Source organism: Streptomyces sp. NPDC018833, from assembly GCF_044390825.1.
Lineage (GTDB): Bacteria > Actinomycetota > Actinomycetes > Streptomycetales > Streptomycetaceae > Streptomyces.
Window position 1 is genome coordinate 65,563 of sequence record NZ_JBIRZM010000022.1, and the last position, 56,846, is coordinate 122,408.

Here is a 56,846-nt window from a genome sequence, read left to right on the forward strand (position 1 = left end):
GCGGGCGGGGGCCTCGCTCGGCCGCGCTCCCCCACATTCATTTTTTTGGTGCGCCCTCGTGTCAATAACCCCCGGGGGGCCCCCCCCCGGGGGGGGGGGGGGGGGGGGGGGGCGCCCCGCCCACCGCCGTGTCCGGGTCCGGAAAGCGACTGGAACAACTGATCCAGCGGCACGCGGCGCCGCGAAGCTCCTCGAGCTCCGCGGGGGCCCGGACAAGATGGCCGCGGACCTGGCGGCGGCGTCCAGCCCCGAGTACCGGCGCGAGCCGATCGAGCACCTGAAGCAGACCCTGTAGCTGGCGCCGGGCGCCGGCGTCTCAGCGGCCCCGCTGCTCCACCGAATGGTGGGGGAGCGGGGCCGTCCTTGTACGTGCTGTCGGTGCACGGCCCCGGCTCCCCACTGGCGTACGGATGAACGAACGCCCCCAGTTGGAGGGTTCGCGTTCTTGGTCTGGCCGGGTCGAGATCACGAGAGCGTCTCTGCTGTAGGCGGCCTGCCGGGCCAGGTCGCCGTCGAGGTCGCCGAGCGTGACGTGGGCACCCTGGGGGCGTACGCCGTCGCGGTGGCGAGTCCGATGCCGTGTGCGGCGCCGGTGACGGCGATGTCGGCGCCGCGCATGTCGATGGAGGGGAATCTCATGCGCTGAACTCCTGCCGGTCGGTGGGGTGGATGACGGTGAAGTCGCGGGCGTCGAAGCGTGCCACCTGTTTGCGGAGCCGGTCGGTGGACCAGGGCCAGCTGAAGCTGTTGCGGCCGTTGGCGTCGAGGTAGTAGCTCCGGCATCCGCCGGTGTTGTAGACGGTGCCCGCGAGGGCGGCCTGCAGTTGGGTGTTGTAGGCGGTCTGCACGTCGCGGCGTACCTCGACCGACGCCCACCCCTCGGCGCGTGCTGAGCGGATCGCGCCGAAGGCGAGATCGAGCTGTGCTTCGAGGATGGTGAACGCGGAGCTGTGTCCGGTGCCCAGGCCGGGACCGAGAAGCAGAAACGCGTTGGGGAAACCGGCGGTGACGGTGCCGAGGTACGCCTCGGGGGAGCCCTGCCAGTGGTCGGCGAGGGAACGTCCGGCGCCGTCGTGGATGAGGTATGACAGGGGCATGTCGAGGATGTGAAAGCCCGTGCCGAGGATGATCGCGTCCACTTCGGCGCTGCTGCCGTCGGCGCCGAGCACGGTGGTGCCGTCGACCGTGCGGACGGCGCAGGCGTGCACGTCCACATTCGCGCGGGTCAGGGCCGGGTAGTAGTTGTTGGAGAACAGGATGCGCTTGCAGCCGATGGTGTAGTCGGGGGTCAGCTTGCGGCGCAGTTCACGGCCCCGCACGGTGGTGCGCAGGTGTGCGCGTGCCACGGCCTGTACGCCGCGCAGCAGCGAGGGCCTGCGAAATCCGCGGCCCAGCATCTCCATGGCCCGGTACTCCACCGCGGCCACCGCGGCCCGGGCGCCGGGCACGTGCCGCATCACCCACCGTTCGGCCTTCGGTATGCGATGGTCCGGCTTGGGCAGCACCCACTGGGCAGTGCGCTGGAACAGGTGGAGCCGGTCGACCTGGGGGGCGATGGCCGGGACGAACTGCACGGCCGATGCCCCGGTGCCGAGTACCGCGACCCGCTTGCCGCGCAGGTCGTAGTCGTGGTTCCAGCGCGCGGAGTGGAAAACCTCGCCGGGAAACTCCGCAAGGCCCGGGATATCGGGGAGGAGAGGCTCGTTCCACGGCCCGGCACCGGCGATCAGGAACCGGGCGGTGAACTCGCCGGCATTGGTGCTGATCCGCCACCGTGCCGCCTCGGGGTGCCAGTGCGCCTCCGTCATGCGCACGCCGAACCGGGTGTGCTCGCGCAGCCGGTGCCGGTCGGCGACCCCTTTCACGTAGGCGAGGATCTCCGGCTGATGCGCGTACACCCTCGTCCAGTCCGGGTTCGGCGCGAACGAGTAGCTGTAGAGCCGGGACGGCACATCGCACTGGCAGCCCGGATAGGTGTTGGCCCGCCACGTGCCGCCGAAGTCGTCGGCGGCCTCGACGATCAGGAAGTCCCGGATCCCGGCATCGCGCAAGCGGACCCCCGCGCCGACCCCGGAGACACCGGCGCCGATGACGATGACCTCGAAATGGGCGCTCATGTCGTGGTGCTCCTGTCGATGGCTCGCTTGACACGGTCGGGTGCGGTACGCAGGGAGACGTCGAGGGTGGCCGGGCGGCGGGCGACGTCCATGAAGTTGAAGCCCATGACGGCCAGTTCCTCGGCGCCGGGCTCGATCCGGACGACGCGGGTCCCCGCTGCCCGAAGCAGATGTTCCTCCGCGTCGAGGGTCCGGGTCATCCAGCGCCTGACGACGCGTTCGAGGCGGCTCAGCCCGGTGGCGGGCGCGCCCCCGGACGTCGCCATCGGGGCGACGATCACCACCTCGTCCAGGCCGAGCGGGGCAACGAGGTCGGCCGACGTCGGCGACACCACCCCGCCGTCGAGGTAGGCGCGCCCGTCGATCCGTACGGGAGGGAACCAGCCCGGGATCGCCCACGACGCGGCTATCGCGCTGCCGATGTCGGCGACCGGGGCGTCGGGCGAACCGAACGCTACTCGTCTGCCGGAGCGCGTCTCGGTCGCCACCAGCCATGTACGTGACGAGGCGAGCCACGTGTGGCCGTCCGCCAGCGCGGCGCCGAAGCCCCGCAGCCACCCCGCATCCCCGCGGCCGCGCGGCAGGAGGCCGAGCAGCCCCGACCCGAGCGGGACGCGACCCCGGGTTGCCGCCGCCGTCAGCCCGGCGCCCGGCAGCCCCGGCCACGGAACAGGTGGCAGGGTGCCCGGGTGCGCGCCGACGTGCCGCAGGAGCAGCGGGTCCGCGTCGGACCGGCCCTGCAGTGCCGCGAGCAGGTCGGAGACCGACCGGCCGGACCCGAGCGCGGACACGACCTCCGCCCCCGCCGACGTCCCCACCAGCACCTCTGCCGTGCGGGCATCCCAGTCGAGCTGCTCCTGGACCGCGGCCAGCGCCGCAACCGCCCATGCGAAGCCGAGGGTGCCGCCGCACCCGACGACCAGCCCGCGTCGTTGACAACGCGCCATAGATTCTCCCGGGATTTGAATTCCAAGGGAATCCGAAAGCTAGCGGTATCCTCCGGGGGTGGCAAGACTGACCCGGGCCGAGAGCCAGGCCCGCACCCGCGAACACGTCCTCGACACCGCGTACGCGCTCTTCCTGAGCGAAGGCTTCACGGCGACGTCAATGGAGCGTGTCGCCGAGGCGGCGGGCTACTCGAAGGGGGCGGTGTACTCCAACTTCGCCACCAAGAACGACCTGTGCCTGGCCGTGCTCGACCGCATCGCCGCGGAACAGGTGACACAGCTGGCCGCCGCGATGGGCGACGCGCCCCTCTTCGAGGACCGGATCGCGGGATTCGCCCGCTGGGCCGACGAGACCATCGGCGACAGCTCGTGGACCTCTCTGGAAGTCGAGTTCGCCACCGCCAACCGCCGCGACAAGCAGATGTGCGAGCAGCTCGCCCGGCGTCGGCGCACCGTCACCGACGCGCTCGCGGACCTGATCCGGGCGCAGGCGGACGAACTCGGCATCACACCCGCCCTGCCTGCCGACACCGCCGCCCTGACCCTGCTCAGCCTCGGCATTGGGCTCGGCGTCCAGCGCGCCTTCGACCCGACCGTCCCGGTGCAGCCGATCGTCGACCTGCTGCGCAGCGTCATGAGCGGGCGCCCCTGAGGGTGCCCATGCTGCTGCGCTGACAGTGCGGGCACCCGGCTGGAAGGGGGCGGCTCGGAGGCGAGCGGAGCGATCGGCGCGAACGCCGTGTTGCCGAGGGAGCGCTGGGCCGTTGCGCCGTTCACGGAGCCGTCGCCGCCCCGGAACCCTGCGGACGGCCTTTGGCGCGCCGCACAGTGGGGCTCGCTGTACAGCCACTGGGCCGGGGTGGAGCGCTCGCGCGTGAGTGGGCCGAGCCTTCGCGCCACCGGCACTCTCCGACGGGCTCATCGCCCCGGGCGCCAGCGGCCCGCGAAAGCGCCGCAGCTCCAGTCGGTTATGCGGCCGGAACGGCATCAGCAACGTGGGCAAGGCGGTTAACCGAGCAGGCCTGCAGACTGGCCGCTGAACGCTCGTGCTTTGAGGCGCCGTTATTGGAGCGGCGGCGGGAGGCGGAGAAGCTCGAACAGCGCAGGGAATCCCGGTGGCCGTGCCGCTGGTACAGGTAACCGATCATGTGCTGTGCTGCGTGTGAATCAGGGCTCACTTTGTCGATGGTGTCCGCGACCAGGACGGGCAGGTGGGTGATGGCGCGTTCCAGGAGCCGTTCGATCCGGACCGCGCGGATTGACTCTCGGCGTGACCAACCTGTGTTGCAGGCCCCCCTGTGGCTCACCGAACGCTCCTATGCGCCCCCCAGACGGACCATTAGTCACGTTGCATTGAAGTGGCTGCACAGGCTTGCCTAATGGCTGGCACAGCCAGGCGCACCCGCGGTCCTGGAGATAGTGCTCTCTCTTCTGCCTGGAGGTCTCCCCATGCGTACGATCCATTGCCTCACAGCCAAGATCGCCGCTGCCACACTCGTGGCCGCGGGCAGCCTGATCACACTTCAGCCGAGCGCCTCTGCAGCGGTACCCGCGCACGCCGCTACGGTCGCGCACACCCAGTCCACCGCGGCCGTGACAGGCACAATCAGCATCGGCCTCTCGGCCGGTGGCACCCTCGACATTCCCGGCGCCAGCCTCTCCGCCGGTGCCACTCTCGATACCGGCGTCCAAGTCTCGGCAGTCGCCGCGGTGACCAACAACACCAACGCCACCCTGGTCTTCTCCAGCGGCGGCAGCGCCAGCATCACCATCGTGCCTGGGGCCTCCGCCAGCGTCAGCGCCTTGGCCGCCGTCAGCGCCTCGGCCAACGGGACCTTGATGGTCCGCGTCGCCTAGGCCGTTTCGTTTGGATCATCTGGCGGACCAGAGGAAGATGCCCGGGACGTGCAGCCCTGTCAGGTAGACGGTCGCTGTCTTCTCGTAGCGGGCGGCGATTTCGCGCCACTGCTTCAAGCGGTTGATGCACCGCTCGACCGTATTGCGCTGCTTGTAGGCCTCGCGGTCGAAAGCGGGTGGTCTGCCGCCTCGGCTGCCGCGACGCAGCCGGTGGCCCCGCTGGTCCGCCGGAACGGGGATCAACGCCCGGATACCGCGCTTGCGCAAGTGCTCAGGATGGCGCGCGATGAGTAGGCCTTGTCGGCCAGGACCACGCCTGGCCTGGTGCGGGGCCGTCCGCGTCGGCGGGGAACGCGCAGGCGGGCCGTCACGTGCGCGAAAGCGGGCGCTAGCCTGTCCGGCTGTGAGAACGAAGGCGAGGGGTGATGCCCACGGCCCCCACACCGGACGGCCATCGCGCCGTGCTGGGGCACCCGCAGGGCTGCTGCAGGCCACTACCCGCCCCATGGGCCAGCGCGCGGGGTGTTCGAGTACGTGGGGCCCTGACTCCGCTGCTGTCCCGGGCCGGTGCTTCACCGCGCAGTACGGGGTGACCGGTCATCGAGTCGCCGCCCTGCCCGCCCCTCGGTCACAGCTTGTACACTCCGCGCCAGGTCCACCCCGCTCCGAGGACCGTGTTCCTGAGGGGGTCCTTCAGATCCCGTGAGTCGAAGCTGAACGTCTCGACCTTGCGCCGGCGGCCGTCGGGCCCCGGTTCCAGGGCCCATTCCTTCTGGATGCCGCGGATCGGCCCGCGGCCGTGCGCGCGCGCCACGGTCCGGCCGGGCGGGGAGTCGGCTCGCGTCACCTCCCACTGCTCGTCCATGGCCCGCACTTCACGCTCTCCGGGGCACAGGCGCATCCAGATTTTGAGGGTCCGCTCTACCTGCCTGCGGGTCGCACCGGAGCCCCAGGCCGGCTCCAGGAACCGCCACTCCGCCAGCAGTTCCGCCCCGCCCGTGCCTGCCTCTCGGATGCCGAAGGGCACCCCTGTGCCGTTCAGCGCGAGCAGTGCGGCTCGCAGTTCCTGGGTGGGAATCGCCTCGGTGCCCCCGTCGGCGTGACGGGTTCCCATCCACTTGTCCCACAGACGGCCCACAGCTACGCAGCCTTCCCGGTGTCCGGACGCACGCTTCGCAGGAACTCCTGCAAGTCGCCCACAACGCCGTCGTACTGGACGGCCGTTGCCGTCAGGGCCAGCCGGATCACCGCACGCCTGCGCGGCTCCTCGATATCGACGAGGGACAGGTACACCTGGGACTGGACGAGGTCGCGGTGCACGTCGTCGGCGACGGCCGAGATGGCCAGCCGTTGAGTCAGGCCCGGCGCGTCGGTGCTGCCGAATTCGCGGCGGTCCGTGACCGCCACCCACTCGGCGGCCTCGCCCAGGCACTCCACGGACGCGGCTGCGAGCTCGGCCGGCGTCCGTGCCTCCGGCGGGAAACCGCCCTCGACGGTGATGACGGCAGCGAACCCGGCGTCCGGCTCCGGATGCACGGCAGCGAACGCGACGCCCGGGTCGCCGCCCTCCGGGCGGGCCGGGAGCCAGCCCTCGGGCAGGCGGAACTCGATCGGGACCGGCAGTGACGTAGGCATTCAGGGCCCTCCTTCCACGGAGAAGTACATCAGTCCGTCAGCCAGTCGAAGAAGTCGCCCGCCTTGTCCCGACGGTCCACCGTGTGACCCACGAAGTCGGCGGCGTCTCCGTGGCCTTGGAGAACGAGTCCAAGCAGAGGGGGCACCGCAAGCTCAAACGGCTCGGCGCCCGGCACACTGAGCGCACCGCAGCCAGCCGGAAGACAGAGCGGACCGGTGAGCCCCCCGCGCGGCCAGGACGGCCGGGCGACCAGGGGCAGGACAGGACCGGCTGGGCGCGGCGACGGCACCAGCAGGGACGAGCGGTGGCTCGAGCAGGGGAAGGCGACGGCCCGGCGTGGGTTCGGGAGGCGAGGAGGTGTCTCCGACCCGGGTCCGGGAGATGTACACCGAGGCCGAGCGTGAGTTCGTCGCCGCCGCACGCCGCTACCTGAAGGACGACCCACCCGGCCTGCCCTGATATCGGCGCGGCTACCGCCATGACAGAGAGCCCCGCGATGCCCAGCGTCCTCCGCCGTTCAAGATCAAGTGATTGGCGTCAACGGCTGTACCCGATGGTCAGTCCCGAGGCCGGACATGCGGCCGCATGCCAGCCCAAACTAAGTGGTCGGCTCCGGAAGTCCTTCGGAGGTTGACTCCGGAGTCGGCGTCGTGTATGGGGTTTGGTCAGATGTCCGGGGTGGCGAGGTTAGAGGCCGCATGCGCAGTCCAGGGCCTCCTCGGACTCGCAGCTTGAGTGGCTGGTACTGCATGTGGACACTGGGTTTCCTGTGGCGCATGGCCACGAGCGGAGCCAACCGTGGGGAGCAGCAGGTATGAGGGCTTTGGTTTTCGACGCTTTCGGGCAGAAGCTCTCGGTCCGTGAGGTGCCCGACCCTGCGCCCTCCCTCGCCGGGGCAGTGATCAAGGTTGAGGCGGCAGGACTGTGCCGGAGCGATTGGTACGGCTGGCAAGGCCACGACCAGGACATTCGCCTCCTCCCGCATGTGCCAGGACATGAGCTGGCAGGGGTGGTCGAGTCGGTAGGCCCGCAGGTCTCGAGATGGCGGCCCGGGGACCGGGTCACAGTACCGTTCGTGTGTGCATGCGGGACCTGCGGCGCGTGCGCGGCGGGAGAGCAGCAGGTGTGCGAGCGGCAGACTCAGCCGGGATTTCATCATTGGGGCTCGTTCGCGGAGTATGTGGCAATCGATCACGCCGACGTCAACCTGGTCAGACTGCCGACGGCGATGGAGTTCACGGCTGCGGCGGGGCTGGGATGCCAATTCGCCACCGCTTTTCGCGCCATGGTCCAGGTCGGCGCGGTTCGACCGGGTGAGTGGGTGGTGGTGTACGGATGTGACGGGATTGGACTCTCGGCTGTCATGATCGCCGCGACCGCCGGGGCGCGGGTAGTCGCGGTGGACAGCGGTGGCGAGGCACTGGCCCTCGCCGAGCGACTGGGCGCCGCCGCGGTGCACCGGATGCCTGCGAGCGGTGAGGCACCCGGCAGCACCGGTGGCGTCCCCGAGCCCGTTGATGCGGTCGCCGCCGCGGTCCGGGACATCACAGGAGGGGGTGCCCATCTGTCGATCGACGCCATGGGCCACGCCTTCAGTACCGAGTTGGGGATAGGAAGCCTCCGACGGCGCGGACGGCATGTCCAGGTGCGGGCCGCCGGCGGGCTCACAGGGCTGTCGATGAACCGGGTGCTGGCGTACGAGCTGGTGGTCTCGGGCAGTCACGGCATGGCCGCGCATGCGTATCCCGCAATGATGGACATGGCGGCGGCTGGCATTCTGCGGCCGCATCTGCTGGTCACCAGGACTGTCGGTCTGGACGAGGCCGGGCTCGCCCTGGCCGAGATCGGCTCCGTACCCGGCATCACGGTGATCCTCCCCCACGGCTAATGCCGCATCAGGCACGGTTCGCTAAGTGGTCCGTTCCGTAAGTCCTTCGGGGGTTGATCACGCTGCTCGGGCGGCGGAGGATTCTGCCTGGTGATCGGTGGTGTGCCGGTCGAGCCTGGCCAGCAGATCGTCCAGGTCGGAGGTGGTGAACTTCCACTGGAACGGCTGTGCCGTGGCGTTGTAGCGGTCTTCGAAGGCGCGGAGCCGGTCCCTGACCTCGCTGAGGTCGGTGAAGTCGTTGGGCGAGACGACCTTGCGCTGGGCGACGGAGAAGTAGATCTCCACCTGGTTCAACCAGGAGGCGTGCACCGGGGTGTGGACCATGACGGCGTTCGGGAAGGCGGCGGTCAGCCGGTCGGCGGCCTTCTGGCCGCGGTGGGAGGATCCGTTGTCGACGATCCAGAACACGCGTCTGGCGCTGGCGTACGGCTCCTGGCTCATGACTGGGTGACCAGGTTCATGAACGGGTCGATGCCGGTGCGCGGCTCGGTGCGGCCGAAGACGTGGGTGCGGTGGACGTCGTAGGTGGCACGGCACCGGCTGACGCCGTGCTCGCGGCGGCCGCCACTACTGGGCACCTGCCACCAGGACGGTCGCCGGTACCGCCGCCAACCTCGCCGCTTCGCCCGCGCCTGGGCCGACGGAACCGACCCGGCACCGAGGCCGCGACGTAGGTAGACGAGACTGCACGCCGCCCGGCGGCCGGGATGAAGCGTCCGGCCGATGCTGCCGCCGCCCGGCCCCCGGCACGTCCGACTCGGTTCGACACGAGCCGACAGGATGGGCCGGCTGGGAGACAGGTCCTTGCCGGAGACCTTGACGAGGCGCTTGCCGCCCCCCACGCTGAGAGCGCTCTCATGGATGCCGTGCCCGGGCGCGGGCGTCCTCCCCCCACATCGACTGCCCAGGAGGTGGGACATGCGTGTTCCACGAAAGTTGCTTGCGGCGGCGGCCGCTGCCCTGCTGTGTGCCGCGGGCTTCACGGCCGCCGGGCCCACGGAGCCGGCCGACGCCGCGGTCCCGGCGACCGTACCGCTGACCTTCACGAACAACTCGGGCCGCAGCGAACCGATTTACCTCTACAACATCGGAACCGAACTCAGCAGCGGCCGCCAGGGCTGGGCCGACGCCGCGGGGACGTTCCACCCCTGGCCGGCCGGGGGCAATCCGCCGACGCCCGCCCCCGACGCCTCGATCCCCGGCCCCGCCAACGGCCGTTCCGTCACGCTCCAGGTCCCCAAGTTCTCCGGCCGGATCTACTTCTCCTACGGCCAGAAGCTGGTCTTCAAGCTCACCACCGGCGGACTGGTGCAGCCCGCCGTGCAGAATTCGTCCGACCCGAACCGCGCCATCCTGTTCAACTGGTCCGAGTACACGCTCAACGACGCCGGCATCTGGCTCAACAGCACCCAGGTCGACATGTTCTCCGCTCCGTACGCGGTCGGTGTGAAGGCGGCCGACGGCACGGTGCGGAACACCGGCCGGCTGAAGCCCGGCGGCTACCGGGGTTTCTACAACGCGCTGCGCGGCCAGCCCGGCGGCTGGGCGAACCTCATCCAGACCCGCTCCGACGGCAGCGTCCTGCGCGCCCTCGCCCCCGGCCACGGCATCGCGGCCGGAGCCCTCCCCGCGGGCGTCATGGACGACTACATCAACCGCGTCTGGAGCAAGTACGCCACCTCGACGCTCACCGTCACACCGTTCGCCGACCGACCCGGCACCAAGTACTACGGCCGCGTCTCCGGTGGCGTCATGAACTTCACCAACACCTCCGGCGCCGTCGTCACCTCGTTCCAGAAGCCCGACGCGGACAGCATCTTCGGCTGCTACAAGAAGCTGGACGCGCCCAACGACCAAGTGCGCGGCCCCATTTCGCGCACCCTGTGCGCCGGGTTCAACCGCTCCACGCTGCTGACCAACCCCAACCAGCCCGACACCGGCAGCGCCGGCTTCTATCGGGACACGGTCACCAACCACTACGCCCGCAAGGTCCATGCGCAGATGGCGGACGGAAAGGCGTACGCCTTCGCCTTCGACGACGTCGGTGCCCATGAATCGCTGGTGCACGACGGCAACCCGCAACACGCATACATCACGCTCGACCCGTTCGACTGATCCGGCCCGCCGACAGGCGGCCGCACCGCCCGTCGGTGCGGCCGCTTGTCGAGGACCGCCGGTCCCCGGGGCGGCCGCAGCACGGCCTGCGGAGCGGGGCGGGTACTCGCCCGCAAAGCCAAGGGCGACGGAGCGAACCGGGCCAAGGCCCGGCGTAAGGCCGCCGAGGTCCATGCCCGGATCGCCGACCGCCGCCGTGTCGGCCTGCACGAGCTGACCACTCGACTCGTGCGTGAGAACCAAACGCTCGTGATCGAGGACCTGACCGTGCGCAACATGGTCAAGAACCACAGCCTCGCCCGCGCCGTCTCCGACCGGCCCACGGGCACGGCCCGGGCCTCAGGCCGGTTGCTCGCCCCCCATCGCCACCGCCATCCGCAGGTGCGGCGCCGCCTCGTCCGGCCGTCCCTGCCGTTCCAGCGTGCGGCCGAGCATCAGCCGCGCGTAGTGCTCGACCGGATCACGCTCCAGGACGGCACGCAGCTCGGTCTCGGCCCTGCGCAGCTGCGCCGAGTGGTAATAGGCGCGGGCCAGCAGCAGTCGGGGCGCCACCTGCTCGGGCACCTCCTCGACCAGACCGCGCAGGATACGGACGGCCGTCACGTACTCCTTGGCGTCGAAGAACAGCTGGGCCCGGTTCCACCGCTCGGAGGCCGTCCCGAACTCGTCGTAGGTCTCGCTCACGTGCTTCCCTTTTCCTGGTCACGTGCGTGGCGCCCCCGTCAACAACGGAGCGGTCCACTCCATTCCACTTCGGGAAGTCGCGGCCACGAAAGGGCCGGGGCGGGGCACAGGAACTAAGTTGGGCCCATGAGCAATCTCGACCGTCAGGCCGCCCTGTCCGTGTGCGGCGGCCGGGGCTTTGTCGTTGCCGAGCCCGTCCGCGAACTCCTGAGCCCCCGCCGCGTCCAGCTCGGCGAATCCACCGAGGTCCGCCGGCTCCTGCCCAACCTCGGCCGCCGCATGGTGGGCGCGTGGGCCTTCGTCGACCACTACGGCCCCGATGACATCGCCGACGAACCCGGCATGCAGGTCCCGCCGCACCCGCACATGGGTCTGCAGACCGTCAGCTGGCTCCACGAGGGGGAGGTGCTGCACCGCGACAGCACAGGCTCCCTGGCGACCATCCGCCCGAAGGAACTGGGGCTGATGACCTCGGGCAGGGCGATCAGCCACTCGGAGGAGAGCCCCAGGAAGCACGCCCGGTTCCTGCACGGCGCCCAGCTCTGGGTGGCGCTGCCGGACACCCACCGGACGGTCGAGCCGCACTTCCAGCACCACACCGATCTTCCGCAGGTCACGGCCCCCGGCCTGACCGCGACGGTCGTGCTCGGCACCCTCGACGGAGCGACGTCGCCGGGTGCGACGTACACCCCGATCGTCGGCGCGGACCTCGCCCTGGCCCGCGGCGCGGAGACGATGCTGCCCCTCGACCCGGACTTCGAGTACGCCGTGCTGTCCATGTCGGGCGAGGCCCACGTGGACGGCGTCCCGGTGCTGCCCGGCTCGATGCTCTACCTCGGCTGCGGCCGTTCCGAACTGTCCCTGCGCGCCGAGTCCGACGCCGGACTGATGCTGCTGGGCGGGGAGCCGTTCGAGGAGGAGATCGTGATGTGGTGGAACTTCATCGGGCGTTCGCAGGAGGACATCTCGGCGGCCCGCCGGGACTGGATGGAGGGCGCCCGCTTCGGCGAGGTCAAGGGCTACGACGGTGCTCCACTGTCGGCTCCCGAACTGCCGGCGGTACCCCTGAAACCGCGGGGACGAGTCCGCTGACCTGGCTTTCCATCGCCTGGGCGAGGTTTCGCCGGAGGGCTGTTCCTTTCGGCCCAAGCAGGTGGGGCCGGGCGGGTGCAGCCCCTCCCGTCCCCCTGCGGGGAGGGTGACGTCACCACGCTCGGCCATCTGTGGTCGAGCGCTGCTCACACCATGCTGACCCACTGCCGACTCATGACGATGTCTCAGCTGGATGGCCTCGTGCACGCCTTCGCCCGCATGACGACCTGCAAGATCCTCCGCGACTGCCGCCTGAAAGGCGACGGCGTCCACTACGCCATGCTCGGCATCGCCCGCCTGCACAACCTCACCCTCGCCGGGTGACGAAGAAACAAAGCCGGTCAACGAACACGTCGTAGATCATTTAGGGGACACCGCTTAGCTACGGCTCACTGGCCCAGAACAGCGTCGCCCTCAGATGGAAAGTCCCGCGTGTCGAAGGTGCTTCGACACATCTTTCCACTCAGGGTTCACTACGTCTGATGGCGTCCCGCTGCATGTACCGCGATCTTTGAATCCGCTCGAGGTGGATATGCAGACCGCTGGGCCGTCAACGCCGCTCGCTTCGCGTAGCCCGGCGAGGCCTGCGGCACCAGAAAGCTCCGCCCACAGGCCATGGCCACTCAGTTCGCGCTGGGCGGATCGCAGTTGGTCATCGCTGATGACCAGGGCGGCCCCGCCGCTCTCGGTGACAGCCCTCTTGCCCCGATAGCCACTGACCGGCGCGACGATCGAGTATGCGTCGGTCTTCTGTACCTTCACATGCGCTGCGTCGCGCCCCTGACGCAACGCTGCTGCCAACGGTGCAGCGGCGGCCGACTCGCATGAGTACATGCGTGGGACAGAGGAAGACAGCGCGAGACGGCGCAACTCGAGGAAGCCCTTCCATACACCGAACAGCAATTCGCCATATCCAGTGGGCGTAAACACCGCCGCAGGGACACCAACGTCCATGAAGATCTCGTACGCGATGGTCTTGTATCCCTCCGGCCCAAAGGGATGACCGGTATGCGTTCGGGTGAGGTTGCTCACCGGGTGCAGGCCAAGCCGATCGACGATCTGCCGCATGACGGGCCACCGCGCCTCCCACGGCACGCGCAGGACCACCGCACCATACGCGTTGAGAAAAGAGTCAACGGCAGGCGGGACGTCCGGGCCGGCCAGGACAACGCATGGGAGGCCGGCACGGGCCGCATACGCTGCGGCTGAAGCCCCGTGGTTGCCCGAAGATGCCACGACAATGCCCGGGGCGCGCAGCGCGACTGCAGCGCTCGTAGTGCAACGATTGAGCCGATCTTTGTGGCTCCAAGTGGGGTTGCGAGACTCGTCCTTGACGAAGACGTCCGGCTCCAGTTCGAGCAGCGGCGTGCCACCTTCGCCCAGACCGGGAGCATGCAGCGGGGGGAGCAGAGGAGCCCACCGGTCCAGTCCGGACCTGGTGCCGTCGCTGCCGTCTCGCGAGAAGAGCTCGCGCTCAATGCGATCGTAAGCAAAGTCGACTTCAACCGGATAGTCGACGTCCTCAGTGCTCGTGCGGGGACATCCAGCCGTCATGGGCGGCCACAAGGGGTACTGGATGCTGTTGTCTCGCACGGAGCGCTGACCACCCGCGCAGGACGGTGACTTGTTGTGCCCGGTCCCCAGGTTGTCGTCCATCACGGGCTTGAGGGTACCGCTGTCAGTTCCTGTGCCTCGGGCCCAAGCGGGACCTCACGGCTTCGTGAGGCTCCAGACATGTATCACTCCCGCTCCCGTGGACCCCGCGACGGGGACGATTCCGGGCGAAGGCCACCCCGGTTACCCTGACCTGCCGCAGCAACCTCGCCTACGTCTTCAGGTCGGCGGGGGATCCGGGCCGGGCTGTCCTGTACGAACAGACCCTCACGGATCGGACACCGGCCCTGGGCGAAGACCACCCCGACGAACCGCCCTTGCCATTGAAGTCCGTCGACGAGCTCCGTGCACAAGTCCTTCCTCGACCGGTTCGTACGGGCGCTCCCGCCGGCGTCGGCCTGGTGTCGGGGCTACGGCGCGTGAGGTCTCGGCGCTCGTGCTCCACATTCCTCAGCCCGCGGGGGCCCAGCACGTACCGGGGGGCTCGATCCGGCTTCGCCGCTCCATCGACCCCGTAGTGAGGGCTCGCGCACACTGCCCGGAAACATCCCGTTACGGCAAGGAGTCGGTGGCCGGCAACGACATGACCATCGCCCGGGAGGAGATCTCCGGACCCGTGCTGTCGATCATTCCCTTCGACACCGAGGAGGAGGCCGTTGCCATCGCCAACGACACGCCGTACGGCCTTGCCGGTGGCGTCTGGTCGGGCGACCGGGAGCGGGCGGAGGCGGTCGCCCGCCGTATTCGGGCCAGATGGTGGAACGTGAACGGCGGTGCCTTTCAAGCCCCTTGCTTCCGTGCGGGGTTACAAGCAGTCGGGTGTGGGGAGGGAGGCAGGGCGCCTGGGGTTCGAGGAGTTCCTCGAGACCAAGGCCATCCAGCACTGAGCCGCAACTCCGCATTCCGACCGCATGCACCCGCCCGGCCCGGCCGCCCGCCCGGCGGCCGGATGCGGCGGGCCCGGAAGGCGGCGGCCGCGTGCGGCCGCCGAGAGAGGACGCACATGTACGACTACATCATCGTGGGCGCCGGGTCCGCCGGCTGTGTGCTCGCCGCCCGACTGAGCGAGGACCCGGGCGTGCGCGTCCTGCTCGTCGAGGCCGGCCCCGCCGACGACGCGCAGGAGATCCATGTCCCGGCGGCATTTGCGAAGCTGTTCCGCAGCAAGTACGACTGGGACTACCTGACCGAACCCGAGCCGGGCCTCGATGGCCGGCGCCGCTATCTGCCGCGCGGCCGGATGCTCGGCGGCTGCTCTTCGATGAATGCCATGATCTACATCCGCGGCAGCCGCCGGGACTACGACGGCTGGGCCGCGGCCGGTGCCAAGGGCTGGGGGTGGGACGAAGTCCTGCCGTACTTTCTGCGTTCCGAGGACCACCATGGCGGGGCCTCCGAGCGGCACGCAGCGGGCGGCCCGCTCCCGGTCAGCCCGGGGCGCTCCCGTAGCCCCCTGATCGATGCCTTTGTGACGGCGGCCCAGGAAGCGGGACACCCGTTCAACCCCGACTTCAACGGCCCGGAGCAGGACGGGGTGGGGTACTACGAACTCACCCAGCGGGGCGGTCTGCGGTGCAGTACCGCCGTCGCCTACCTGCGTCCCGCCATGGACCGTCCCAACCTGCGGGTGCTCACCGGAGTCCAGTGCACCAGGGTCCTCTTCGACGGGGACAGGGCCGTCGGTGTGGAGGTGGACAACGGCAGCACCACAAAGGAGCTGCGGTGCGACCGCGAGGTCGTCCTCTCGGCGGGTGCCTACAACTCGCCGCAGCTGCTCATGCTCTCCGGTGTGGGCGTCGCCGACGAACTCGCGGCCCACGGCATCACATGCCGGGTGGACCTTCCGGTGGGCGAGAACCTCCAGGACCATGCGCACCTGGCCGTTGTCCACCTCACCGACACCGAATCCCTGCTCACCGCCGAGACCCCCGAGAACGTGAGCCTGCTGGAGTCCGAGGGCCGAGGCCCCCTCACCTCGAACGTCGGTGAAGGCGGAGGGTTCTTCCGCACCGTCCACGGCCTCGACGCGCCGGACGTACAGATCCACGCGGTACCGGCGATGTTCCACCAGGAGGGCCTGGGAGCCGCCACCGACCACGCCTTCCACATCGGGGCGGTGCTGCTCGCACCCACCAGCCGTGGCAAGGTCCTGCTGCGCTCGGCCCTGCCCAGCGCCAAGCCGCGGATCCTGCACAACTACCTGACCACCGAGGAGGACCGGGCGACGGCGGTACGCGCGCTGCGGCTGGTGCTCGACATCGTCGGACGGCCTGCCCTGCGGGCCCACCACCGGGCGGACTTCCTGGTACCCGAGTCCGACAGCGACGCCGACCTCCTCGCGTACGCGCAGCGAGAACTCCAGACCCTGTACCACCCCACGAGCACCTGCGCGATCGGCCCCGTGGTCGACCACGAGCTGCGCGTGCACGGCGTGGCGGGGCTGCGGGTGGCCGACGCCTCGGTGATGCCGACCGTCGTCCGAGGGAACACGAACGCGCCGACGATCATGATCGCGGAGCGGGCGGCGGACCTGATCCGTGCGTCAGCGGCCGCCGCGGTGCAGTAGTGCTTCATCAGCTCGGTGGCTGTCGTCTGCTTCCGGGGCTGGGTGGGGGGCGTTCGCACAGGTGGTGCACGTACCGGCCCGGTCGAAGTGTCCGGCCCCAGGCCGGTTCGGTCTCGCGGTGGTCGTGCTCGATGCACCGGCGCATTTCGTGCACCGGCGGGGCACCTCCCGCCGGCGGCGGGGGAGCGTCGTACGGCGGTGGGGCGCTCCGGCCGGAGGCTGTGGGGGATTCGCCCCTCGGACGGATGGGGCCGCCAGGCGCAGATCTGGGGGCGCGAGCCGTGAACCTTCCGGTCACGGCTTCACCGGTACCGACCGGCCGGGTCTCCCGGCCGGTCGTCCGGACCACGCCAACGAGTCTCGGCAGCCGGGCGGCCTGGGGCTGACGAGGAACACGGTCAAGACCTGCATCCAGCGAACACTGGAGAAGCCGGGCGCGCGCAACCGGGTGGAGGCGCTGGCCCGCGCCGGCGAGCGAGGGATTCTCCAGGTCTCGCGAACTGCTTCCTGGGACACGTGGCCCTGCCGACCCTTGAGGTGCCGATGCTGACCTCTTCTGACTCCCGAACGTGTGGCTAGGCGTCTGACGTGTGGGAACAGTCCCTGCGGAGATGTGGTTGAACTTCATCGGGCGCACGAACGAGGAGATTGCCCAGGCCCGTTCGGAGTGGATGACCGGGTCCCGCTGCGGCGAGGTGAAGGGCTACGACGGCGACCGGCTGGCCGCTCCCGAACTGCCGCCGGTGCCGCTCAAACCGCGCGGACGAGTGCGTTGACCTGGGTTTGCGTATACGTGGAATTGGTGTACGGGTGCCACCTGTGCCCGGCAGTTTGCGCCCGGTTCTGGCTGGTGCCTGTGTGGCGGAGGCGGTCGGTGGCCCGAGGGGCCACCTGCGGGGCACCAGAGGGCGATGACGGGTCGCAGATCGCGCACCCCCGGGATGAGTGCCAGAAGTGCACGGATTCCCGCCAAAGCAGAAACGTGACGTACGACGACGCCAACGCCGTGCTTGCGGAGGCGCCCTTGCTCCATGGCGCGCGGGCCTATAGGCGGCGCTCGGCCCGATGAGAGCCCAGGCCCAGGCGAGCGCTATTGAGCTTGTAGGCGTGTTTCCCTGATGGGCTGTCAGGTAGTGATCGTTGCGGTAGGGCCAGGCTCAGCCGGACGGTCCCGGAGCCGGCGGTCACTCGCGGGAGCGTACGTCCCGCGGAGACAGGCGGCCGGCGCGGGAGCTGGGAGCCATGACCAACGGGCGGCTGGACGTGGTCGATTCCATGCATTCGTAGTGCGTGTCCTGGCAGTGATCGATCAGCTATGTGGCCATGTCGATCAATGGAGGGCCCTGTTCCGGCAAAGTCACATGGCGAACCCGAACTGACTATGCTCCCCTCGCGCGTTGCGCTGCACTCACAGCGAGTTACCGAAACGCTGTGTTGCGCGCGGACGGAGCCTGGCCGCAGGGAGACGTGACCACCGATGCGATATCGAACCGACCCGTCGGGGTCACCCATCGGAACACTTGTGCTCGGCCGAGCGAAGTCCCGACCGTTCTTGTCGGCGCACCGCATCACCCCCAGTCCACTCATTCCAGACTGTTTAGGGACCCCTCGATGGTTCGTGCAGGTTCAACCCCTAGAGCCCTGCCACGTGCAGTGGCTCCAGCATGGCTAATCCCCCCTGGTGTTGTGGCTGGGGCCTGCGGTATAGCGCTGATCTTCGTCCCCGCGCAGATACGCACGCCGGTTGCATGGTCCGGCCTCGTCGCGGTCGTCCTGACGGCCATCACTTCCGCTGAGACGGCACGCCGGGCGCGCTCGGCAGAGGCGGCCCGCTACGCGCGGGCGAGTGCCGAGGTACAGCAGCACTACGCGCAACGCGAAACCGCGCTGTTCGGGCGCTTGTCCGATCAGCGGGCCACCACCGTATGGCTCGCCGAAGAGCTCCTCCCCGCAGCTGTCGCCCGTCTGCAGAAGGGTGACCCCGCTTCGGAGATCCTGCAGTCCGTCACGTTCGGGGAACATCTGGACGGCGAGTTCGCCGAAGCGCTCCGGGCAGCTCTGCGGACGCTCCTGGAAGCCGTGGAGGCCGAGGAGCGCACGCGGGACTCCTCTCAGCGGGCGCTGGTGGCGATCGCGCGAAGGGTCCAGGCGATCGTGCATCAACTCGCCAAGGACCTCCGCGACATGCAGATCCTCCACGGCACGGATGTCGTGGTCTCCCACGGCCTGCAGGACATCGACCATCGCAATGCCCTGATCGGGCGCCTTGCGGCCAGCATCGCGGTACTGGGTGACGCCCGGCCCGGGCGTCAGTGGGCGAAGGCGATACCGCTCTACGACGTCGTGCGGGGGGCGATGTCACGCATCGTGGACTATCCCCGCGTCAAGCTGCAGTCGGTGACGGAGGTGGCCGTGGTCGGCCAGGGAGCCGAGCCGCTGATCCACCTGCTCGCCGAGCTGCTCGACAACGCCACGACCTTTTCGCCGCCGCACACCCCGGTCGAGGTGACCGCGAGCGAGGTGCCTTCCGGTATCGCGATCGAGATCGAGGACCGGGGGGTCGGGCTCACCGAAGAGGTCCGGCAGCGCATCGAGCGCATCATGGATCAGGCATCATCCGGCATCGATCTGGCCGACCTGGGCGAGGCGACGCAGCTCGGCCTGCCCGTCGTCAGCAGGCTGGCCCGCGAGAACGGCCTCGACGTCGACCTGCGCACCTCCGCGTACGGAGGAGTACGGGCCGTCGTACTCGTTCCGCGGAGCCTGATCACCACAGTTCAGCAGCCTGCCCCGAAAGTCCAACAGTTCGCGCCGAAGCACACGGGCACACCGATACTGCCGAGGCCGACGATGAGGCGCGATGCCGCGGCAGATTCCGTCGAGGTCGAACAGACCGTCAACGGACTGCCGCAGCGGCGACGCGAGTCGCCCGTGCCGACGCCGGTCGTCCGCACGGCCCCCCATTCCCCCACTGCTCCGGCCGCCTCCCCGGGAACAGCCGGCGGACCCCGGCAGCCGGGCCTGATGTGGGAGGCGTTCAGCGGCGAAAAGAGATCGAGCACCGACCCTTCCATGCAAACCAGCGAGTCATCAGATGAGGGTGAGTAATCGTGCCGCCACTGCCCAACATGGACTGGATGCTCAAGGAGCTCGCGGCCAGCGTCCCGTACGTGCGACACGTGGTCGTGTTGTCATCGGACGGTCTGTGCATCGGCCAAGCGAACACGGAGACCGACACCGCTGACGCGATCGCCGCTGCCTGCTCGGGCATGCAGAGCCTGGCGAAGGCCATCGCGCAGAAGTTCCCGCACGGAGACGGCTCGACGCGCATGGTCGGGATCGAAGTCGACGGCGGATACTTCTCCCTGATGGCGGCGGGACCCGGGGCCTATCTCGCAGTGCTGGCGGATGAGGAAGTGGACGCAGGGTTGCTGGGCGACCGCATGCGTACGCTGGTGGTCCGGATCGGCCAGCACATGACCAGCCCGCCACGTGATGACGTCGGGCGGGCGATGTGACGTCAGAGAACCACGACGCATGGGATGAAGGCAGTCCCGTGCCGCTCTATGTCATCTCCGGTGGCCCAGGTTCCACAGCCAAGGCCTTCAACCTGGTCACCCTCATCGCATCGCGGTCCGCACCCGAACCCGGAATGCAGCCCGAGCAGGGTGCCATCCTCACCATGTGCCAATACCCGCTGTCGGTGGCCGAGGTATCCGCGTATCTGAGTCTGCCGTTCAGCGTCGTCACGGTGCTCCTCTCCAGGCTCGTCGAAAACCAGCGAGTTGAGGCCATTGCTCCCGTTCCTGTCGCGGCTGTCCCCGAACTTGGCCTTCTGGAGGCGGTGATCCATGGACTACGTAAGCTCTGACGCACCCGCCGCCGACCCCCGCAGCACCGACGTGCTGCTTCCGCACGGCGCCAGGGGTGTCAAGGTCGTGATTGTCGGCGGATTCGGGGTCGGCAAGACGACCATGGTCGGGGCCGTGAGCGAGATCCCGCCCCTGACCACCGAAGAGACCATGACTCAGGCCGGCGTCGGGATCGACCACAATCCCGGCGCCGAAGGCAAGAACACCACGACCGTTGCCCTGGACTTCGGCCGTATCAGCATCAACGAGGAGCTGATCCTCTATCTCTTCGGGACCCCGGGACAGGAGCGCTTCTGGTTCCTGTGGAACGGCATCTTCGAAGGCGCACTCGGTGCCGTGGTCCTCGTCGACACACGGAGGATCGAAGTCTGTTTCGAGATCATCACGCGTCTTGAAGACCGCCGCGTCCCCTTCATCGTGGCCGTCAACACCTTCCCCGAAGCCCCGAAGCATTCGATACCAGTCCTGCGCACTGCTCTGGCCCTCAACGAATCCGTGCCCGTCATCACCTGTGACGCACGCGACCGGTCGTCCAGCCGCGACGTCCTGCTCTCGCTGATGGGCTACCTGTGCACCCTCGCCGCCGCTCAGGAGTCCGTATGACCGTCCCACCAGCTGACCACACCACCACAGAACCGGGGTTCACCCCGCCCCCGGGTTGCCCGGCCCACACCGCCACGGAAGCTGACGGAGTGACCCGGCTCTACGGCGCCGCCGCCGAGACAGACCCCATGGGCCTGTACGAGAAGTTGCGTTCCACCCACGGTCCGGTGGCGCCCGTCCTGCTCGACGGGGACGTACGTGCCTGGCTGGTCCTGGGGTACCTCGAGAACCACGATGTGGCCAACCGCTCCACCCAGTTCTCCCGTGACCCCCGCATCTGGCACGGCTGGAAGAGCGGCGAGATCGATCCCACCACCTCGCCGCTGGTGCCGATGATCGGCTGGCGTCCCGACTGCGTATGTGCGGACGGCGAAGAGCACCAGCGCCTGCGCGGCGCGGTCACGGCCGGCCTCAACCAGTTCGACCAGCGCGGAATCCGCCGCCACATCACCCGCTTTGCGCACCAGCTGGTCGATGAATTCTGCGAAAGAGGCGAGACGGAGCTGGTCGGTCAGTTCACCGAGCACCTCCCCATGCTCGTTCTCACCCATCTGCTCGGAATGCCGGACGAGTACGGTCCGAAGCTCGTGCATGCCGCCCGCGACCTCTTCAAGGGCACAGAAACGTCGCTCGACAGCAACGCCTATGTGCTGGAGACCCTCGAGCAGCTCGTCGTCGCCAAGCGAGCCCTTCCCGGGCAGGACATCGCATCCGTGCTGATGGCCCATCCCGCCGACCTCACGGACGAGGAGGTGCAACATCACCTGCGCCTCATCCTGCTCGCGGGCTATGAGACAACCGCCAATCTCATGTCCAACGTCCTACGGATGGTGGTCACCGACCCACGGTTCCGTGGGTCGTTGGCCGGCGGCCAGATGACCTTGCCCGAAGCAGTGGAGCAGGTGCTCTGGGACGAGCCACCGCTGATGGTGTGCCCAGGCCGCTGGGCCACCGGTGACACCTTGCTGGGAGGACAGGAGATCAAGGCGGGAGACATGCTCCTGCTGGGCCTGGCCGCCGGGAACGTCGATCAGGCTGTCCGCCCGGATCCCTCGACCCGCGTGCACCACAACCGCGCGCACCTGTCCTTCAGCACAGGCGCTCATGAGTGCCCCGGCCAGGACATCGCCCGTGTCATCGCCGACACCGGCATCGACATCCTGCTCACCCGGCTTCCCGACATCAGCCTGGCCGTCCCCGAGGACGAGCTCGCCTGGCGCTCCTCCACCTGGGCCCGGCATCTGACGGCACTGCCCGTGAAGTTCGCTCCCCGTGCTCCGGTAACCCATGATCTGCCGGCTCCGCTGCCGGCCCCGCCCTCGCCGAGCAACGGTATGCCTACGGCACCCCAATGGCCGGCACCCGCACCCGAGTTGAAGGGCCGTCCTGTACCCCGCGCCTCGTGGCGGGCGTGGCGGAGGCGGTTCCTGCGCAGGCGGTAGGCCTCGCAGGTCGCATGAGAGCCGAGTACCACAGCCGAGGGGGCTGCCGGACAGCGTGGTCGGCAGCCTCCTCAGAGCTGGACAGGCATGGACGGTGCCATCTCCTCCATCCTGCTTCTGCCGCGCCGGCTCCCGCAAGAACGCGACCTGGACCGCCTTCCGCGCGGTCGGTCTCGTGATGTGCACCGTAAAGCTGCTGTGCCATCTCTGCGACGGCCCGCTGCGCCGACGGGTGACGGCGGCCACCAACGGGGTCGGCCGCCCGCCCCCGACGGCTACGACCAGGCGGCCTGACCAGCCGCACACAGGAGGACCGCGATGAACCACTCGGCGCCCGCGTCGGGCTCGTCTACGGCGCCGTCACGCGTACGTCGACCTTGTGAGCACCTCATGATGCCGAGGGATACCGGCATGGGAAGTCCGTTGTTCCTGGAACGGATCGTCTGCGGGAGCGTAGCGGGGTGCCCCGGTGTACCAGGCATGCAGGCCGGCCAGGAAACTGCAAGCTCCCCGGAGCCACACCTCCAGCTCGATCCGTTCGCCGCGGTTCAGCTCGGCTCGCTGGACGAGCGGGGGCAGTTCGCTCTGTGCGAGGTGCTCGAAGTGACGCAGTCGGGCGGTCACCAGATCGGCGGCGGCATGCATCGCCTCCTGGACGGTGATGCCCAGGGACGTTTCGAGGACTATGACGAGGTTGTTGACGTCGTGTTCGTCATGGACTTCCCGCTGGTAGGAGGCGATGTCGTTCGCCAGTCCCATGTAGTCCATGAAGGCGTCGAGCAAAGCGCCGACGGTCCGGCTGTGCCGGATCTGCTCAGGGATCCGTGCGCCGGTGGAGAGTTCGACAGAATAGGGGGCGGTATAGGCGGCGAAGCTTTCACGGCGGAACTGGGCATACTCGATGAGGTCCGGGACACGACCGGCGCGGCTGTTGGCCAGTTCCTGAACTCCCGCGTCGATGTACCTTGCCAAGGCCCGGTTGAGCCCCTGCTGCCAGTGCGCAAGTCGCGGAGGGAACAGGCGTTGCTGAAGGTCGGCCATTCCCCTTTCGACGGCGTTGGTCGGCTCCGGCAACCGGGCGCCCGGCTCCGGCGGCAGGAAGGCATGGAGACGGGCGGTGAAGACCTGTGCGCCTGCGAGGTCGCCCGTCTTTTTGAAGGCGGAGGCGAAATAGTCGTCCCAGGCCAGAGCCCAGAGGTTGAACTGGTGATTGAGCCGGAGGTCGGCGAGCGAGGCATCAGGAAGAGCCCAGGCAGTCAGCTGGTCAACGGCCATGGCGTGGAACTGGGACAGGGTCCAGACCGCCCGGTGGGCCGACGGTGCTTCGTCGCTGGCCAGCATGCCCATCTCTCGCGCCCAGTTCTCGGTCTCCTCGTGCAGAGTCGGCAGGTGCGGATTCACCCGCACCGGGTACGGCATCCGCAGTATGGGGAGCTTGATGGCATGCACTGTCATGGGATCCCTGCCTCCCTTTTCACGCACATCGGTGTGCGGACCACAACCGCGAGCGGCCTGCCCTTCAAAAGGCAGCCCGCCTTGCCTTTCTCGACTCGCTTCGGGTGGAGTAGGGTCCTGTCCGCGGACGACACGTCAGAGCGGCGCGCTGCGTGCGCCCCGCCACGCCCCAAGCAGTTACAGGCGGCTGGCAGAACCCGCGTGCAGTAAGCGAGGCCGTGAACGTGCTGCTGCACCTTTGGGAAAGTGTGAAGGCGTATTGCGCTTCGCCGATGCAGCCCCGGCTCCCATGCGCTCGCCAGGTCCGCCGCAGCTCCATAGTGCGAACACCCGTTGTCACGCGGCGGCGTGAACGGATGGAAGGTATCCAACCAGCGCATGACGTGGACACGCAGCTGTGAAGTGCGGTGCGGCGCGTTCGTCCTGGCCCTGACGCCGCGATATGTCCGGCAGGCCGTCTTGAGCGCGCGGTGTTTCATAAGTATTCACCGGTGAAACACCCCTTGATCGGGGACTGGAAGGGGATCTCGAATGTCTGCTCCTCGGGCATCGGTTCTCCTTCCGAGATGGCCCATAGGTTCACGATCCACTACTGCCAAACGGGAGCGGACGCCGAGCTGTTCCCGTCCTTTGGCGCTCCAAACCTGCCCACCCCGGCCGATCCACAACCCCGCGCACAGCCGTCCTCGGCCCGCGATCAGAACAGGTTTGCACAGAATAAAACGATCTTTTTCGGTCACTCTGAGGTAATTCATTCCAAAAGCTGACCGTGATCGACCACTGATCGCCAGTCGGCGTGCGTGGGCGTGCGGTCCCCGGTGTGGCTCCGCGCGGTACGGCGGGAATAGGCCGGCGGCCCTGGCGCCGATCAAGATCCCCATCCTCTGAGGTCGCAGTGTCGAAGGCGGCGCTCCCGAGTGCCCGCCGAGGCTCGCCCTGCCCGCCGTTCTGTACATGGTGTCGCTGGCTGCCCTCACCTTGCCTGTGCACCGCTGCCGGTACGGCTGGTCGCGGGCCGGGTCACGTAGCAACGTCGCGCACACCGCACACCGCACACCGCACACCGCGGACTGTGCGTACCTCATCGGAGCACTGACCAGCCGGTCATGGGCACAGGAGGCCGCCCGGCGCACGGCGGAACGGCTTCAGTCGCCGGAGCGGGACCAGCAGCCGTCCACAACGAGCGCCGAGCGGGCGCTCGGACCGTGCTCACCCGCCGTGGGGCATGGCTCACGTTCTCCTGAGACGGTGGTGCCGGGTGCGGCCGGTCGGCAAGGATTGGACTGATGAGTCCGAGTCGAAGGTGCGAGGAGTGTGGGAGAGATCTGCCCGGCAAGGGGCGGCGTACGGGAAGTGCGCCGGCGCAGGGTGGCCGGCCCGCCCGCTACTGTTCCGCCGCCTGTCGACAGCGAGCCTTCCGCCGCCGCTCGGCACAGGACCACACGGGCCGCACGCCGCCGCCCGGCACGGCCGGGGCCCCGATACCCACTACGCCCCTGCGAGGCCGGGAACTGCCGCGCCCACTCGACTCCTTCGTAGGCCGAAGCCGCGAACTGTCCCGGCTGCGCGCCCTGATGAAGTCGGCGCGGCTGCTGACCCTCACCGGCCCCGGTGGAGTCGGCAAGAGCCGCCTCGCGCTGGAATTCGCCGGGAGCATGCGCGGCGGCGCCGACGGCCGGGCCCAGTTCGTCGAGCTGGACTCGTTGCACGACGGCAACCAGCTGCCCCAGGCCGTCGCCACCGCACTCGGTCTGGGCGAACGCGGCGGCCGCAGCGGCGTGGAGATGCTCGCCCACACCCTGGGCGAACGTTCTGTGCTGCTGATCCTGGACAACTGCGAGCACCTGGCCGATCCGTGCGCACAGCTGGCCGCGGCCCTGCTGAGCCGGTGCCCCCGGCTGCGGATCCTCGCCACCAGCCGCGAGGTGCTGCGGGTCCCGGGCGAAGTGGTGTTCCGGGTCGGCGAATTGTCCCTGGCACCGGTCACCGCAGAGGACGACCCGGCAGCAGTGCTGCAGGCCGACGCCGTACGGCTCTTCGTGGAGCGCGCCGGCGACCGCGTACCCGGATTCGCGCTGGACGTCGGCAACGCCCGTACCGTTGCGGAGATCTGCCGGCGTCTCGACGGTATGCCGCTGGCCATCGAGCTGGCGGCCCGCCGCACCGGAGCCCTTCCGCTGAGCGACATCCTGGCCGGTCTGTACGACCAGCTCGCGCTCCTGACCGACGGCAGCAGGACCGGGCCCCCGCCGGCATCGCGAACTGGCCGCGGCAATCGACTGGAGCCATCGATTACTGGACCCGGAGGAGAAGACCCTCTTCCGCCGTCTCACCGTCCTCGCCGGCGGATTCGACGCCGCCTGCGCGGCCGCGGTCTGCGCCGACGGCGACGTGCCGCCGCGTGATGTGCTGCGCGTGCTGTGCTCCCTGGAGGCCAAGTCCTTGATCGTACGGCTACCGGGGACCGAAGTCACAGCGAGATTCAGGCAGTTGAGCGCCATCCGCACCTATGCGCTCGACCGGCTCGCCGACTCCGGCGAACTACAAGGGACCTGGCAGCGGGCCCTGGACTGGCTGACCGGTCTGCTGGAGCCCACCGCCGGCCGGCTCTTCGCCGACCAGATCGGCGGAGCACCGGCGACGGAGCAGGAGAACCTTGCGGCGGCAGTCGCCTACGCCACCGACCGCGACGGCAGGCCGCCCCTCGGGCTGGCCCTCGCGCTGGCGCGGGTGCGCTTCCAGCAGGAGCAGCTGACGGCCGCCCGCGCCCTGCTGATCCAGGTACTCGCGCAGAACGACGGCGCCCTGCACATCTGGGCGGCCGACGGAAAGGCGGGGGACCATGACGAGAACCCGATCCGCCGTCCCGCACTCGACTACACGGACACGGAGACGTTCGAGATCCTGCGCCGCTACCAGGGGTTCGGAGACAAGGCCGTGTCCGACGCGCAGCTGCGGATGCCGCTCTACGCGATCTTCGAGAAGTACGACCGCATCATCCGCGAGTCCTGACAGGTCGTGATCATGGCATCCGATCCTTGGCAAGGGCACAACTTCGCAGCGCTGTTCGCCATCCTGATCGCCGGTGCGGCGACCGTGCTGGGGCTCAGCGTGTACCTGTGCTCACGGCTCACACGACAGGCCCGCCGGGGGTACACCCCGTTCGCCGTATGGCGGGACGTGACCCTGGCGACGGCCGCCGTGGCGCTCGCCCACTATCTGTGGGGGTGTCTCCACGTCCTCTTCCTCGAGGACCAGGAACAGGCCGAGGAGTGCGAGCGGCAGCGCCCCGAGGGAACACCGACCCTGGTCGGCCGCAGAGGCGACTTCATCCCGCTACGGCTCGTGTGCGAGGCGTCGGACGGCCGCGACTACTCCGTCATCATCCCCGACTACATCAACCCCACCGTCGCCGTCCTGCTGCTGCTCGCGCTCGCCTGCGCCGTCACCTCCGCCCTTCTCCACCACAAGCAGCGCACGACAACACGGCAGAAAGGCTGACCTGTTGAGTCCCACCGACATGACCCGCAGACACGCCCTCACTGCTGTGGCCGGTGTCACCGCCGCCGCGAGCCTCGCCTCCACCGGTCTCCTCGCCACCCCGGCCATCGCCGCGCCGCAGCCCCTGAGGAACGACGAACTGAAGGAGGCGCTGCGCCGCGTCGACCCCGGCGCCGCCGCCTGCTCACCGGCCGGCCGTCCGCCAACCGGTGGGAGATGCAGAAGGCCGCCGACGACGGCGGTGACATCGTGACCCGTCACGTGGCGGGCACCGGCCTGAACGTCTCCGCGCGCATGGGAGACACCGAAACGATCCTGGTCCATGTGATCCGCCACGGCGAGATCCAGGCGCTGACACCGAAGCCCACGTCAGGCGCCAACTCGCGTACCCGCGCAGCAGCGGCCGGGCCTGGCCGCGCGCTCGGGGCCGTTCACCCCAGCGCCTCGACGAGCCGTGCCGCTCCTCGCTGCGGGAGTCGGGGAACTGGGCCCGGTACAAACCCGCGTAGGCCCTGCCGCGATCGGGCAGCTCGGAGCGTGTGCCCTCCTCCATGATCCTGCGGTGGTCCAGGACGACGATCCGGTCCGCGGAACGAGGCGCCAATGCCACCGACGATCGGGACGCGTCGCCGGTGGCGGGGAGCGCCTACTGGCCTGTGACGACCGGCCGGAGCCGCTCGCAGCCGGTTACGAAACCCCGCCCAGATAGGCCTGGGCGACGCGGGGATCGGCGGACAGGTCGGCCGCTGGGCCCTCCAGCACCGTCTCCCCGTTCTCGATCACATATCCGCGATGTGCGATCTTCAGCGCAGCCGTGGCGTTCTGCTCGACGAGAAGTACCGCCGTGCCGCCGAGGTTGATGTCCCTGATCACCTCCATCACCGCGGCGACCATGAGCGGGGCCAGGCCCATCGACGGTTCGTCCAGCATCAGCAGACGCGGGCGGGCGACGAGCGCCCGGCCGATGGCGAGCATCTGCTGTTCTCCACCGGAGAGCGTCCCGCCCTGCTGGGAGCGACGTTCGGCCAACCGGGGCAGCAGCTCGTAGACCTCCTCGACCCGACGGGTGAGATCGGCGCCGTCACGCACCAGATAGCCGCCGAGCAACAGGTTCTCCTGCACGGTCAGTGTGCTGAAGATCCGCCGTCCCTCGGGGACGTGCACCACCCCTCTCGCGACGATCTTCGACGGGGCGGTCCTCGTGATGTCTTCACCCGCGTGCACGATCCGGCCTGCGGCGGACCGGACCAGCCCGGACACCGCCGACAGCGTGGTTGTCTTGCCCGCGCCGTTGTTGCCGAGCAGGGCGACGGTCTCCCCTTCGGCCACGGTGAGGTCGAGCCCCCGCAGTGCCTGCACTCCTCCGTAACGGACGTCGAGGCCGCGGATCTCAAGCATGGTGTGCCCCTTCCCCTTCGAAACCGGCGCGGGCGGCATGGCCCTCGTCATCGGCGGCGGCCCGGCCGAGATAGGCCTCGATGACGGCCGGATCCTGCCGCACCTCCTCCGGCGGCCCGTCGGCGATCTCCTTCCCGAAGTTCAGCACGACCACCCGCTGGGACACCTCCATGACCAGGCCCATGTCGTGCTCGATGAGTGCGATCGCCGTGCCGAGCTCCCGGATCCGGCGGACGAGGGCGAGCAACTCGGCCTTCTCGCCGTGGTTGAGCCCGGCGGCCGGCTCGTCGAGCAGCAGCAGCTTCGGCCGTCTGGCCAGAGCGCGGGCGATCTCCACCCGGCGCTGCTCGCCGTACGGGAGATGACGCGCCAGACCGGCCCGGTCGCCGCGGAGCCCGACGAAGTCGAGCCATTTGTGGGCCTCGTCGGTGCTTTCGCGCTCGCTGCGCCGGTAGCGGGGAGTGTGCAGCACCGCGTCGAGGGCGCTCTGCCTCAGCCAAGGATGGGTGCCCGCCCGTACGTTGTCCAGCACCGACAGCTCGCCGAACAGCCGCAGGTTCTGGAAGGTGCGGGCCAGGCCGCGGGCGGCGACTGCCGACGGGCGCAGGCCCGTCACGTTCTCTCCGTCCAGCCGGACGGTGCCCCCGGTCGGCTGGTAGAACCCGCTGACGCAGTTGAACGCCGAGGTCTTCCCCGCGCCGTTGGGACCGATGATCGAGACGATCTCGCCCTCGCCCACCGAGAAGGTGAGGCCGTCGACGGCGCGGACCCCGCCGAAGGCCAGCCGCAGATCCGTTACCTCGAGCATCATTCTTCCTCCTTCACCGGGGCTCCGGGTGCGCCGGGCGTGCTCGCGACGCTCCGCTCGGCCGTGTGGCCGGACTCGCGCGAGCGGTGCGGCCACAGACCCTGCGGGCGGAGCAGCATCACGACGATGAGCAGTACGCCGAACACGAAGTACCGGTAGTCGGCCATGCCCCGCAGCACCTCGGGCAGCAGACTGATGACCACGGCGCCGACCACGACGCCGGGGGTCGAGCCCATGCCGCCGAGCACGACCGCCATCAGGACGAGGGCGGACTGCAGGAAGGTGAAGCTGGCCGGGGAGACCGCCGAGAGCTGCGCGGCGAACAGCACGCCCGAGAGTCCTCCCCAGACGGCACCCGCGACATAGGCGGCCAGCTTGACCCGGTAGGTATGGATTCCGCTGGCCTCGGCGGCGTCCTCGTCCTCCCTGATGAAGCGCCAGGCACGGCCGATACGGGAGCGGCCGAGCCGCGCGGCGAAGAGCACCGCGACCGAGACGATGAGTACGGCGGTGTAGTAGAAGACGACCGGGTCGGAGAGCGTGTCACCGAGCAGCCCGGGGATGCCGTAGATCCCCGAGGGACCACCGGTGATGTCCAGGTTGCTCGCGACGATCCGGATGATCTCCCCGAAGCCGAGGGTCACGATGGCCAGGTAGTCGCTGCGCAGCCGCAGCGTGGGACCTCCGATCACCACTCCGGCGACCACGGTCACCACGACGACGACCGGTACGGTGGCCAGGAGCGGGATCTTCAGCTCCGTGGCGAGTATCCCGCCGGTGTACGCGCCGACCGCGAGGAAGGCGGCGAAGCCGAGGTCGAGCAGACCGCAGTAGCCGACGACGATGTTGAGACCGACGGCGAGCATCACGAAGACGACCGCGCTGGTCATCACGTTCATCGCATACGGAGTGGCGATGACGAACGGTGCGAGCAGGGCGGTCATCAGCCCGGCCCAGCCGAGCCTTCGGCTTTCCAGCAGCCGCGTGACGGGGGAGTGGCCACGGCTCCTGACGGGCTTCACCGGGCGGTTCTGGACGGTCGTCATCACACTCGCTCCGTCACACGATCGCCGAGCAGGCCGGTCGGCCGCACGGTCAGGAAGAGGATGAGGAAGCCGAAGGCGAACACATCGCGCCACTGGCCGCCGAGCCAGTCGGTGCCGAAGGACTCCAGCAGGCCGAGGACCAGGCCGCCCAGCATGGTGCCCTTCATGCTGCCGATGCCGCCGATGACGGCCGCGGTGAACGCCTTGAGCCCGATGATGAAGCCCATCAGGAAGTCGATCTTTCCGTAGTACGCACCGGCCATGACTCCGGCGGCTCCGGCCAGGGCCGAACCGATGAAGAAGGTACGGGAGATGACCCCGTCGACGTTGATGCCCATCAGCCGGCACGCCTTCGGATCGAGCGCGATGGCGCGCATCGCCCGGCCCTCGCGGCTGCGCATGACCAGGGTGTTCAGCGCCACCATCAGCACGACGGTGATCGCCATGAGGACGAGCTGCGCAGTGGTGATCTTGGCACCGAGCACCGAGACGCCGGTGCCGTCCAGACGTACCGGATAGACCCTCGGGTTGGGGCCGGCGACGATGTGGACGCCGTACTCCAGCGCGAACGAGGCGCCCACCGCGGTGATGAGCAGAGACAGGCGCGGCGCCCCGCGCAGCGGCCGGTAGGCCACCCGCTCCAGTGCGACGCCGCCCAGGCCGGTCGCCAGCATCGTCAGCACGAGCACGACGAGCAGTGCGGTCAGCGAACCCGAAGGGACGAAGCCACCCACAGCGCCGAGCATCGCGAAGCCGGAGAAGGCTCCGAGCATATAGAGGTCGCCGTGGGCGAAGTTGAGCAGCTTGATGATCCCGTACACCATGCTGTAGCCCAGTGCGACCAGGGCGTAGAACGAGCCGACGAACAACCCGTTCCAGATGAGCTGTGCCATGTGACCCCTCCGGGCTACTTGAGCGAGTCCTGAAGGACGAACGCCCCGTCCTTGACGGTGAGGATCACGAAGCCGCCGTTGTTCAGCGTGTGTTCGGGGGTGAACTTCAGCGGGCCGGAGAACATCCGGAAACCGTCGATGTCCTCCAGCGCCGCGGTGACCTTGTCGCCGTCGGTGCTGCCGGCCTTCTCCACGGCCTCCGCAGCGACCCGCACGGCGTCGTAGGACTGAGTGGAGTACGGGCCGGGGTCGGTGCCGAACTTCTTCTTGTAGGCGGCGATCCACCTCTCGGCGCCCGGGGTGGTCTGCGGGGTCTGGGTCATGGTGGCGAAAACGCCCTCGCCGTGCTCGGCGCCCGCGATGTCGACGAGCTTCGGGTCGACCGAGCCGTCGCCGATGAGGAACTTGCCCTTGTACCCGGCCTGGCGGAACTGCCGGATGAGCAGGCCGCCTTCCTGGTAGTAGCCCGTCCAGTAGATGTAGTCGGGGGCCGACTTCAGCACGCTGGTGACATTGGGGCTGTAGTCGCTCTCACCCGGGTTGACCGCTTCCTGGGCGGCCTTGGCCGGAGCACCCGCGGTGCCCAGCTTGGCCCAGGTGAGGTCGGCGATGTCCTTGGAGTAGCTGGTGTTGTCGTCCATGACGGCGACCTTCTTGGCCCCGTCCTTGCCCAGCCAGGCGACCGCGGCGGCAGCCTGCTGGCTGCCGGTGCCGTTGATGAGGAAGACGTGCTTGAGGTGCTGGCCGACGAGCTGGTTGGAATTGGCCGCTGGAATGACCATGGGGATGTTCCGCTTGCCGAAGATCGGCAGCGTGGGCAGCGTGGCGCCCGAGCAGTAGCCACCGACCGACACGGCCGCGTCCGCCGCGACCAGCTTGTTGGCTGCGGCGACTGCGGTCTTCGGGTCGCAGGCGTCGTCTTCCACCTGTAGCCGCAGCTTCCGGCCGAGCACGCCGCCCTTGGCGTTGATCTCGTCGACCGCGAGCTGCGCACCGTTCTTCATGTGGGGGCCGGTGTCCGCACTGCTGCCGGACATTGGGACGGCCATGCCGAGCACGATGGGCCCTTCGTCGTCGCCGGCGGCGCTGCCGCCGATCAGCCCGTTGCAGCCCGTGGTGGACAGTGCGGTCACCGCGAGCAGTGAGGTCAGGGCCACGACACGGGACGTGGTGCGGGCGGTGGAGGGCAGAGCGGGGAGGGTGGGTCTCTTCACGGGGGCACGCTCCTCTGCGAGGCATTGCGGACGGTCACGGGTTGACGAGCTGGGGGATCGGTCACGGGTGTGGGGCCTGGGGATCGGTCAGCGGGCGACACGGTGAGTGGCAGTCGGCTCGGAAGGCGGCTCTTCCCTCTGCGGGCGAGATCTGCCGTCACAGCGCGCGATGTGGCGTGTGACATTGCACATCGCACTGAAGTGATCGGTCAATGGCTGGAACCCGACCGTTATCAGGCCGGTTTCCCGCCGGCCCCCTGCCGACCCGCGGGTCAGCTTGATCGGCTCACCGCCGACAAGGCTTGTGGCCTGTGAGAGATCTCCTGAAGTAAGGGGGAGCGGGCAGGGGATGCGGCGTTCGCAGTGCGCCGCGCCGGAAACGGGCGCTGCCGGCCCCGGCGACGCCTTTGTCAGGGCTGAACCGCGCGGCCGGGCCGGCGGCGGGCCTAGGGCTCCAGGAACCGGCACCACGGTGGTGGCACTGCGGGAGCGGGCGCTGATCACGGCCTGTCCCTGGGGACTGTTGGCGGTCATCGGCGAGTGAAGCGGTGCGGGGAGACCGCCTCGGCGACGGAGGGGAGGCGCTGCTGGGTGATGGCCTCGGTGATGATCTCGGCGGTCGCGGGAGCCAGGGTGAGTCCCAGCATGCCGTGCCCCGAGGCGACATGGACGTTGGCCAGCGGGCCCAGCCGGCCGATGAGGGGCAGGCCGTCGGGGGTCATGGGGCGCAGGCCCGCCCAGGGACTGGCTTCTCCCGGCGGGTTGTCCCAGCCGGTGAAGGCGTCGGCCGCGGCCTTCTTGATGGCGGCCACGCGCCGGAGGTTGACGCTCTCCTCCAGGCCGCCGAACTCCATCGTCCCGGCCAGGCGCAGGAACCCGCCCAGCGGGGTCACGGCGACCCGGGCGTCCTCCAGTGTGAGGGAGGTGCGCAGCTGCACGGGGGCCGGGGAGTAGTCGACGCTGTAGCCCTTGCCGGGGCGGATGGGCAGGGGGACGCCCAGTTCGCGGGTCATGCGCCCGGTCCATACGCCGGCCGCCAGGAGCAGCGTGTCACCGGTGATCTCGCCCCTGTCGGTCAGCACTCCGGTGATGGCGTCGCCCTGCCGCAGGAAGTGGCGGACCGGTGTGTGCTCGTGGATCACCACGCCCAGTTCCCGGCAGCGTCTGAGCAGGCCGGCGGTGAGGGAGTCGGGCTCGACCTGCCGGTCGTCCGGGAAGTACAGGCCGTGGCGGGTCCGGTTGTTCAGCGCCGGCTCCCGGGCCTGGACAGCGTCCCCGTGCAGGTGCTCGGGAACCATGCCGAACCGTTCGAAGATCCCGAGGGAGGCGCAGTGCTCCTTGTACCTCTCCCGGGTCTCGAAGGCGAGCAGGACGCCGGCCTTGTGCATCTCGAACGAGATGCCGTCGCGGCCCCACTCGTCGAGGAGGTCCATGGTGCCCTCGGCCAGGCGGAGTTGGGTCTCCAGCCCGTGGCGGAAGTCCCGGGCGGTGCAGTGCCGGGCCATGCTCAGCATGAACTTCACGAAGCCGGGGGCGAGCGAGGGCTTGACGTACAGCGGGCTGTCCGGCTTCAGCATCCACTTCAGCCCTTGGAGGATGACCCCGGGAGCCGGTACCGGGCCGCTCTCCGCCAGTGCGATCCTGGCGGCGTTGCCGTGCGTGGCGGCGGAACCCGCGCGTCGGGCGTCCAGCACCACCACTTCACAGCCGCTTTTCGCCAACCGGTAGGCACTCGCAAGACCGACGGCCCCCGCGCCCACAACGATGATCCGCATGGAGTCCTGTACCTCCTGACAGGGCGCGCGACGGGCGCCCTCTTGCAGTGGGCGGCCAACCCCGCCCCGGGGTTGTCAAACAATCTGCGTCTGGGGGCGACGCCAGGCTCGCCGACCGGCGCAGTCACGGTGAACTTGTTGTGAATGAGCTTCCTCCTCCCGGCGGAGGTGGTGCACCCTGCGACCGCCGCAGGCATACGCGAAGGGGGCCCCGCTTGCGCGGGGCCCCTTGAGCTGTGCAGACGTCCTCTATTTCGTCATCGCGTTTCCAGCGATGCTGCTCACCAGCTACATCGAGCGGCGCCTGATGGGCTCCGGCTCACGGGGCACCCCGCCACCGTCCTCACCACTGAGGGACGCGCTCGGCGTATGCGGCCCGGATACCGGCCGCCCGTCATGGTCGAATCCCCCACTCGATGTCCCGGCCAGGAAGGTGTCTGACATGAGCAAGGGCGCGCCCGAGAGTGCAGCCGCGGCCGGTCTCCAAAACCGGCGGACGCCCTGATGACACGGCGTTCCTGCGCACCAGCGGCGTCAGCAGGTCCTTCCATGGACGCCAAGTCCTCAAGGAATCGACGCCAAGTCCTCAAGGAATCAAGGAAGCCGACTTCCGAATCCGCGGCGGCGAGATCGCCGCACTCATCGGCAAGCCGACGAACATCACGCCGATATTCGGGTGGTGCAGCGTCACGACCATTGCTGTCGAGACACCTTTGCTCGACCGTTCAGCATTCACCCACATCCGGAAGCCAGGCAGCCGGATGATCGATGAAGATATTGGAAATGTAACCACCGAGGTCCGGCAAGTGCGACCAGGCGGCATTGTTGCGGCCCGCCGTTTCCACCGTGCCGCCGAGCGTCTGGCACCCCACCCGCACCCGGGTCGGCCCCGCCAGGACGGCGACGACCGGCGCATCCTGGCGCGGCTCGGCGCGGACGTTCACGCCGGTGCCACAGGTGACGAACATACCGGGCTCGGTGCCGCCGCCGTTCCCTCCACCTCCGCCGAGAATGGGCAGGTTCCAGGGGTGGGCTTCGTCGCACCGCGGGTCGGCCACTACGGAGATGTGGAAGTGCTTGTCGTGCGGGTTCGCCCCGTCGTACGGCGCCCACTGCCAGTCGCGGTTGGTGGCGATCCGGCCGTTGGCGATGACGTACTTGATCCGGGGATCACGGCTCGCGAGCAGCTGGTCGGCGATCTCCTGGATGTTCAGGCCGTGTGTCGGGTCATGGGTGAAATCCCGGGCCGTGACGATCCCCGGGCCGTACCACGGATTGTGATCGCTGGCCTTTCCCTTCGCCTGGTGCGCGGCGTCACCCACGCCACCATCGCTGGCGATATTGCGGCCCGGAAAACGGGCATTGATCTGATGCAGTAGCGTTTCGAGGCTGTTCGCAACGCGTGTCATGGCACTCCCTCCCAGTTGAATGCGTGGAAAGAGCGGAGTGAAGTCGCTGATCTCACTATACGCATGAATAACGAGTGCCACGACCGGAGTTGTGGAATTGGCTCGACGCGCGACGCGAAGCCATCGGGTCCATACTGGCGGTGTGCGGACGATTCTGTTTCCCTGTCAACAGATCGGTGGTATGAAACCATGGCCGCGACCGCCGGGGTTCTGCATATCGCGCCCTCCGTCGCGCCAGGCGACCTCGGCGGACGGTCACGGGAGTACTTCTCCTACGTCACGTACGAGGTCAACTAGCCCCGTAGCACGGGAGCGGACCGCATGAGCAGCGGATGGATATGCGACAGCTGCGGCCACAGGGAGCCTGTCGGCGCGCGGCGGTGCAGCGAGTGCGGGGAGCGCTTCACGGGCAAGTGGATACAGCCGCCTCCGCCGCCCACGCCCCCGCCTCCTCCTCCCCCGCCTCCTCCTCCACCGCCCCCGCCCCCGCCGCCTCCCCCTCCTCCGCCTCCGCCTCCGCCCCCTCCGCCGCCTGTCCGGCGTCCCGACTGGCGCGCGTTCATCCAGGCCGGTGGGACGATCCAAGGACGGGCGCGCGATGTGCGGCTGCGGACCGAGGTGTCCGGAAGCTCGTCGGGAAGCACCTGGACCACGGTGGTGTGCACGTTCCGCGTGGAGATGTACGACGAATACGGTCGCTCGCTGGTGCTGGTGCCGGTGGAGATGCGGGGCCACGGATTCGACGGAGCCCTGAGCGACGGTGACCGGGTGCGGGTCGGCGGCCGGGTGCGGTCCGGGACGCTGCGCGCGCCGGAAGTGCAGAACCTGACGACCGGGGCGGTCGTCAGCGCCAGGCACACGCCGAAGATCGTGGTCGGGATCGCCGTGGTCCTCTTCCTCGCGTGGATCGTGTTCATCGTCGTGCTGGTCAGCGGCTGACCAGCACGACGGGCGCTAGCGCCGTTGCGGGATGGGCACCCGCAGGTCCACCATCCGGTAGTCGCTGTCGCCGTAGGGCTGCAGGAGAGCGAGGGCCGCGTAGCGGTAGTCGATCCCGTGCGGCGTCCGCGACGCGGGGCGGCCACTGCGGCTCGTCGGCCATTCGACGTCGCCGGTGAGCACCCTGGCGGGGATCACCCAGTGGTCACCCCTGCGGTACGTACGAGGCTCGCTGTCGCTGCGTTCGAACCGCACTTCGATGCCGTCCTCCAGCGGAAGCCACTCGCCCTCCGAGACCGGCAGGCTCCGTCCCCCGTCCAGGGGCTCGGCGGAACCGCCGTCACGGCTGCCCCACCCGGCCGCCCCGTGGTCCCAGCGACGCAGGTACGGATGGTGCTCGGGCACCCGGCCGCCGGTGGGGTGGTGCGGATCGTCGGCCGGCACCGCGTCCAGCAGCACCCTGCAGCCGGCGTGGTCGATCTCCTTGATCGTGTAGAGCCGGGGGGAGCGCTCCGCGAGGTCGTCGGTGGCGGCCCGGCAGACGGAGGCGTCGTCGATGATTTCGACGACGTCGCCGATCTCCAGGCCGAGCTTGTCGTCCCTGCCCAGCGTCTCCAGCTCGACCGAGGGACCGGAGACGGATCTGATCGGGAGGACCACCGAGCCGTTCTCCCGGGACCACTTGAACGTCGCGGTCTCCGCCGTTCCGGCCTGATGCACCTCGACGCGGTAGAGCTGGTTCTCGGGCCCGCGATAGCCGGACGAGGGAGACAGATCACAGGGGACACTGTCGTCCTCGGGGCGGCGGGCCCGTGCGGCGAGCAGCCCGCGGGGCTTGTACATACGGCCGAGGCGCTCGCGCAGGTACCGCGTCGCGCTGCGCATGTCGGGATGGAAGGCGTGGGCTTCCAGGGGCATCCAGCACACCTGCCAGACCACCCGGGTCCGCGCGGCCGTGTCGGGGCCGTTCAGTCCGAGGGCCACTTCCCGGATGCCCGGAGCTTCGACAGCGGTGACCAGACGCTCCCACACCCGCAGATAGACCAGGAACGGGCCGTTCGGCAGCCGGTCGCCCTCCCTCCCGGGGTCGAGGTGGCCGTCGGGCTGCTTCCAGTAGTCCGTGCCGTCGCACTCGCACAGGATGCCGTCGACGTACATGCGTCCCGGTGCCAGGGTGAAGTTCTCCCCGTCGAACGCGTCGACACCGAACCCGCCGAGGGTTTCGTCGTCGGCGTCGGACGGGTACGCCGCCGGCCCCAGGAGATCGGCGGCCAGGGTACGCAGATAGTGCAGAAGGATCGCCGACTGCTCGTTGATCTCGGAATCGAGCTGTACCCGGCCCTGTTGGGACAGCACGGCCGAGAACCGCCGGGCGGGGTCGAAGGTGACACGCGAGAAGTCGGCGTGCATGGGTGCTCCCTGACTGAAGCGATGGTGGACTTGCCTGTCGTCGGTGGTGGGGCGGCGGCGTCGCGGCCGCTGGTCCCGTGTGTGGGCTCAAGTGGCGAAGAACAGCCCCGCGTCGCATCCGGCCGGTGTGAACTCGGCCAGCCGGACCCGGAGGTTGTCCTCCCGGAGGAGCTGGAACAGGTCGTGCAACGCCCCCGGCTCCGCCCCGTCGTGCGCGCCTCTGGTGATCTCCTCGGCACACCCGTCGGCGAGCCGGACGTAGTCGGACGTGCCGTACCGGGTGCCGGCGAACCGCAGGGCGACGCGCTCGGGGTCGCCGGAGTGCTCGGGTTCGCAGTGGAAACGGGGCGGGGTGCGGGAGCCCGTCGGCAGCCAGCAGAACCGTACCGAGCCGTGCGCGCGCCGGGCGATCTGCACCTCCCCGTGCAGCAGGCAGTCTTCCAGCAGGTCCACGGCCCGGGTGCGTACGACTCCGATGACGGTGGTGCGGTGCGCCGTGAGGACGGCGTAGGCCGGTTCACCGTGGGGACCGGTGAGCGCGGCGGCGTCGCGGCCGGTGGCGTCGAGCACGGAGTCGGAGAGGGTGACCACATTGGGTTCGGGAGCTTCGTCGGCGCGGGCGATCCCGACGGTGCCGAGGACGCTGTGCTCCACGTCGACGCGGACCGGACTGTCGAAGATCTCCAGGCCGGCTGCATCAGGGTGCCGCGGCTCGCTCCGGGCGCCGAGTTCCCAGCCGGGCACGAAGGTGCAGTGCCGGATGGTGAGCCGTCCCACGCTCCCGCGCACCTGAACGCTCCCGCCGGTGACGATGAGGCCGTCCAGGACCAGGTGCGGCGGTGGTTTCCTGCCTGCGGCGACGTGGATGTCGTGGATGTCATGGACATCGGAGTCGGTGCCCGCGGCCTCGCCGGTGCCGGAGTCCGTGTCGGTGCCCGCGGCCTCGCCGGTGCCGATGATCTCCAGGGCACGCGGGCGGTCTCCGGACGGGACCGGCAGCCGGATCACGGGCCGTACGCCGTCCACAGCACGGATGGTCAGGCGGTCTCCCGGGTCCAGGCGGATCTCCGTGAGGTCCTGGTACAGGTCGTTCCCGGTGATCTCGACGACTGCCTCCGCCTTCTCGGGGTGCCACCGCTTGTCGGAGCGCCACTGGTCGATCGCGTCACTGATCCGCCGGTACTGGGTGCGATCAGGCTCGCCCGGCCCGACCTCGTAGCGGTTCGGGGCGGCTGTCACGGCGGCCGCTCCGGGCCGTGGGTACTCGCCGCCGCCCAGGTCCGCGGGGAAGGCGTGGTGATAGGTCACGCGGATGTCGTGTCCGCCCGCGGGGACCTCGCCCGGCGGGAAGGCGATGCGGCCGAGGACCGGGTCCAGGGCCACCTGCCCGGACCGAGGCCGGTAGTGCCATCCGGAAAGGTCCGCGGACACGATCCGTTTCAGCGCGACCACGCCGCGGCCGGTCCACACGCAGACACTCTTGGACGGGCCGTAGTAGTCGTACGGTCTCTCCGCCAGGGCTCGTCTCCTCAAGGGTGCCGGGACGTTCATCTCGTCGGCGACGTGGCAGGGCGACGGTTCGGGCACCGGTGCGGTGAACAGCGGAGTGTCGTTGCCCAGGACGCTGAAGGTGTAGCGGCCCTCGGCCCGGTCCACGCACAGCGCCGGAGTCCGCGTCACCGAGTGGGTGCGCAGCCGCCACACGTGCAGGCCGACGCCAGGGATGCCGTATCTGCCGGGGCGGCGGACGGATCCGGTGCGGGGGACCTCGACCGTACGGGCCAGCTCGTCGAAGGGCCCGCCGACGCGGTCCAGGACGTCGACGTGCCGCACGTCGACCAGGCCGCCGCGGAGCAGCCGCCGGCGCGCGTCGTGCGGATCGGCGCCGTAACGGCGGACCGGCTGGGTGACCGCGAGCAGGCGGCGGTATTCCACGGCGCGGGCGGACCAGCCGGCGACACCCGCGGCGAGGTCCTCCAGGAGGGCGAGGGTGCCCTTGCGGCGGCGGTGCGCGATGGTGTCGGCGACGTCGCGTCGGGGCACGGTGATGGCCGTCGGCCCGTTCGCGGAGCCGGCGGCGACGTCGGCCAGGGCGGCGGCGGTTCCCGGCAGCAGGCGGTGGCCGACGAGGTCGCCGATGTACGGCACGACCCAGTCCTCGCAGGTCTCGATGAACCAGTTGTCGTAGAGCTGCTCGATGTCCTCCTCAACTGTGCGGACCTGTTCGGCGATGACGGACAGCAGCGCGTAGAGGCGGTGGCCGTTCTCCGCGTCGAGTCTGCGGTGGACGGCGGGCAGCAGCGCGTACAGGTCGTCGGGCGTCATGGAATCCTCCGCAGCACGAGGGTCTCCGGCAACGCCGGGTCGACAAGAGCGAGTTGGGCGGGGCGCAGGACGCGCCGGGTGGCGGCGGCGTCCGGTGTGCCGCGTGCCCCTCCCCTGGCGCCGCCCTTGGGCCCCTGCGACCCACGCATGTGGTCGAAGGCGGCGTCCACCGGGGGGGTCGTGGTCCCGCCACCGGGCGCCTGGCGGACCTCGCGGTATCCGGCGGGGAGGGCCATCACGCAGGGTTCGACCGTGGGGTGGGTGGCGAAGCGGACGATGTCGGCGGCGTCGGAGCCCTCCGGTACGCCGCCGAAGGCGTCGACGTCGAGGAACTCGACGCCCGGCACCGCCTGCGCGACGGCGATGGCGGCGCTCAGGAAGACGGGCCGGCCCAGGTCTGCCGCGGGGAAGCCCAGCCGGGCCAGCAGGGCCTCCCGGACCAGCCGTTCGACCTTGTCCGGCGAGTGGTCGGGCGCCGTGCGGATGCCGAGGGACAGGACGATCCGGACCCGCTCGCACGCCTCCACGCGCACCGGCAGGGCCGGATCCCCGTACCGGCTCAGAGCCGCCCGCAGCGAGGCGAGCAGCAGGGAGCCCGGTTCGAGGGGGGCGTCATCGGCGGCGGCGACGGTGACGTGCACCAGTTGGCGGCTGCCGTCGACGCAGCGCCGCGCTTCAGCCTTGCCGACGCCGGCGAACGCCCGGGCGAAGTCCTGGTAGTCCTGGACCGACACCAGGCGGTCGAGGGCGGCGAGCCGCAGTGGCACCCCGTGCCGGGTGTCTTCGGGGCCGTCGGCGTCGGCGCCTCCGGTGGCGGGCAGCGGATTGGTGACGCCGCTGACCCCGAGGGGCTTGGTGACCACCTGGCTGAGCTGCCCGGCGGCGACGTTGCCCGCGGCGCCGCCGCCGATGCGGTACCGGGCGGTGACGTTCTCCGTGCCGGTGGGGAGCCGGGAGCCGCTGCGGCCGTCGCCGAACTCGACGGCCGCCATGCCATCGGCCCCGACGCGCAGCCGGTAGGCGTGGGCGGCCGGATCGGCCACGGCCAGATCGGTGGTACGCCGCCAGGCCACACCGGCGACCCGGACGGTGAGGGCCTCCTTGCCGCCGTCGGGGTGGGCCGCCGGGAGCCAGGTGAGCGGTCCGTGGCGCAACGGGAAGACCTGTCCGGCCTGGGTGGCGTCGCCGCTGCCGAGAACCTCGCTGCGGGTCTCCCCGGCCGTCGCGGGAACGACGTTGCCGTGGATGGCGACGGAGTCCCTGCGGTAGCGGCGTGCGAGGGGGGCGGTCAGCTGGAGGGTGGTGCGTACCCGGTCGTCGAAGGGCGTGCCGTCGAGTCCGTGGTGCGCTCCCGCGAGCCTGACGAGTTCGGTGCCGGGGATTCCGGGGGTGTCCCGGGCGCCGGTGCCGTCGCCGGGGAGGATGTCGGTGCGTTCCCCGGAGACGATCAGCAGGCGGCCGGGCGTCAGCCCCTCGTAGGTGCCGTCGAGCTGGATCCGGTCCCCGGTGACGTCGGAGAGGTCGGGCCGGGCGCCGAGCGGCAGCCTCTCGCCCGCGGCCCATACGGTGGTGGCGCGCAGGACGGCGAGGTCGCCGGGGTCCTCGGTCCACGGTCCGGCGAGGCGCAGCCGGGTGACCCGTACCGCGTGGTGTTCGTCGGCGACGGCGAGCTGAGTGACGTCGGTGACCCGGATGATGCGGGCTCGTCCACCGTCCGCCTGCTGGACGGCGATCCAGCTGCCGGGCAGGATCGCGTCGTAGACCGCGTCGAGCATGAGGACGTCGTCCGGGAGGCCGCCGCTCTCCCCCGCCGTGGGGGAACCGGCGGCGCGGAGCAGGCTGGTGACGCGTGCGTCGTCCGGGATGGTGGCACCGAACGGTGTGGCCTTCACGCGGAAGCACTGCACGCCCGGCGGGTCGGCGGCGGTCAGGGAGACGGCGCCGAGGGCACGGTAGAGCGAGTCGGTGAGGTCGGGTCGGTTGCCGGCCACCAGGCGGGGCAGGGCGTCGGAGCCGGGGCTGAGGACGTCTCCCACGGGCGCGGGCGAGCCGCGGTCGTCCCCGCGTGGCCGCGGCTCGCGGCGTCCCAGTGCGCGCAGCAGCGGATTGAGGGCGCGAAGGATCCATCGGCCCGGACTCTGCCGGTCCGCCAGCAACGCCTCCCTGCCCGAATCGCCGGGCGGCCGGCTGACCGGGGTCGCGTCGGAAGCACTGGCGTCGATCTGCCGGGCGGCGGCGCGGATGGCCGCGAGACGGACGTCGGCCCTGTCGAGCACGGCGCCGGTGTCCGGTGTGTCGTCCTCGCCGCCGGCGATGCGCTCCCGGACCTTGCGGATCCTGCTGTCGAGGGAGGCCGCGAGCGCGTCCGGGTCGTGCAGGACGTCGGCCTTGCGGCGGACATCGCGCACCAGCCGCAGCACGTCCTCGAACGGGCCGCCGGACGGCCTCTCGCGTGCGGTCTCTTCCATGTCCTCCTGGAGTGCCCGCACCGCCTCGTCGAGTTGGTGTCGCGGGTCGGGGACCTTCAGGAGCACGGTGGTCCGCCCTTCCTGGGCGTCCAGCTCGATGCCCTCCGCGACGCGGATCAGGTTCAGGCGGGGGTCGCCGAACGTGAAGAGCAGAAGGTCGCCCGGCCGGAGATTGGGCTGCAGGCCCTCGACGGGGAACGAGCGCACATGCGCGGCGACGTCTGGGCTGATCGACGCGGGCGTGGTCTTGCGGACCGGGAGCCGGTTCCATTCGGCGCGGGCGGTGAGGGCCGTCGCCGTCTCGAAGGTCTGGGGGAGTCCGCCGGGCGGGGGCGCGCTCTTGACCTGGGAGCCGGCCGGGACGGTGGCGTGTGCGTCCGCGTCGAGGGTGTAGGCGAGGTGGGTGGCGGCGGCGAGGGCGGGACGCGGCCGGTGACCGACGAGCCGCCCGAGCCGGATCAGGGACTCCTGTTCGGTGGCGGTGCGCAGGTATCCCTCGTTGGCGATCCGTTCCTGATAGAAGGTCAGTACGTCGGCGACGACGGCCCAGCCGTCCAGCAGGGCGATCGTCGGGTCGTCCGGCTCGCGGGTGGTCAGGTCCGCGAGGGCCCCGGCGTCCGAGCCGTACAGCCGGGCCAGCATCGCCTGGAGGAACCGGTCGTAGGTGCCCACGCGGTAGTTCAGCGCGGGCAGCGCGGGCCGGTTCCGCACCGGCGCCGGGGCGGCGGTACGGGCGGCGGTGTCGCAGCCGCAGCGGCAGGTGGTGTCGTTCATCGTCCTCCTCGCAGGCGGAGGGTCAGCCGTCCGTTCTCGGGGCGTGCGACATCGGCGTCCAGCCGCGCGATTTCCAGGGCCCCCAGCCGTAGCTCCCCGGACGGCGGTACGTCGGGGCCCGGGCGTCCGCCGTGGCCGGCGGAGTGGAGCCGGCGCAGCCGGATGACGTCGGCGTGCCGGACCCCGGGGACGCTCACCGCGACGGCGACGAGTTCGCTGGCGCGTACGGGGGTGCCGAAGGTGAGGGCGTCGGGGTCGAAGAAGCCCCGGCCGCCATCGGGCCGTACTCCGGGTCGGAGCCGGTTCATCAGCGCCTCGCGGACGTGGCCGGCGATGTGGTCGGAGTCGACGAGGACGTCGAGGGCCACGTCGAGGGGCACCTGGAGGGCGGGGCGGGTCACGACGTCGTGGCCGATGCGGCGGAAGCGGTACAGGCTCGACCGGACGTCCTCCAGCAGCCGGTGGGGCACGTCGTACGTCCCGATCGGGTCCAGCGCCACATCGGCCTCGTACCAGCTGCCCGTCCAGCGCAGGGCGGCGGCGGCCCGTTGCATGTCGGGGCGGCGGGCGGCGAGGGTGGCGTAGTCCTCGGCGGTGACGGCGCGCAGCAGCTTGCGGAACGGCTCGCGCGGTGCCGCCAGCCGTACTTCGGCGACGGATTCGGGATCGGTGCCGCCGGTCGCGGGCACCGGATTGCGTACGCGGAGGACGCACTTGAGCTCGGTCCCGCGGCAGACGATCCGGTTGACGGCTTCACTGCCGAGGTTGCCCGCCCGGCCGTTGCCGGTGCGGTACGTGGCGCAGAGCTTCGTCCCCGGGGGCGGCGCCGCTCCCGCGCGGCCGTCGCCGAACCTGATCCGGAGCATCCCGTCGTCGTCGGTCTCGCCCACCACATGGCGGTCGCGGGGGCCGCTGGCCAGCAGATCTCTGCGGGGCGTCCAGGCGTGCTCCGGATGGGCGCCGTCCTCCTCGGTCTCGCCCACCACACGGTGGTCGCGGGGGCCGCTGGCCGGCAGATCTCTGCGGGGCGTCCAGGCGTGCTCCGGATGGGCGCCGTCCTCCTCGCAGCAGACGATGCGTACCTGGGGCAGCGCCTCGCGGGGGTCGGGGTTCAGGGCGGCGGACACGGGGCCGTGCAGGGCGGGGTTGTCCGGGTGGAGCGCCCGCGCGGCGTCCTCGCCCCAGGTCTGGGTGAGCTCCCAGTCGGTCTCCGCCGCGTCGAGCACGTAGCCGGACCGGGCGCGCCGGGCCAGTGCCTCCAGGCGCCGCAGTTCGGGTTCGAGGTACTCGTCGAAGCGGGTGAGCAGCGGGGTGAGGGTGCGCCAGGGGCCCTCGGCGTCGAGCAGGCCGTCCAGCAGTTCCGTGCCGAACAGGCGTCCGAAGTAGGCCCGGTCGTCCGGGGAGGGGTCCGCCGCGGCGTGCTGGAGGTCCCGCAGCCGGTCCCGGGCCCGGTCGGCGATACGGAGCAGCTGCCGGGCCTGCGCCGCGGCGACGTCCACCGGGCGGGGGTGCGGAGCGGACCGGGTGACGGGGGCGCCGCCCAGCGTCGCGACGAAGGGCCGGGGGCGCCCGGGGGGTCCCGCGGCGGGGCGCCAGGGGTCCTTCGAGTGGCCCGGCAGGGGCGGAGCTCCGGGAGGCCGCGTGGTCACCGGGCCGGGTACGGGGACCTGCTCGGCCGTGTCGTCGGAGAGCCAGACGTTCTCGATGCCGTGCTCGACCAGTACGGCGTTGCCCCGGGCGACGGCGACCTCGACGGGACAGCCGTGGGCCGTGTCGCGGGATCTGACGCACAGGGGAAAGGCCAGGGCGTCCTCGTCCGCCCAGGTGACGTCGAGCACCTGGGTGCCGGACAGTACGTCGACGTCCCCGGTGACGTCGGTGAGCCGGACGGCCTGCCGGTGCGTGGGGTCGCGGTCCGCCTCGTGCCCCGTCCCGGGCCCCAGGACCTCCTCGAAGACGAGGACGTCGCCGGGGACGAGCTCCAGCACACGGCCCCCACCGTGTCCCGGGGACGCCTGGTCGAGCAGGGTGGCCCGGGTCGCGCCGGTGTGCAGGTGGTACTCGTCCTCGCCCCAGGTCCACAGCGAGATGCGGTTGTGTGCCGGGAGCAGGACGACGTCCCGCCGCTCCATCGGCCGGTAGACGGGGTGCGGGCTCGACTTGAGCAGTGCGGCGGGGATCGCCGGGCCGCTCGCCTGCGGGATGCCGTGCTCGGGGAAGGCGGTGAAGGCGAGGGAGTTGAGGTGCACCGTGACCCTCGCCTCCGTCTCGACGCACACGACGGTGCGAGCGGCACAGCCGTCGTGCATCGGGTAGTCGACGAGCCGGGCGTGGCGTCGCACGGAGGTGCGCAGCCGTGCCGTGTCGAGGTACGCCTCGGTGGCCACGGCATCCTGCTGGTAGCTGAGCCGGTCACCGATGTGGGCGAGGAGTTCGACGAGGGTGACGCCGAGGTCGGGTGCGCGCCGTTCGCTCCACTCCGGCATGGTGAGCGCGAGTCGTTCGAGGAGCAGTCGGCGGAAGCTCGCGTAGTCCTTGGCCAGGTAGTCGATCGCCGGCGCGGGGTGCGGCGACGGCGGGTGCCCGTCCACGGCCGGGGCGTGGTCGGGGCGCACGAGGCCGGCCGGCCGGAACGTGAACTCCATCCGGTCGTAGCGGCGGTCGAAGCCCCAGCCGAGTGCGCGCAGCTGGTAGCGGGAGTCGTCGCCCGGCCGGTCGAGCGTGAGGACCAGCCGGTTCGCGGAGCGGCGCTGCGACTCCGGCTCGGTGTGGTGGCCGACGCGCAGGATCCGGATGCCGGTGACCCGCCGCCCGCCCTCGATCAGGAAGCTGTGACGGTCCAGGCGTTGCGGAAGCGTGCCGAAGAAGGACACGGTGAGGGTGCGCCGCTCGGCGTCCACCGTCACGGTCTCGATACCGGCCAGCCCGGCGTTCCGCACCGCGGCGCGGCGGTGCTCGTCGTCGCGTACCGGGCTGGTCATTGCGTGGTCCCGCCGCGGAAGAGTGTGCTGTGGCTCTCGCCGGTGGCCGTCAGCGCGTAGTTCACCCGCACCGAGAGGCTCGACTCCTGCGCGGTCACGGTCAGGGACTGGACGGTGATCAGGTCGCCGAGCCAGCGCTGCAGGGCGGCCTGTGCGGTCATCTCCACGGTCGCGGCCAGTTCCGGGCTGTTGCCGGCGAAGACGAGGTCGAGCAGTCCGCAGCCGAAGTCGGGCCGGTTCACCCGCTCGCCCGGGGTGGTGAAGAGCACCTGCTCGATCATGTTGCGTACGTGGCCGGCATGGTTGGTCTTCGCGGTCCGGCCCCGTGCGTCGACGCGGTACGGGAAGTCGATGTGCACGCCGGTCACATCCCCCGGACCCGGAACTGCACGGCATGCACCATCGGCGGGTTCGGCGGCGGGGTGCCGATGCCGATCGCCGGGGCGATGCCCGGTGGCGGCGTCGGCTGGAGCAGCACCGGCAGGCCGTTGACCAGCACCCGGCTGGAGGTGTGGAGCCAGGTGACGCTGGTGCACGGGGGTGCGCCCATGGACATGGCCGGGAATCCGCAGCCGGCGACGAGGAACGTGTCCGCGACCGTGGCCACGGGCTGCGCGCCGACCAGGACGCGCTGCTGGGAGGGCGCGGGAATCATCACCTGTCCCGGCGGATGGGCGCACATCATCACGGCGCCGAAGTGGAGCAACAGTCCTGGCATGCCGACCTCACTGCACCATCAGGGCACCGCCGTTGACGATGACCTGTGCCCCGACGAGCTGGATGCTGGCGAGCCCCGGCCCGCAGGAGATCTCGATGGACATCTCGTTGACCTTGATGAACGGGCCGTTGTCGCCGTGCAGTTGGAGCTTGATCCCGCCTGCCGGCCCGGGCAGGTCACTGATGACGAGGGCGTTCTTGGACGGTGTGGCGAGGACGATCTGCGGGATGCCCGGCGGCGTGGCCTTCGCCGCCGACGGTACGTCGTCCGGTCCGCCGCGCCAGTACCCCATCGCCACGGCCCTGTTGGGGTCTCCGTCCAGGAACCGCACCCACACACCGGCGTCCGGGGGCGGAACGACGTACATGCCGCAGTCCGCCCCCGCCAGGGGGGTGAGCGGTGAGGCCCAGACGCACACGTCGTCGCCCAGCACCTCCGGTACCCGTACACTCAGCCGGCCGGCGCCGGTGGGGTCCACGGCGGAGACGACCACTCCCTGGTACAGGCCGTGCCACGTGTTCACGGTCCCGGCTGTCATGGGGTCACCACCTGTGTGTTCGTGACGAGACCGTCCCTGACGAGGCTGAAGTCCTGCTGGTACCGCTCGCGGGTGATGTGGTGGGTGACCTCGCGCACGTAGTACACCCCGTCGTACGCGGGGCCCGCGCCCCGCACGCCGACCAGGTGCCGGGCGCTGAGCACCTGGCCGTACCGCAGTACGTCCAGTGTTCCGTGGCCCGTGACGGCGTCGGCGGACCGCACGGCGCGACCGAGGCCGCTGAGCAGGGACTGTGTCAGCGACCTGCCGGTCTGGCCGGTGAGCGGGTGCTCGCGTACGGGTGCCGCCGGGCGTGCGGCCAGGCGCCGGTGGAGCAGCCCGGGGTCGGGGGCGGAGACGGCGGAGACCGTTCTGGAAGCGGGTTCCACGCGCCGGGTCGTGTGGCGCGCCGCGGACAGCCCGTCGAAGGCGAAGCCGAGCTCTTCGACGTTGTCCGCCGCGCCCCATCCGGTGGTGAGGGCCGGTTGGGGCTCTCCGTCGCGTTGCTGCGGTCCCCAGTAGGCCGTGCTGACTCCGGGGGCGGGTCCGGGTTCGATGTGGAAGACATGCCCGACGTCGGCGGCCATGGCCCGGAGGTACGCCAGGTCGGTCGCCGACTGGACGGGGATCTCCACGACGGGATTGGGGATGTCGCTGAGCGCCGGGGCGACAGCCCGCGGGGTGATCCCGTACTGGGCGTACGCGGCGCACACCGCCATGGCCCGCAGATGGGGCGGCAGGCCCGGATAGCTTCGCTCGACGTGCTCCAGGTCCATGAGGAGGGACAGGTCCTCACCGGTCACCGTCAGGAAGGAGGAACCGGCAACGCGTCCGGGGTGCATCTCCTGACGGGTGATCAGCCCGTCGATGAGCACATGGGACCGTCCGGCGACCACGGCCACCACGATGACGCGCTTCTTCGGGTCCAGCACCCCCTCGGGCAGCATCACCCGGGTCAGCTCGGACCGTGCGCTCACCGCGAAGGTCAGCTGGAAACCGCTCGTCGAGCCGCTGGACGAGGTGATCCGCGCGGTGTGCAGGGCATCGATGAGCACGGCGGACACCGGACGCGGCACCACGTCCCCGATGAGCAGCATCAGCTGCAGGTCCCGTGTCATCCCCGGGCCCCGCGGGGTTCCGTGGTCGCCGGTACGCCGACCGGCAGGGTGATCCGCAGGCGCCGGCCGACGGCTGCGGTGAGGTCCTCGGGCCGCATCGCCCGGTTGGCGTCCGCGAGTTGCCAGGACTGCTCCGGATCGCCGAAGCGCCGGGCCGCGATCCGGTCGAGGCGGTCCCCGGGCGCGACGATGTGCTCGCCGATGGTCATCAGTTCCTCGGGCCGGGGCAGGAACCGGCGCCGCACATAGGTGACGGTCCGCCCGTCGGGGAGGGTGTACGCCGCCGTGGCGATGCTGTGGTACCTGCTGGTGGGCTCGAACATGTCTGTCTCCCTCGGGGGTCCGTCACCCCGCTCACGTCTCCGTGTAGCCGACGGCGCCGGGGCCGTATGCGACGAGTGCCGCGAACCGTTCCCGGCTCTGCTGGTGGCGGAGGTAGAGGCCACCGGCTTTGTGGGTGAAGCCGACGTCGTCGACGGTGAGGACCCGGACGGACAGCGCCACCCTCGCCCGCACGGGGTTCAGTTCCCCGTCGTAGGCCTCCTCCGTGACGGTGAAGTCCATGATGCGTACGGGCAGGACGCGGCGCCGGCCGAGCACCAGCACCGGCAGCGGAGCCTCCACCGGGGCGATCTGGAGGATGCCCCTCGACGCCATGTCGTTCTGTTGCGTCAGCTGTGCGCTCGTGGGGCAGACGGCCGTCTCCAGCGCCGACAGCGCCCCGTACAGGTCCCCTCCGGCGGCGGGCGCCGCACCGGCGGCCGACGTGGGCTGGTCCACCACGTCGAACTCCGCGTCGATCTGGAAGGTTTCGAGCGGCGGCCCGTGCAGCCTCAGCGCCTCCAACCGGTCCCCGGTGTCGCCGCGGCCGTCCTGCGGCTGGAGCGAGCGGGTGATGCTGTCGGGGTTGTACTGGAACGGCACGACCCGCAGGACGCGTCCCTGCTCGGGATCGAGGAAGACGAAGCCGCCACGCTGCGGTGCGGGGGTGGTCATGGTGCCGGCTCACCCGCCGTCCGTGGTTGCGTCATCGTGGACCTCCCTGCTCGGCGGCACGCAGACTGCTGTGGATGGCACGGGCGATGTGGCGGCCCAGGGCCGCCGGGCCGATGTCCACGGGCGCGTCGGGCACGAAGGCGGGCGCACAGGGGATGCGGCGGTCGCGGTGTGCGACGACGGGGTCGCGCTTGAGAAGTTCGGCGAGTTCGGCCTCCAGAGCGGTACGCAGGACCCCCACTTCCGACGGTGCGTTGATGTGGTCGAGCACCAGGCGGCCGATGCGCACGTCGATACGGGTGGCAGCCGTGTCACTGCTGCCGACCGTGCAGGTCTCGGTGCCGATGTCCGTGGTCGTGTCGATGCTCATGCACGTGGTCGCGGTGTTGTTCATGTACGTGGTCGGGTTCGTACTCACGTCACCTCCACCGCCGTGTCCGCGTCCAACTGCTCGGCATCCGTACCGGTCAGAGGGCTGTCGACGCCGTCGACCCGCAGTCTGAGCGCGTACCGGCCGGGACGGCCGTGCGGCGACCGGAACCGGACCCGGAGCGTACGGGTCGCCCGGGCCACGGGTTCCACGGGCACCGGCAGGTCACCGACCAGCAGCTCGACCCGCTGTCCGGGGTGGACCTGTGGTGTGCACCCCACCTTGAGCGTCACCGTGCCGTCGCCGTCCCGTGCGGCGGTCATCGGCAGCCGGCCGGTGATTCTCGGCATCACGTCCAGTGGGCGGCTGCGCGTGGTCCGTTCGCTCCCGTCCGGGGCCGTGAGGACCACGACCACCGACCAGCGGCCGGCAGCGTGGTCGTCGGGGAGTGTTGCGCGCACCTGTGTGGCGCCCACCGCTCGGGCCGGCAGGACGACGGGCCCCCCGAGCAGAGGATGCGTGAGGCGCACCGACGGCAGCCCGGCGTCGAGCCTCCCCCCGGTCAGGACGAGGCCGGCGCCCGGCGCCGCCACCGCGGGAGTGAGGGCGTGCAGCTCGGGCCACGCGCCGACGGTGGTCGCGGCTGCTGCCTCCGGGCCGCGGCCTTCCGCCCCGCGGCGCACGACCGGCAGCGGCGCGCGGCCCGGTACCGAGCTGTCGATCAGCACGACACGGGCCTCGTACGCGACGGACGGCCGGTACCTCGCGCCCAGGGCCGTCCAGAGCCGGCACATCTCCTCGGTGCTCATGACGGCCGGGCTGATCCTCACCGGTTCCTGCTGGAGATGCAGATCGCTGAAGCCCGCGGCGGAACCGATGTCCGCAGGACGCAACACGGGCCGGTCGTGGAAGGCCGCCATCGCCGCGCCGAGGAGGCGGTGGGCGGCCGAGTGGTCGTCCCCGCCGGTGCCGTAGGCGGTGACCATGTAGTGCAGGACGAGAGGGATCGGCGGGCGGTGTGTCTCACCGGGGCGCGCGCCCACTGGGTCGGTGTTGCGCCAGGCGCCGTCGACGGTCATCCGGTAGAGGAAGAGGTTGAGTACGGCCCCGGCCGCTCCGGCGGCTGCTTCGTCGGGAGGACGGGCCGTCACGATTGTGCCGTCGAGCGTACGGCCGACGGCATCCTGGAGGACGACCCGCAGGGTCTCCGTCGCCGCGGCCACGGCGAGGGCGTCGCTCACGACCGCCCCCGGAGATATTCGTCCAGGCCCAGTCTGGGCCGCCGGTCGGAACGGGCCGGGCAGTCGGGCGACTTGGGAGGGGCGTTACGGACCTCGAGCCGGTCGATGGTGATGCGCACGACGGTCTCAGCCGCACGGGGAGCGCCGTGGCCGGCAGCCGACACGGTGACGTCGGCGAACGAGGGAGACGAGGGAGACGAGGGAGACGAGGGACCGGAAGGCCGCTCGCGACGGCGCCGCGTGCCGGGGCTCAGCGAGGGAAGCCCCACGGAACCCGTAGGCGGCGGGGCATGCGCCGTACGCCTCGCACCCTCTTCCGCCAGGGCTGCTGCCACGGCCGGCACCGCAGGCACCGCAGGTGCTGCCGGTACCGCGGGCACCGCCGCCGTGAATGGTGTGGGTGGCTTTGGCCTTGCGGCCGGATCCTTCGGGCCTCCCGACGACGGATGACGGGGCGGCACCCGCTCCTCCGACACGGGACGAGCCTGGGCGGGTTGGGCGGATTGGGCGGGCTCGGCCCCTCCCGGCCTGTGCGGGGAAACGCCCGTCCCTTCCGGCTGGTGGGGGGCGGCGGTCTCGGGCACCGGTCGCTCGCCGGTGACGGAACCCGCGGCAGCGGATTTGCCGCGCAACGCCTCCGTGCCGACGCCGCCCTCCAGGCCGAGGCCCTGACGCCGGCCTTCGCCCCGTCGTCGGCTCCCGGGGGACTCGGTCGCCCTCGATCGGGACAGCATCGCCTCGGGCGGCATCCGCTGTTCCTCCTGTTCCTCGCCCAGGCGCACGCCGGGTTCGGTCGCCTCCGGCTGGCAAGGGGCGGAGGCCACGGGCACCCGCTGCTCTTCCTCTGCCGCGCCCTCGTGCATGCCGGGTTCGGTTGCCCCCGGCCGGGAGGGGGAGGAGGTCACGGCAACCCGCAGCTCCCCCGCTGCCTCGCCCTCGCGCGCGCCGAGTTCGGTCGCCCCCGGCCGGGTGGGAGCGGAGGTCACGGGCGCCCGACGCTCCTTCGCGACGGGACCCTTCGCAGGGGTCTCGCCCGCCGACATGCGTGCGCCTGCGCCCGGCTCGTACGGCACGCCGTGGCTCTTCGGTGCTTCGCGGCCGGGGCGTGGAGATGCCTCCGACGGCGGGAGGGGTGCCGTATCCGAGGCGCGGGGACTGTCCCCTCGGGAGCCCGGACGACGACCCGCGTCGTCCGGCAGGGGTCCGCGTTCGGCCTCGGCTGTGCGCCTGGCAGCGGGCGGGAGCGGGTGCCGGCCAGTTGTACGCGCCGGCCTGCCAGGGGGCCGCCCTCCGGCGTCGGCCTGGGCCCGCGTGATCGGGTCCGAGCGCGATGGGGTCGGGTCCGGGACCGAGGGGGTCGGAGCCGGGGTCGGAACCGCTTGCTCCGTCCGGCCCGACACCGACTGCGGATGCGGCGAAGAGGAGGGCGGCTGTGTCTCGCGCGGGCGGGTGGGTTCGTTCCGTACGGCCGGGCGTCCCTCATCTGTGGCTGCAAGAGGCATGCCACCAGGCGCAGTGGCTTCGTTCCGTACAGCCCGATCGCCGACCTCGTCGGCCGGGCGGTGCCCCGTCGCGGCCACGGATTCGTCCCCGACAGCGACAGAAGCGTCACGCTCGGCGGATCGGCCGTCCTGCGCGCTGGGAGCAGCCTCGCCGACGCGAGGAGGATCCGGTGGCATCGGCTCCGGTACGGAGTCCGGTCCCCAGACGGAAGCCGGTTCGGGGACCGAGGCAGGCGCCGGTGGCAGGGGGGTCCACGGCTGCCCAGGCGGGTCGGCCGGTTGAGGCGTCGGCGTTTCCTGGGAGAGGAGCCCGGCGGGCGACGCCGGAACAGCACTGGGGGTCACGCCCCGGCCGCGCACCAGGCTTGGGCGAACGGCTGCTGCGACGGACCACCGCGGCTCGGCCGGCGCCCGCTCCGGGTCACCGTCGGCGCGCAGGCGCGGCGCGGCCGGGTCGAACACGTTCGGCAGCAGAGGCCGCAGTCTCGGTCCCGGTTCCCGGAGCAGTCGGCCGACGAAGTCACTCATCCGGCAGCGGCCTCCAGGTAGAACTGGCGTCGCGCCGGGCTCACCGTGAGAACGTCGGATTCCGACCAGCCGTACGCGCGGGCCAGCACGTGGATGTCGTGCAGGAGCCGGCGGGCGTAGGCGTCCACTTCGGCCCATAGGTGGTCGGCGACGTCGAGTGCCGCCCACCATTCGTGGTGGCAGCGGGGGCAGTTGAGGGAAAGGACGGTGTCGGCGCCGGGATCGACGTCCGGCAGCCGCTGCGCCACCTCTTCGAGCACCTCGTCCGGCAGGGCGTCCGTCGGCGGCTCGACGCTCACGACACATCTGCTCAGGAGCGTGCGGCGGGCCTGGGGGTCGGCGGGGACGAGCCCCAGCAGGTCCCGACCGGTGAGTGCGCGATACGTGATCTGGTACGACCCGGCCGTCAGTCCGGCGGTCATCGGTCCTGGGCCATGGGCAGGGGCGGTACCTGTCCCGGGCGTCGCCCGCAGTTCCTCCGCACCGACCATGACCTCGAGGGACTCGTCGCAGGCCGGGCAGTCGATGGTGCAGGGCAGGACGTCACCGAAGGAACCGCAGCGCAGGTCCAGGAGCAGGGACCGCAGGGCGGCCAGTGGGCGGTCCGCGACCTCCTCGCCGGCTGGTGCGGCGGCTGCGGCGAGCAGGAGAGCGCGTACCGGCGGTTCCTGCCGGACCCCGCTCTCCCATACGTCCAGCATCTGCGCCTCGGTCAGTTCCGGCTGCACAGGGTCACCCGGACGCGGTGTCGCTGAACTGCGGCAGCTCGGGCGGGTTGGTGCGTTCCCGCACCCAGCCGTGGTGTTCCACGGTGATGCGCTCGAAGGCGACCTCGTTGGCGTTGGCGTCGAGCTCGGGCAGGCCGTGGTACTCCGATACCCAGCACTCGCGGACGGAGTAGGAGAGCACCTGCTGGCCCCCCTCGTCGAAGACGTCGATGATGAGGTCCCGCCGGAAGTCCTTGAGGGAGGTCTCCAGGCCGCCCGAGGAATTCCGGAGGCTCCAGACCCTGTTGGCCCACTCCTCGAACGCTGTGTCGACGGTGCAGCCGCGCTCGAAGGTGATCGGCTCGTACTCGGTACGGCCGGGGAGCTTGCGGCTGGATCCGGGATCACCGCCGTCGCGGTGCTTGATCACCTCGGTGGTCCGCCTGAGGCCGCTGACCTTGCTGATCCCCGCGATGTACTCCGTGGCTCCGCTGAATTTCACCCTGAACCGGAAATTCTTGAAGGGGTCCCGGCGCGTCACTTCGGGCATCAGGTGTCCTCCTAGACCTGGATCTGTCCGGCGAGCTGCTGAATGTGGATGATGACGAACTCGGCCGGTTTCAGCGGCGCGAAGCCCACCTGGATGTTGACGATCCCCCGGTCGATGTCGTTCTGCGGGTTGTTCTCCTTGTCGCACTTGACCAGGTACGCCTCCTGAGGGGTCCGGCCCTGGAAGGCGCCCGCGCGGAAGAGCGAGTTCATGAAGGCCCCGACGTTCAGCCGGATCGACGCCCACAGCGGTTCGTCGTTGGGTTCGAAGACCACCCACTGGGTGCCCCGGAACAGGCTCTCCTCCACGAAGAGCGCCAGGCGGCGCACCGGCAGGTACTTCCATTCGTCGGCAAGGCGGTCGTCGCCGCGCATGGTGCGCGCTCCCCACGCGACGGGTCCGGCGGCCGGCAGCCGGCGCAGACAGTTGATGCCGAGCGGGTTCAGCCTGCCGATCTCCAGATCGGTCAGCTGCACCTCCAGGTCGCTCACGCCGTTCAGCGACGCGTCCGTGCCCGCCGCGGCCTTCCACACGCCACGTTGCACGTCGGTACGGGCGAGGACTCCCGCCATGACGCCGCAGGGCGGGAACGCCGTGGGCACCCCGGCACGCAGGGGGTCGGGCGCCATGACGCGGGGGTAGTACACCGCGGCGTTCCTGTGCGAGTCCGTTCGAGGGATCGCGGCGCTCACGACCTTGTCGACCGTGACGGTGCCTACGGCCCCATCGCCGGTCCACTGGCGCGGTGGGTCCACCAGAAGAATGGCGCGCCGGTCGAAACACAACTTCAAGGCCGCGGTCTGGAGCGCCTCTGCGTCGCCTTCCGTCAGTTCCATCCAGGGATGGTGGAGATCGGGCAGACAGAGAATATTGAAGATGTCGGACTTGCGAAGCGCGTGCAGGCCGGTCTTTTTCTGCTCATCACCCTCGTAGTCCTCGCGCTTCGGAGGCTTGTCGCTGTCACCCTCGATCTCGGCGGTGGAGTGGTATTTGGCGTCGGCGAAGTGGTCGCCATCCTTTGCCTTCTCGTTCGCCGCGGGAAACTTCACGGGACCCGGGACCAGCTTGACGAGCTGTGACGATGCCAAGAGGTGCTTGATGTTGCGCGGGCTGTCCTCCTCGACGCTGACGTTGAGGTACTTCTCCTGCACACCGCTGCCGGAGTCATGGATGGTCAGGTTGAACAGCCTGTCCCTTTTCCCTGCCTTGGGCTCCTCTTCCCCCTTCTTGACCTCCTCCGAGGTGTCGTGGTCGACCCTGCCACGCAGGTACCCTCCCCACTGCCCCGGGCTCGCGGCCTGGAGGCTGAGCGGGGCGGCGGAGGAGCGGTCGGCTGCCGGGTTTCCGGCCTCCTGGCCCGAGTCCTCCTCGGCATTCGCGTCGGCGCCGGTGTCTCCTTCGGCCTTGCGCTCCGCTTTCGCGCCCCCGGACGGGCGGGGAGGACGTGCCGACGAGCTGCCGATCGCGGCCTGCGGCTTCCCGAGAGGAAGGACCGCGGTGGCGTCCCTCGTATTCGCCACCCTGACGATCTCGGCCTCGCTGCCGCCGTTCAGGTAGAACTGGTAGACGGCGTAACTCATCGGGCTGTTCGCTTGCAGACCGCCGAATGTCGCTTCGTAGTCGGCCCAGCCGGTGATGTGCACCGGGGTGTCGACCGGTCCGCGTGGCGCGTAGCCGATGAAGGCGGCGACCGAGGTCGGTACGCCGGTGATGGTCCTGACCGAACTCTTGACCTCGTTGATGTAGACG

General features: G+C 70.3%; 49 protein-coding genes and 5 pseudogenes (1 of these 54 running past the window's edge). 21 read left to right on the top strand and 33 right to left on the bottom strand.

Annotation, left to right across the window (positions count from 1 at the left end):
• Positions 1-465 precede the first annotated feature (465 nt).
• From ACH5AF_RS31810 to ACH5AF_RS31820, 3 genes are read right to left on the bottom strand one after another with little or no spacing between them, the layout of a single operon-like run.
• Positions 466-639, bottom strand: coding sequence for a hypothetical protein (locus ACH5AF_RS31810; protein WP_398906516.1), 174 nt, complete (start codon positions 637-639; stop codon positions 466-468).
• Complete coding sequence (locus tag ACH5AF_RS31815; RefSeq protein ID WP_398906518.1) at positions 636-2,117, bottom strand: flavin-containing monooxygenase; 1,482 nt, start codon at positions 2,115-2,117, stop codon at positions 636-638. Before ACH5AF_RS31815 ends, ACH5AF_RS31810 begins: the two co-directional genes overlap by 4 nt.
• Positions 2,114-3,064, bottom strand: coding sequence for a patatin-like phospholipase family protein (locus ACH5AF_RS31820; RefSeq protein WP_398906519.1), 951 nt, complete (start codon positions 3,062-3,064; stop codon positions 2,114-2,116). The genes ACH5AF_RS31815 and ACH5AF_RS31820 overlap by 4 nt, the downstream gene beginning before the upstream one ends.
• A gap of 58 nt (positions 3,065-3,122) precedes the next feature.
• Between ACH5AF_RS31820 and ACH5AF_RS31825 the strand changes: the two genes are divergently transcribed.
• Together ACH5AF_RS31825 and ACH5AF_RS31830 are read left to right on the top strand one after the other, a co-directional pair.
• Positions 3,123-3,716: a TetR/AcrR family transcriptional regulator gene (locus ACH5AF_RS31825; protein WP_398906521.1), complete on the top strand. Its 594-nt coding sequence runs from the start codon at positions 3,123-3,125 to the stop codon at positions 3,714-3,716.
• A 797-nt stretch (positions 3,717-4,513) separates the two neighbouring features.
• Positions 4,514-4,921 (top strand): hypothetical protein, encoded by a 408-nt coding sequence (locus tag ACH5AF_RS31830; RefSeq protein ID WP_398906522.1) that lies wholly within the window; start codon positions 4,514-4,516, stop codon positions 4,919-4,921.
• Between the two features lie 15 nt (positions 4,922-4,936).
• On the opposite strand, the pseudogene ACH5AF_RS31835 reads toward ACH5AF_RS31830, so the two are convergent.
• From ACH5AF_RS31835 to ACH5AF_RS31845, 3 genes and pseudogenes are all read right to left on the bottom strand, one after another.
• Positions 4,937-5,344: pseudogene (locus ACH5AF_RS31835) on the bottom strand (transposase); the annotation flags it as partial.
• Positions 5,345-5,549: 205 nt separating this feature from the next.
• The gene (locus ACH5AF_RS31840; RefSeq protein ID WP_398906524.1) at positions 5,550-6,035 is read right to left on the bottom strand and encodes a hypothetical protein; all 486 of its coding nucleotides are present in this window, start codon (positions 6,033-6,035) and stop codon (positions 5,550-5,552) included.
• Positions 6,036-6,061: 26 nt separating this feature from the next.
• Entirely contained in the window at positions 6,062-6,556 is a 495-nt protein-coding gene (locus ACH5AF_RS31845; protein ID WP_398906526.1) for a hypothetical protein, read from the bottom strand.
• Positions 6,557-7,371: 815 nt separating this feature from the next.
• Between ACH5AF_RS31845 and ACH5AF_RS31850 the strand changes: the two genes are divergently transcribed.
• Positions 7,372-8,445, top strand: coding sequence for an alcohol dehydrogenase catalytic domain-containing protein (locus tag ACH5AF_RS31850; RefSeq protein ID WP_398906528.1), 1,074 nt, complete (start codon positions 7,372-7,374; stop codon positions 8,443-8,445).
• Between the two features lie 57 nt (positions 8,446-8,502).
• Here the strand turns inward: ACH5AF_RS31850 and ACH5AF_RS31855 are convergent, their stop codons facing one another.
• Together ACH5AF_RS31855 and ACH5AF_RS31860 are read right to left on the bottom strand one after the other, a co-directional pair.
• Positions 8,503-8,886: a transposase gene (locus ACH5AF_RS31855; RefSeq protein WP_398906531.1), complete on the bottom strand. Its 384-nt coding sequence runs from the start codon at positions 8,884-8,886 to the stop codon at positions 8,503-8,505.
• Entirely contained in the window at positions 8,883-9,023 is a 141-nt protein-coding gene (locus tag ACH5AF_RS31860; RefSeq protein ID WP_398906532.1) for a hypothetical protein, read from the bottom strand. Before ACH5AF_RS31860 ends, ACH5AF_RS31855 begins: the two co-directional genes overlap by 4 nt.
• A gap of 340 nt (positions 9,024-9,363) precedes the next feature.
• Between ACH5AF_RS31860 and ACH5AF_RS31865 the strand changes: the two genes are divergently transcribed.
• Both ACH5AF_RS31865 and ACH5AF_RS31870 read left to right on the top strand, forming a co-directional pair.
• Complete coding sequence (locus tag ACH5AF_RS31865) at positions 9,364-10,560, top strand: glycoside hydrolase family 64 protein (RefSeq protein ID WP_398906534.1); 1,197 nt, start codon at positions 9,364-9,366, stop codon at positions 10,558-10,560.
• Positions 10,561-10,653: 93 nt separating this feature from the next.
• Positions 10,654-10,875, top strand: a pseudogene (locus tag ACH5AF_RS31870) (transposase); the annotation flags it as partial.
• Positions 10,876-10,899: 24 nt separating this feature from the next.
• On the opposite strand, the gene ACH5AF_RS31875 reads toward ACH5AF_RS31870, so the two are convergent.
• Entirely contained in the window at positions 10,900-11,244 is a 345-nt protein-coding gene (locus tag ACH5AF_RS31875) for a tetratricopeptide repeat protein (RefSeq protein ID WP_398906536.1), read from the bottom strand.
• Between the two features lie 126 nt (positions 11,245-11,370).
• Between ACH5AF_RS31875 and ACH5AF_RS31880 the strand changes: the two genes are divergently transcribed.
• Positions 11,371-12,336, top strand: coding sequence for a pirin family protein (locus ACH5AF_RS31880; protein WP_398906538.1), 966 nt, complete (start codon positions 11,371-11,373; stop codon positions 12,334-12,336).
• 204 nt (positions 12,337-12,540) lie between these two features.
• Positions 12,541-12,660, top strand: a pseudogene (locus tag ACH5AF_RS31885) (IS5/IS1182 family transposase); the annotation flags it as partial.
• A 90-nt stretch (positions 12,661-12,750) separates the two neighbouring features.
• Here the strand turns inward: ACH5AF_RS31885 and ACH5AF_RS31890 are convergent.
• A complete protein-coding gene (locus ACH5AF_RS31890; RefSeq protein ID WP_398906614.1) occupies positions 12,751-13,992 on the bottom strand; it encodes a pyridoxal-phosphate dependent enzyme in 1,242 nt (413 codons plus the stop codon).
• Positions 13,993-14,138: 146 nt separating this feature from the next.
• Between ACH5AF_RS31890 and ACH5AF_RS31895 the strand changes: the two genes are divergently transcribed.
• The 9 genes and pseudogenes from ACH5AF_RS31895 to ACH5AF_RS31935 all read left to right on the top strand — a co-directional run bounded on the left by ACH5AF_RS31895 (position 14,139) and on the right by ACH5AF_RS31935 (position 22,433).
• The gene (locus tag ACH5AF_RS31895; protein ID WP_398906616.1) at positions 14,139-14,468 is read left to right on the top strand and encodes a tetratricopeptide repeat protein; all 330 of its coding nucleotides are present in this window, start codon (positions 14,139-14,141) and stop codon (positions 14,466-14,468) included.
• Between the two features lie 65 nt (positions 14,469-14,533).
• Positions 14,534-14,710 (top strand): annotated as a pseudogene (locus tag ACH5AF_RS31900) (aldehyde dehydrogenase family protein); the annotation flags it as partial.
• A gap of 243 nt (positions 14,711-14,953) precedes the next feature.
• Complete coding sequence (locus tag ACH5AF_RS31905) at positions 14,954-16,516, top strand: GMC family oxidoreductase (protein ID WP_398906618.1); 1,563 nt, start codon at positions 14,954-14,956, stop codon at positions 16,514-16,516.
• 611 nt (positions 16,517-17,127) lie between these two features.
• A pseudogene (locus ACH5AF_RS31910) lies at positions 17,128-17,292 on the top strand (pirin family protein); the annotation flags it as partial.
• Positions 17,293-18,202: 910 nt separating this feature from the next.
• Positions 18,203-19,624 (top strand): ATP-binding protein, encoded by a 1,422-nt coding sequence (locus ACH5AF_RS31915; protein WP_398906540.1) that lies wholly within the window; start codon positions 18,203-18,205, stop codon positions 19,622-19,624.
• A 20-nt stretch (positions 19,625-19,644) separates the two neighbouring features.
• Positions 19,645-20,034, top strand: a complete 390-nt coding sequence (locus tag ACH5AF_RS31920) for a roadblock/LC7 domain-containing protein (protein WP_398906541.1) — start codon at positions 19,645-19,647, stop codon at positions 20,032-20,034.
• Between the two features lie 38 nt (positions 20,035-20,072).
• Positions 20,073-20,387, top strand: a complete 315-nt coding sequence (locus ACH5AF_RS31925; protein WP_398906543.1) for a DUF742 domain-containing protein — start codon at positions 20,073-20,075, stop codon at positions 20,385-20,387.
• On the top strand, positions 20,368-20,991 hold the full coding sequence (locus ACH5AF_RS31930) for a GTP-binding protein (RefSeq protein WP_398906545.1): 624 nt from the start codon (positions 20,368-20,370) through the stop codon (positions 20,989-20,991). Before ACH5AF_RS31925 ends, ACH5AF_RS31930 begins: the two co-directional genes overlap by 20 nt.
• Positions 20,988-22,433, top strand: a complete 1,446-nt coding sequence (locus ACH5AF_RS31935; protein WP_398906547.1) for a cytochrome P450 — start codon at positions 20,988-20,990, stop codon at positions 22,431-22,433. Before ACH5AF_RS31930 ends, ACH5AF_RS31935 begins: the two co-directional genes overlap by 4 nt.
• 360 nt (positions 22,434-22,793) lie before the next feature.
• On the opposite strand, the gene ACH5AF_RS31940 is transcribed toward ACH5AF_RS31935, so the two are convergent.
• Positions 22,794-23,888 (bottom strand): hypothetical protein, encoded by a 1,095-nt coding sequence (locus ACH5AF_RS31940; RefSeq protein WP_398906548.1) that lies wholly within the window; start codon positions 23,886-23,888, stop codon positions 22,794-22,796.
• Between the two features lie 1,286 nt (positions 23,889-25,174).
• Here ACH5AF_RS31940 and ACH5AF_RS31945 point away from each other — a divergent pair.
• From ACH5AF_RS31945 to ACH5AF_RS31960, 4 genes are all read left to right on the top strand, one after another.
• Positions 25,175-26,293 carry an ATP-binding protein gene (locus tag ACH5AF_RS31945; RefSeq protein ID WP_398906549.1) on the top strand — a complete coding sequence of 373 codons (1,119 nt, stop codon included), beginning with the start codon at positions 25,175-25,177 and terminating at the stop codon, positions 26,291-26,293.
• An 85-nt stretch (positions 26,294-26,378) separates the two neighbouring features.
• Positions 26,379-26,900, top strand: coding sequence for a hypothetical protein (locus ACH5AF_RS31950; protein WP_398906551.1), 522 nt, complete (start codon positions 26,379-26,381; stop codon positions 26,898-26,900).
• A gap of 12 nt (positions 26,901-26,912) precedes the next feature.
• Positions 26,913-27,389 carry a hypothetical protein gene (locus ACH5AF_RS31955; RefSeq protein WP_398906552.1) on the top strand — a complete coding sequence of 159 codons (477 nt, stop codon included), beginning with the start codon at positions 26,913-26,915 and terminating at the stop codon, positions 27,387-27,389.
• A 4-nt stretch (positions 27,390-27,393) separates the two neighbouring features.
• Entirely contained in the window at positions 27,394-27,642 is a 249-nt protein-coding gene (locus ACH5AF_RS31960) for a hypothetical protein (RefSeq protein ID WP_398906554.1), read from the top strand.
• Positions 27,643-28,076: 434 nt separating this feature from the next.
• Here ACH5AF_RS31960 and ACH5AF_RS31965 read toward each other — a convergent pair whose 3' ends face one another.
• From ACH5AF_RS31965 to ACH5AF_RS31995, 7 genes are all read right to left on the bottom strand, one after another.
• Positions 28,077-28,787, bottom strand: coding sequence for an ABC transporter ATP-binding protein (locus ACH5AF_RS31965; RefSeq protein ID WP_398906555.1), 711 nt, complete (start codon positions 28,785-28,787; stop codon positions 28,077-28,079).
• Positions 28,780-29,598, bottom strand: a complete 819-nt coding sequence (locus tag ACH5AF_RS31970) for an ABC transporter ATP-binding protein (protein ID WP_398906557.1) — start codon at positions 29,596-29,598, stop codon at positions 28,780-28,782. The genes ACH5AF_RS31965 and ACH5AF_RS31970 overlap by 8 nt, the downstream gene beginning before the upstream one ends.
• Entirely contained in the window at positions 29,595-30,641 is a 1,047-nt protein-coding gene (locus tag ACH5AF_RS31975) for a branched-chain amino acid ABC transporter permease (protein WP_398906558.1), read from the bottom strand. The genes ACH5AF_RS31970 and ACH5AF_RS31975 overlap by 4 nt, the downstream gene beginning before the upstream one ends.
• Entirely contained in the window at positions 30,641-31,534 is an 894-nt protein-coding gene (locus tag ACH5AF_RS31980) for a branched-chain amino acid ABC transporter permease (RefSeq protein ID WP_398906560.1), read from the bottom strand. Before ACH5AF_RS31980 ends, ACH5AF_RS31975 begins: the two co-directional genes overlap by 1 nt.
• Before the next feature lie 14 nt (positions 31,535-31,548).
• Positions 31,549-32,748 carry a branched-chain amino acid ABC transporter substrate-binding protein gene (locus ACH5AF_RS31985; protein WP_398906562.1) on the bottom strand — a complete coding sequence of 400 codons (1,200 nt, stop codon included), beginning with the start codon at positions 32,746-32,748 and terminating at the stop codon, positions 31,549-31,551.
• 530 nt (positions 32,749-33,278) lie between these two features.
• Positions 33,279-34,523 carry an NAD(P)/FAD-dependent oxidoreductase gene (locus ACH5AF_RS31990; RefSeq protein ID WP_398906563.1) on the bottom strand — a complete coding sequence of 415 codons (1,245 nt, stop codon included), beginning with the start codon at positions 34,521-34,523 and terminating at the stop codon, positions 33,279-33,281.
• A gap of 725 nt (positions 34,524-35,248) precedes the next feature.
• Complete coding sequence (locus ACH5AF_RS31995; RefSeq protein WP_398906564.1) at positions 35,249-35,932, bottom strand: hypothetical protein; 684 nt, start codon at positions 35,930-35,932, stop codon at positions 35,249-35,251.
• A gap of 600 nt (positions 35,933-36,532) precedes the next feature.
• Between ACH5AF_RS31995 and ACH5AF_RS32000 the strand changes: the two genes are divergently transcribed.
• The gene (locus tag ACH5AF_RS32000; RefSeq protein WP_398906565.1) at positions 36,533-36,871 is read left to right on the top strand and encodes a hypothetical protein; all 339 of its coding nucleotides are present in this window, start codon (positions 36,533-36,535) and stop codon (positions 36,869-36,871) included.
• Positions 36,872-36,886: 15 nt separating this feature from the next.
• On the opposite strand, the gene ACH5AF_RS32005 is transcribed toward ACH5AF_RS32000, so the two are convergent.
• The 15 genes from ACH5AF_RS32005 to ACH5AF_RS32075 form a co-directional block, all read right to left on the bottom strand.
• On the bottom strand, positions 36,887-38,281 hold the full coding sequence (locus ACH5AF_RS32005) for a DUF6519 domain-containing protein (RefSeq protein WP_398906567.1): 1,395 nt from the start codon (positions 38,279-38,281) through the stop codon (positions 36,887-36,889).
• 87 nt (positions 38,282-38,368) lie between these two features.
• Positions 38,369-40,606, bottom strand: a complete 2,238-nt coding sequence (locus ACH5AF_RS32010) for a hypothetical protein (protein WP_398906569.1) — start codon at positions 40,604-40,606, stop codon at positions 38,369-38,371.
• A complete protein-coding gene (locus ACH5AF_RS32015) occupies positions 40,603-43,848 on the bottom strand; it encodes a putative baseplate assembly protein (protein WP_398906570.1) in 3,246 nt (1,081 codons plus the stop codon). Before ACH5AF_RS32015 ends, ACH5AF_RS32010 begins: the two co-directional genes overlap by 4 nt.
• Positions 43,845-46,829, bottom strand: a complete 2,985-nt coding sequence (locus tag ACH5AF_RS32020) for a putative baseplate assembly protein (RefSeq protein ID WP_398906572.1) — start codon at positions 46,827-46,829, stop codon at positions 43,845-43,847. The genes ACH5AF_RS32015 and ACH5AF_RS32020 overlap by 4 nt, the downstream gene beginning before the upstream one ends.
• A complete protein-coding gene (locus tag ACH5AF_RS32025) occupies positions 46,826-47,188 on the bottom strand; it encodes a GPW/gp25 family protein (protein WP_398906574.1) in 363 nt (120 codons plus the stop codon). Before ACH5AF_RS32025 ends, ACH5AF_RS32020 begins: the two co-directional genes overlap by 4 nt.
• 5 nt (positions 47,189-47,193) lie before the next feature.
• On the bottom strand, positions 47,194-47,547 hold the full coding sequence (locus tag ACH5AF_RS32030; RefSeq protein ID WP_398906577.1) for a hypothetical protein: 354 nt from the start codon (positions 47,545-47,547) through the stop codon (positions 47,194-47,196).
• 7 nt (positions 47,548-47,554) lie between these two features.
• The gene (locus ACH5AF_RS32035; protein WP_398906580.1) at positions 47,555-48,085 is read right to left on the bottom strand and encodes a phage baseplate assembly protein V; all 531 of its coding nucleotides are present in this window, start codon (positions 48,083-48,085) and stop codon (positions 47,555-47,557) included.
• Positions 48,082-49,203 (bottom strand): hypothetical protein, encoded by a 1,122-nt coding sequence (locus tag ACH5AF_RS32040; protein WP_398906582.1) that lies wholly within the window; start codon positions 49,201-49,203, stop codon positions 48,082-48,084. Before ACH5AF_RS32040 ends, ACH5AF_RS32035 begins: the two co-directional genes overlap by 4 nt.
• Positions 49,200-49,526, bottom strand: a complete 327-nt coding sequence (locus ACH5AF_RS32045; RefSeq protein ID WP_398906583.1) for a LysM domain-containing protein — start codon at positions 49,524-49,526, stop codon at positions 49,200-49,202. Before ACH5AF_RS32045 ends, ACH5AF_RS32040 begins: the two co-directional genes overlap by 4 nt.
• Before the next feature lie 31 nt (positions 49,527-49,557).
• Positions 49,558-50,199 (bottom strand): hypothetical protein, encoded by a 642-nt coding sequence (locus ACH5AF_RS32050; RefSeq protein ID WP_398906586.1) that lies wholly within the window; start codon positions 50,197-50,199, stop codon positions 49,558-49,560.
• Between the two features lie 31 nt (positions 50,200-50,230).
• The gene (locus ACH5AF_RS32055) at positions 50,231-50,617 is read right to left on the bottom strand and encodes a hypothetical protein (protein WP_398906587.1); all 387 of its coding nucleotides are present in this window, start codon (positions 50,615-50,617) and stop codon (positions 50,231-50,233) included.
• Positions 50,614-51,810: a DUF4255 domain-containing protein gene (locus tag ACH5AF_RS32060; RefSeq protein WP_398906590.1), complete on the bottom strand. Its 1,197-nt coding sequence runs from the start codon at positions 51,808-51,810 to the stop codon at positions 50,614-50,616. The genes ACH5AF_RS32055 and ACH5AF_RS32060 overlap by 4 nt, the downstream gene beginning before the upstream one ends.
• 2,026 nt (positions 51,811-53,836) lie before the next feature.
• The gene (locus ACH5AF_RS32065; protein ID WP_398906591.1) at positions 53,837-54,568 is read right to left on the bottom strand and encodes a hypothetical protein; all 732 of its coding nucleotides are present in this window, start codon (positions 54,566-54,568) and stop codon (positions 53,837-53,839) included.
• Between the two features lie 4 nt (positions 54,569-54,572).
• Entirely contained in the window at positions 54,573-55,097 is a 525-nt protein-coding gene (locus ACH5AF_RS32070) for a phage tail protein (RefSeq protein WP_398906592.1), read from the bottom strand.
• A gap of 11 nt (positions 55,098-55,108) precedes the next feature.
• A protein-coding gene (locus tag ACH5AF_RS32075; RefSeq protein ID WP_398906594.1) for a phage tail sheath family protein crosses the window boundary here: on the bottom strand, positions 55,109-56,846 show its 3' portion. 26 nt of this gene lie beyond the right edge of the window; the window shows 1,738 of its 1,764 coding nt (coding positions 27-1,764); its start codon lies beyond the right edge, outside the window; its stop codon occupies positions 55,109-55,111.

Excerpts from the sequence above, each read along its gene's own strand:
- ACH5AF_RS31810 (WP_398906516.1), bottom strand. The coding sequence starts at position 639 with ATGAGATTCCCCTCCATCGACATGCGCGGCGCCGACATCGCCGTCACC.
- ACH5AF_RS32020 (WP_398906572.1), bottom strand. The coding sequence starts at position 46,829 with ATGACCAGCCCGGTACGCGACGACGAGCACCGCCGCGCCGCGGTGCGG.
- ACH5AF_RS31980 (WP_398906560.1), bottom strand. The coding sequence starts at position 31,534 with ATGGCACAGCTCATCTGGAACGGGTTGTTCGTCGGCTCGTTCTACGCC.
- ACH5AF_RS31815 (WP_398906518.1), bottom strand. The coding sequence starts at position 2,117 with ATGAGCGCCCATTTCGAGGTCATCGTCATCGGCGCCGGTGTCTCCGGG.
- ACH5AF_RS31850 (WP_398906528.1), top strand. The coding sequence starts at position 7,372 with ATGAGGGCTTTGGTTTTCGACGCTTTCGGGCAGAAGCTCTCGGTCCGT.
- ACH5AF_RS31905 (WP_398906618.1), top strand. The coding sequence starts at position 14,954 with ATGTACGACTACATCATCGTGGGCGCCGGGTCCGCCGGCTGTGTGCTC.
- ACH5AF_RS31940 (WP_398906548.1), bottom strand. The coding sequence starts at position 23,888 with ATGACAGTGCATGCCATCAAGCTCCCCATACTGCGGATGCCGTACCCG.
- ACH5AF_RS31865 (WP_398906534.1), top strand. The coding sequence starts at position 9,364 with ATGCGTGTTCCACGAAAGTTGCTTGCGGCGGCGGCCGCTGCCCTGCTG.
- ACH5AF_RS32050 (WP_398906586.1), bottom strand. The coding sequence starts at position 50,199 with ATGACCACCCCCGCACCGCAGCGTGGCGGCTTCGTCTTCCTCGATCCC.
- ACH5AF_RS31995 (WP_398906564.1), bottom strand. The coding sequence starts at position 35,932 with ATGACACGCGTTGCGAACAGCCTCGAAACGCTACTGCATCAGATCAAT.
- ACH5AF_RS31880 (WP_398906538.1), top strand. The coding sequence starts at position 11,371 with ATGAGCAATCTCGACCGTCAGGCCGCCCTGTCCGTGTGCGGCGGCCGG.
- ACH5AF_RS31820 (WP_398906519.1), bottom strand. The coding sequence starts at position 3,064 with ATGGCGCGTTGTCAACGACGCGGGCTGGTCGTCGGGTGCGGCGGCACC.
- ACH5AF_RS32005 (WP_398906567.1), bottom strand. The coding sequence starts at position 38,281 with ATGCACGCCGACTTCTCGCGTGTCACCTTCGACCCCGCCCGGCGGTTC.
- ACH5AF_RS31970 (WP_398906557.1), bottom strand. The coding sequence starts at position 29,598 with ATGATGCTCGAGGTAACGGATCTGCGGCTGGCCTTCGGCGGGGTCCGC.
- ACH5AF_RS31830 (WP_398906522.1), top strand. The coding sequence starts at position 4,514 with ATGCGTACGATCCATTGCCTCACAGCCAAGATCGCCGCTGCCACACTC.
- ACH5AF_RS31890 (WP_398906614.1), bottom strand. The coding sequence starts at position 13,992 with ATGGACGACAACCTGGGGACCGGGCACAACAAGTCACCGTCCTGCGCG.
- ACH5AF_RS31855 (WP_398906531.1), bottom strand. The coding sequence starts at position 8,886 with ATGAGCCAGGAGCCGTACGCCAGCGCCAGACGCGTGTTCTGGATCGTC.
- ACH5AF_RS32015 (WP_398906570.1), bottom strand. The coding sequence starts at position 43,848 with ATGAACGACACCACCTGCCGCTGCGGCTGCGACACCGCCGCCCGTACC.
- ACH5AF_RS31955 (WP_398906552.1), top strand. The coding sequence starts at position 26,913 with ATGGCATCCGATCCTTGGCAAGGGCACAACTTCGCAGCGCTGTTCGCC.
- ACH5AF_RS32070 (WP_398906592.1), bottom strand. The coding sequence starts at position 55,097 with ATGCCCGAAGTGACGCGCCGGGACCCCTTCAAGAATTTCCGGTTCAGG.
- ACH5AF_RS32010 (WP_398906569.1), bottom strand. The coding sequence starts at position 40,606 with ATGACGCCCGACGACCTGTACGCGCTGCTGCCCGCCGTCCACCGCAGA.
- ACH5AF_RS32045 (WP_398906583.1), bottom strand. The coding sequence starts at position 49,526 with ATGTTCGAGCCCACCAGCAGGTACCACAGCATCGCCACGGCGGCGTAC.
- ACH5AF_RS31965 (WP_398906555.1), bottom strand. The coding sequence starts at position 28,787 with ATGCTTGAGATCCGCGGCCTCGACGTCCGTTACGGAGGAGTGCAGGCA.
- ACH5AF_RS31945 (WP_398906549.1), top strand. The coding sequence starts at position 25,175 with ATGAGTCCGAGTCGAAGGTGCGAGGAGTGTGGGAGAGATCTGCCCGGC.
- ACH5AF_RS31935 (WP_398906547.1), top strand. The coding sequence starts at position 20,988 with ATGACCGTCCCACCAGCTGACCACACCACCACAGAACCGGGGTTCACC.
- ACH5AF_RS31975 (WP_398906558.1), bottom strand. The coding sequence starts at position 30,641 with ATGACGACCGTCCAGAACCGCCCGGTGAAGCCCGTCAGGAGCCGTGGC.
- ACH5AF_RS31990 (WP_398906563.1), bottom strand. The coding sequence starts at position 34,523 with ATGCGGATCATCGTTGTGGGCGCGGGGGCCGTCGGTCTTGCGAGTGCC.
- ACH5AF_RS32035 (WP_398906580.1), bottom strand. The coding sequence starts at position 48,085 with ATGACAGCCGGGACCGTGAACACGTGGCACGGCCTGTACCAGGGAGTG.
- ACH5AF_RS32030 (WP_398906577.1), bottom strand. The coding sequence starts at position 47,547 with ATGCCAGGACTGTTGCTCCACTTCGGCGCCGTGATGATGTGCGCCCAT.
- ACH5AF_RS31840 (WP_398906524.1), bottom strand. The coding sequence starts at position 6,035 with ATGGGAACCCGTCACGCCGACGGGGGCACCGAGGCGATTCCCACCCAG.
- ACH5AF_RS31930 (WP_398906545.1), top strand. The coding sequence starts at position 20,368 with ATGGACTACGTAAGCTCTGACGCACCCGCCGCCGACCCCCGCAGCACC.
- ACH5AF_RS31920 (WP_398906541.1), top strand. The coding sequence starts at position 19,645 with ATGGACTGGATGCTCAAGGAGCTCGCGGCCAGCGTCCCGTACGTGCGA.
- ACH5AF_RS31845 (WP_398906526.1), bottom strand. The coding sequence starts at position 6,556 with ATGCCTACGTCACTGCCGGTCCCGATCGAGTTCCGCCTGCCCGAGGGC.
- ACH5AF_RS32040 (WP_398906582.1), bottom strand. The coding sequence starts at position 49,203 with ATGACACGGGACCTGCAGCTGATGCTGCTCATCGGGGACGTGGTGCCG.